We start from the raw sequence: 57671 nt of genomic DNA, 5'->3' as shown, positions 1-57671 counted from the left end.
GATGCACCCCGACAATATTGGGATGCTTCAGTTTCGCGATGCTGCGCGCCTCGCGCACGAACATATCGACAAAAGACCGGAACTCGCCCTGATGGCTGTGCGAGCGGGCCATGACGGTTCTGTTCTTTCGGCTACAGAACGCCTCGGGGAAGCATTCTTTTATGACCACGCGCCGGTCAAGGCTGTCGCGTGCAAAATAGGTGATGCCGAAGCCACCGCTGCTGAGATAACGTTCGATGACATATTGACCGTTGAGCAGCCGCGTGCCGTTTGGCAGGGTTTCTGTGCCGAATTGATCGTCGCCATCTGCGAGTGTGAGCTCCATTGAACCTATCCACCAAATCGGGTTTTGCGTGCAGCCGTCGCGATTGCAACGATCTGCGTCTGACACCCATAAATGTGCCCTGAATTGTGGTGCAAAGGTGGCGCGCGCCTGGCTCTGGCCTGAATTGAACGCTCAATTTAATTCGGATTTGATGTATTTGCGCTTGCGATGTGCGGCAGAGACAGGCGGATGGCGCAGGCCAATGGCTGTTCAGGCCTCAGCCCTCACATCTGATGCACATATGTGCCGGGAGCCGGGCAAATCGGTGCAAACCCGGCTTGGGGATTGCCCATTTGCGGTGGATCACAACTGGTTTTATTCTTCCCGGCAAGCCATGCCGCGTATTTTGGCCACCACGATCCAGGCTCGCTCGGGTGCGCGGCAAGCCAGGGCTCAGGCCCCACATAAAGCGCGCCCGGCGCCCGACGCGAAAATGTTGGTCGGGATGTCGTCTTTGCCAAGGAAATACCGGTTCACCGCGCGGGTATAAATCAGATCCTCGGCGCGGATCGAGGCAAAGGTCCGTGTCATCTGGGGGCGATCAAGATATCCCTGATCCCACATCATGTCTTCGATAAAGGCAACCTGACTTTCGTCGACGAACAACAACAATTCGCCCGCCTCGGCGAAATCCACCTGCGCCGCCATCAAGGTCACCGAGGCTAGCCGATCATCCCCGGCGCGCACCTTTTTGGTCCGGGGCGTGTATTGGATCAACTCGAAAAGGTCGTTGCGAAACACCACCTCGCCCGGTGTGCAGGCAAGATCGCTGCCAACCTGATAGCCCTCGGGCGCGGGTTTACGGGCCTGGGTGAGGGTTTGCATGAAATCCTCGGTGAAATGCGTGGCGCTTTCAATCAGATTGCGCCCGCCTTGCCGCGTGGTTTCTTCGATGATCTCGGGATTAGTTCACGCAAAATTGGAGGGCGACATCAGATCAAGCATCTGGCGCAGCTGAAAGCGGGTTCGCTCGGCATCCTGCGGATCAAGGCCGCGCATGGTGTCGGTGGCATGTTCCCACCAGTCCTGCACCGCCAGAAACCCCTGTTTCCAAAGGTTGAACGGGGGATTGGCCCATGCGGCGTGGGCAAAGCGGTGGTCATGGGCCCTGGCGGTGAATGGTTCGACCGTCGTCTGGCCCGTGAGGGCACTGGCCGCGCAGGACGTTACCTTGAGGGCATTGGCCTGCGCGCGTTCTGCAAGCTCAAGCTGGCGACCGGGCGAGCGGCCAAGATGCAGCGCCCAGTCGTTCCTGGCCTGCGATACCGAATAGGGCGAAACACCCCCGGTGGCATAGGCAAGCGCGGTGACGAGGGTCAGAAAATCCATTGAATCGATATCGAATTTCTCGCGCAGATCCTGCGTGCGGTCGATATCCTCAAGCCCGATATCAGGTGCGATACGGTGCAGTTCTTCGCTCAGGGCGGTTTCGATGGTCATATCTGTCATAGCGTGTCCGGTTCTTGCAGGTGCCTGGCGATGGTCGAGAGAAACAGGGCGCCACGGTGGCCATCGGTTAAGCGCGAAGGCAAGAAACACCTGACGCTGGCCCTCGATGGTGAAACTTGGCGTCGCCGGAAAATGTTGACCGCCGAAACCGACCAGACGCATCAAGCCAGTCTGGAAGCCGCTCCTTCAGACTAGCTCAAGAGTGTAAATGCATGATTATGAAAATCCGCGTTTGCACCAATTGTGTTCTTCAAGGCAGGATTACTCATCTGCGCAAGCGCCCGGCGCCTTGAAACAGATCATCGAATGGCGCGGAGCGCCTGAGGCGATCAGGGGTGACAATGGCCCGAAATACGACAGTGGAGCGCAGATGGAGTGGGCTGAGACCAGAGGTATCGAACTGTCCGGCGCGAATGGCCGCGTAAATTTTGCGATCAAGCCCCCGTAAAGATAGGGGATTACCGCGTCAACATGAGAGAAGCGGCCTTCTACTTGGGAAATTTTGGAGAGACATAAGACATGGAAAAGTTCCAAGCCCTTGAAAAGCTACGCGAATGTCGGCTGGTATTTACTGTCACTTCCGGACGCAGCGGCAGCAAGCTGCTAACGCAACTGGCGAGCAAGATCCCAGATATCAAGGCCGTCCACGAAGGTAGGCCTAGGATGAACTACGTGATGCGGGGCATACAAGGATATCCTGAGGCTGCAAAATGGTGGCTGGAAAGCGAAATGTACCCGACCATCGCGGCGGAGCTTGACCTGCCGGTCTATCTGGAAACCTCCCATCTGTTTTGTAAGGGCTTCGTCGAACCAACGCTTGAACTTGGCCTCAAGCCGCAAGTCATGTCTTCTGACAAGGCCCCCAAACGAGGTGGCCGCAAGCCTGTATTCAATTGATTGCATCCCCGAAAGGACCTGCAGTGGGCGGCTGGTCCTTCTGGGGCCGTCCGACCCGGGCGTATGGAAAATTCTGGCCTATGAGACACTGAGCGATTATCAGCTGTGTTATTGGTACGCTCGCGAAATCGAACGGCGGCAGGCGCATTGCGCACGTGTCCTCCCCAAACAGGGGTGCGCTTGCCTGAACCTTAGCCTTGCGGATCTGACAGACGCGTCGCGGTTTATCGACGTTGCACGCTTTCTGACGGGAAAATCCGAACCAGGTTTTGATCAGCTTGAGATCAAGGCTGTTCTTCAGTCAAATCAGAACCCCAAATCGGGCCTGGCATCGACTTCGAGGACCCAATTAGGTGCGGCCGAACGTGCGGATGAGGAAACCTTTGTTGACCAGCTTATGGCGCAGCACCCGGTCAATTGATCTGCAGAGCGAATAAAGATTAAGTGTAATAAAATCAGTGGATTCCCGTGCTGACTGGTCTGCGAACAAAGCCCCCTGTTTTCTGCCAACTTCGCATGCCTCTAAATGAGCCTGTTTTAGAAACGGCCTGAGCGGGGGTTTAGGCAATCCGTCATCCCGTTCAGCGGGCGACCTGATAGGGCGTCATGTTCCCCAAAAGCCGCCGATAGGTGCGCCAGTGCATCCCTTGGGTTTCCCCCAGTCGCCGCCTTTTGATATAAAAGGCACAGAGGGAGCCACAGAGCGCTCCTTCCGATTTCGGCACGCTAGAAAACCTAAGACTTCACGGGCCTTGGATCGGCGCTCTGGCGCGCCCTTCATGGCCTGTTTAAGCGGATGGGCAATGTCGACATGTTTCTTGAGCTCAGTCGTGCCCCTGATCTGACGTTCCTCAATGGGCGAAAGATCGAGGTAGGTATAAGCGGTCCGCTCACCGGATTTGCGATCCACCGCAGCGCCACCTGCGCACCGTGACCAGCCGCAACATGCCGCTCGATCGCTTCATGGGCAATGTTGAGGTGCCCGCCTGGCAATCCATCAATCAGGCGGCGCGCGTCGGCCCAGTCAAAGCTGTCATATCTGGCCTCATAATCGGCCATATTGGCGGCCTTCGCGACCGCTTTTGACTTGGTGATGGTGTGACGAGCCATGTCTTTTGCCCCAAAAGTCGCCGATCTCACACCATCCTAGAGTGTCGCCCCGGCGCCGGGATGATCAGGATCAATCCGGCCTCGGGCACCGACCTAACCAGCCCGCGCCATGCCATGCAGGACGGATTTATCCGGGTCCGGCCCGCCATGCCCCTGCGATAGCGCGAACAGGGCCTGAGGCTGCAAGGCGACAACAGTGTGGACATTGTTGATCGCAATGATCCCGCTCTTGCGAATCTGGCTCAGGGTGCGGCTGACGGTTTCGGTCGTCAGGCCCAGAAAATCGGCAATGTCCGACCGACTCATCGGCAGCAACGCATGGTTGTGTGGCCCGAATTCTGTGCTCATTCTTTCGATCAGAACGCATAAAAACGAAGCAACCTTTTCGATAGCGGATTTCCGCCCAAGCATCATGAAGTGATCCTGCATGGCGCTTATCTCGTGCAAAGCCGCCTGGAGCAGCTCCTTGTGTAGATCCGGGTCGCCGTCGCCGCTTTCCAGACTCGAAAGAGGGTAGGCCTGTAACTGCGCATCCGTCAGGACATCGCAATCGGTGTGATAGAGGCCATCATTGGGAAATCCAACAATATCACCGGGATAGCCGAAAGAGATAACCTGACGGCGGCCATCCTCCATCAGCCGGGTGAGGCGCAAAACGCCGGATCGCACCTGATACAGACGCTCGACCTTATCGCCTTCGTAATAAAGATTGGCACCCATTCTGAAGGTCGATGTGCCGGTTTTGGCCTGCGGGTCTGCGGGTCGCAGTGACGGCGAATTGAGTGACTGTCCGGACAGAATTGTGACGTACATTTGCAAGACCCCCATAAGGTGTGATGAGGTCAACTTGGAAGGTCTTTGTAATTTGGGTTAGAGTTCACATGCAACGTTTTGCATCAATTTGTATCAGAGGGGTCGCACGGCCCGCCGGACCGGGGTGACGACAGCTATTTGACTTAACCGATTTGCAAGAAAAGTGGGACAAGCCATGGCGCAAAAGATGATCCTTGTGGTTGATGATGATCCAAAAATCAGAACCCTCTTGCGCAATCTCCTGGAGGCTGAAGGGCTTGCCGTGTCCGAGGCCGGGAACGCCGAGGAGACATTGGCACAGCTCAGGGCCTCTGCGGCTGACTTGATCACGCTGGATCTCGATCTGGGTGTCGATAACGGTCTGGACATCGCGCGCCGGATCCGCGCCCTGTCTCAGGTGCCGATCATCATGCTGAGTGGCAAAGACGACGTGATTGATCGCGTGGTCGGATTGGAAATCGGCGCCGACGACTACATCACCAAACCGTTTCACAGCCGCGAAGTGGTGGCCCGCGTGCGCTGTGTGTTGCGCAGAACAAGCGGCTCTGGCGTGGCGGATCACCCCGTGGCCGACGCAACCGGGCCGACACAAATCGAGACCGGCAGCAGGTTTTGCTTTGACGGGATCACCGTTTTGCCGGATCACCTTGAAGTGCTGGACAGGGATGGCACCAACTGTGCGCTGACAACCGGCGATTTCAAGCTGCTGACGGTGTTTCTGGAGCGCCCGAAGCGTGTCTTGTCACGCGATCAGCTGATGGACCTGACCGGCGGCATAGAATGGAACCCGCTTGACCGCACAATTGACAATCAGGTTGCACGGTTACGCAAAAAGATCGAACGCGATCCGTCAGAACCCAAGTTGATCAAAACCGTACGCGGCATCGGCTATAGCTTTGTCGGCGACGTCGAGATTTCTCAATCCTCGGATCGCGAGGCCAGAAGCAGCTGAAGCCGATGCGCCAGGTCCGCATAGTGATAGGGCTTGTGCAGGATTTCCTGGCGCTGCGCGTGCGGCATTTTTTCGGTGACCACATCGCTGGCATAGCCGGATGTCAGCAAGATCTTGACCGAAGGAAATTCGGTTCCAATTCTGGCGGCGAGTTCATATCCGCTCAGGGTGCCGGGCATCACCAGGTCTGAAAAAATGACATCAACCTGCAAGCCCGCTTTCAGCATTGCGTAAGCGGCATCCCCGCTCTCGGCCTCTTTGGTCTGAAAGCCAAGCTTGCGGATGCGATCAACCGCAAGCTTTCGGATTTTCGCGTTATCCTCGACGATAAGAACAACCTCCCCATCCCCACGTGGCAGGGCGTCCGGGGTGGCGTGGTCTGCTCTGGCGGTTCCGGTCTGGGCGCTATTGCGTGCAACCGGGAAATAAAGACCGAAACTGGTGCCATGCCCGACCTCGCTATAAAGCGTGATGTGGCCGCCGGACTGACGCACAAAGCCATAGACCATCGACAGGCCAAGACCGGTGCCGCCACTGTCGGCTTTTGTGGTGAAAAAGGGTTCAAATGCGCGCCGCTGTGCCTCGGGGGACATGCCCTTGCCATCGTCGCTCACCGACAGGCGGACATATTCGCCAGAGGCAATATCGGTTTCCTGCGCCATATAGGTATCGTCGATGGTGACATTGCCAAGGGAAATCAGCAGTTCGCCCTTTTCGGCCATGGCGTCGCGTGCATTGAGCGCAAGGTTTATCAAGGCCGACTGCAATTCGACCGGATCGACCATGACAGGTTTCAGCCCCGGTTCAAACTCTGTCTTGATCGTATAGGCCGCGCCAAGCGTGCGCTTCAGGATGTTCAGGGTGCCCTTGCAGAGATCCCGAAGGTCGGATTCCACAGGTTTGAGGTTGCTTTTGCGCGCGAAAACCATCAGCCGCGAGGTCAGATCGGCGCCAAGTTCGGCGGCCTCCAGAGCATCGCGGATCAGCGGCATCTGTTGGTCGGTCGCGTCGCGCATTTCCAGCAATTCCAGATTGCCGATCACAATCGTCAACAGGTTGTTGAAATCATGGGCGATGCCGCCTGTCATCTGGCCGATGGCATCCAGCCGCTGAGACCGGGCAAGGGCCGCCTGGGTCGTATGCCGATGGGTCAGGTCATGCAGGATGCTGACGAACAAGGGGTCCCCGGCCACCTCTGCTTCGCCAACGGAAATATGCAGCGGGAAAAAGCTCTGGTCCTTGCGCTGGCCGTCAACATCGCGGCCGATGCCGATGATATCCGTTTCGCCGGTCTGTGTGTATTGCGACATGAAACCGTCATGCAGCGCGGCGAAGGCATCGGGCATCAGCACGCTCACGCTTTGCCCGATCATCTCGGGTATGTCGTATCCAAACATCTGCCCGGCTGCCCGATTGGCGCGCAGGATGACGCCCCGCGCATCCGTGACCATCATCGCGTCAACGGCGGCGTCCATGATTGCCTTCAGCAAGGCGCTGTCCTGGGCGGTGTTTTTCAAGGGCTGTCCCGTCTCGTTGTCCAAAGATGCCAATATCTTAAGGTTTGACGCAAGCCACAATTGGCTTCGCGCGCTGGTCCCGCTCATGATTTCGGGGCCAGCGTCACCGGGTGCCCAAGCAATTCCGAGAGGTTGAGATAGGCCGTCAGATCTGCCAGTGTGATGACACCAAGCAGCGCGTGATTGTCTGTTACCAGAAATTTCCGCCGTCCGGTTTTTGCAATATGGGACATCAGGTCACGGACCGGCATGTCAGAGCGTACTTTGGCGGCCCTGTCCAGAGTGGTGAAAACATCGTCAACCCGGGTGCTGGCCCAGTTTTCCCGGTCGATCCCGCCAAGCACTGCCGTGTCGATGTGACCAAGCAGGGCGCCATCCTCGACCACGGGAACAAAGCTGATGCGATGCTGCAACATGACCCGGTTGACCAGGTCGTCGAGGGTCATTTCCGGCCCGGCAACCCTGGGGTTTGCGGTCATCAGCGACTGAACCGTCTTTCCGGCAAAAGTGGTGCGCATCAATTGCGTCTGATAGCTTCCTCTGGCGGCAAAAAGCACGAAACCGCCAATCAGCAATTGCCAGAGCCCGGCAACCGTCGCGCCCCGAAACAGGGCCATCAGGCCGAAAGCCATCAAGACATAGGCAAAAACCGTGCCGGATTTTGCCGCCGTTTCGGTGGCGCGCAGCATGTCGCCGCTTCGGTGCCAAAGATAGGCCCGCAAGACCCGCCCGCCATCAAGCGGAAAGGCCGGAACAAGATTGAACAGCGCCAGCACCAGGTTGATCAACGACAGGTAGGACAGCACCTCGATGATCGGCGCGGGCATTGACACCATCGTGACGACCCCGGCCAAAACCCAGAACCCAAAGGCGAGTGCCAGGCTCATCACCGGCCCGGCCAGGGCCACCTGAAATTCCACCGCTGCGGTTTGCGGCTCTGCCTCAAGCTCGGCAACGCCGCCAAACAGAAACAGGGTGATGCTTTTGATCGGCACGCCGTAACTTCGGGCCACGACCGAATGGGCCAGTTCGTGCAGCAGGAGCGAGCCGAAAAAGCACAGCATCGCAGCGATCGCCATGACCAGATAGACACCGGGCGTCTGCCCCGGAAGGACAGCCGGAAAATACTGTCGTGACAGGCTCCAGGTGATCAGCGCCGCAATCAACAGCCAGCTTGGATCAACCTTGATGTCAAACTTGTTCAGCGTGAATATCCTGACGGCGTTTGCAAACATCTGCCACCCCCGATCTCTGTTTGCCAGTTTACCGGGCGAATGCGCGGATTTGTTGATTTTGCTCAAATGGCGCGCTTTTTGTTTGGTCGACAGCGACGCGAACGTGCGCCTTGCGGCTAGATCTAGCGGCGCGTCGGAGAGGGCGGGATTTGTGTGCTGTGCTCAAGCTGCTCGTTCAGGGCCGCCGCCCCGAACACAAACAGAGAACAGCGCGAGACCTCCAGCAAGCGACGCAGTTGATCCGAGGTGTGAACCGGGCCATGAGAAAGGTCCAGAAGCACCGCCTGCACGTTCATGCGCGCCAGCGTGACCAAGGCCTCTTCCAGGCTTGCGAAGGCAAATGACCCGGCTGATCCGCGGGATAGATCACCGACCGAAAACACAAGATGCTCGGCCGACAAGCTCGTCGCCAACCGGTCAGAAAACGCGTTCAGCGCGGCATCGGCATCGGTCGCGGCCCGAAGCGAAATGACCTTTCCCCGCATCGGATGAACGCTTCGGTGCCCGACGATGGTGATGTCCCAACCGGCAGAAGCGGTCAGCGCCTGTTGCACAAGATCGCCGATGGATTGCTCGAACGTCCAGGCGGCGCCAACAGGTCCGGCAACCTCTGCCAATGAGCGCCGAAAGGCCTTGGCATCGGCCGCCATCAGGGTGCGAAGTTGCGACGGGCTCGGGGCGCAGACCAGCGAGCCGCCGGCCGATACCACCCGCTGATTCGGCAGATGACACATATCCAGCGTGTCACGGTCTTCGATCAGAAGTCCGCCGAAGGTGACGTTCACACCAGCCGCCAGCCGGGCCACGATCCTGAGGGCGGCGGTGGCATCGACAAAGGACCCGGCACCGATCAAAATGCGTGTTTCAGCGTGCGGCGGGACAGTCATTTGCCATCCTCCGCTTTTGGCAGGGCCTCGATGTCTTTGGCAAAGCGTCGGCGGGTCTCGGCAAACGCCCTTAACTGTGCTTCCACAAGCGCATTGATGCTGCCCTCGGGAAAGTTGCCGCCGCGTTTGCGTTTTCCCGCCACGCGCCCGGTCAGCGCCTCGATCCCCTGGTCAATGGTCTTGATCGCAATGACCCTGAATTTGCCTGCCCGGGCCGCCTCGACGATATCGCGGCGCAGCATCAGGTGCTCGACATTCGCGGCCGGGATCAGAACGCCCTGTTTGCCGGTCAGGCGTCGCGCCTTGCAGGTATCAAAAAAGCCTTCGATCTTTTCGTTGACGCCGCCGATGGCCTGAACCTCGCCGTTCTGGTTGACCGATCCGGTGACCGCCAGCCCCTGACGGATCGCCACGCCCGACAGGGCCGACAGCAGCGCATAAAGCTCGGCAGACGAGGCGCTGTCGCCGTCAACTCCGCCATAGCTTTGTTCAAACACCAGACTGGCCTGCAAGGACATCGGCACGTCGCGCGCATAACGAGAGGCGAGAAATCCGCCAAGGATCAGCACGCCCTTTGAATGCAGCGGCCCGCCAAGGTCAACCTCGCGTTCGATATCAACCACCTTGCCCGCGCCCATCCTGACGCGGGCGGTGATCCGCGTTGGGCGGCCAAAGTTATACTGCCCGGTGCCGATGACAGAAAGCCCGTTCACCTGTCCAACCGCCGATCCGACAGTGTCGATCAGAATGGTCTTGCGCGTGACCGCTTCTTGCAGGCGTTCGCGAATGCGCGAGGCCCGTCTGTCGGCCTGCGCGATGGCCTGAGATATGTCGGCATCTGTGATCGACGCCGTGCCCGATTGCCCGGCATAGTGGTCTGCCTCGCGCATCACGTCTTTCAGCGCCCCAAGTTGAAGCGTGAACTTCTTGCTGTCATCCGCCAGCCGCACCGCATGATCCAGCAGCGCCGCCACGGCACCAGCCGTCATCGGGCGCAGGTTTTCCTGCCGGGCATAACCCGCCACCACCCGCGCCATAAGGCGGGTGGTCCTGGCCGTTCTGGGCAGGTCATCCTCAAAATCGGCCTGTAGCTTGAACAACTCATTGAATTCCGGATCGAGCAGGCAAAGCAGCATGTGCAAACGCCGGTCGCCGATCAGCACCACCCGCAATTCCAGCGGGATCGGGTCAGGCTCCAGCGAAACGGTCGACACGAGGCCAAGCCGCTCGCCAAGCGAACTGATCGAAATCGACTGGCTTTGCAGGCTACGTTTGAGCGCCTCCCAGGCGTAGGGCTCGGATAGCAGGCGCGCGGCGTCAAGCACAAGAAAGCCGCCATTCGCCCGATGAAGCGCGCCGGGCTTGATCAGGGTGAAATTGGTCGCCAGCGTGCCCATTTCCGAAATATGCTCGATCCGGCCGCTCAGGTAATGCAGGGTTGGCATGTCTTCGCTGACAACCGGCGCGGCGACATCTTTGGACACGTCATGCGACACCATGATGTTCACGGCGTATCTGTCAAACTGTGGCTCAAGATGGAATTTGCGGATCACTTCGGGGAAGGGACCGTCGTTCGTCTCTTCCTTGGAGACAAGAAACAACTCGGCGTTCGAGATCATGTCCTTGCGAACATGCTCCAGATAGGCGCCGATTTCGGCATTCTTGCGAAACTGATCCGCGACCTCCTTGACCCGAAGCGACACGACACGCTCGGCCAGCCCTGCGTGCAGGCCTTCTATCCGCTGGCGATACTCTTTTTCAAGCTGTGGCCCGTGTTGCAACACCTTCGCGAGATGCTCTTGCAGGCGTTCGACCTTGGCGTCGATTGCCTTGCGTTCCTCGGGGGCAAGCGCCTCATAGACCTCGGGCTTGATCGGCTTGCCATCGACAATTGCCGCCAGCATGAACCCCATCGGAGTGCGCAAAAGGGCGACGCCCTCTTTCGCGGCACGTTCGGCAAACTCGGCTATCGGCTCTTCATGTCTTTGGCCGAATTCCTCTTCGATGGCGCGGCGCTGTGTCTGATATTCCTCGGACTCAAACAGCGCCGGAATCTCATTGGCCAGATCGTCGACCAGATGCTGCATTGCGGACTTCAGAACAAAGGCAGAGCCTGCCGGAAGCCGCATGGCGTTTGGTTTGTGCGGGGCATCGAAATTGTTGACATAGACCCAATCCGACGGGGCGGGGCGGTCAGCGGCCTGTTTGGAAATGAGCTTGGACACCGTATCATGGCGCCCCATCCCCATGCGGCCCAGAACGTAGATGTTGAAATCCTTGTGGGTGATGCTGGCCGCGAGGTTGATGGCGTCGATGGCGCGGTCCTGCCCGATTGTCATCGGGGACGATCCAAGTTCGGCGGTGGTTTCAAACCCAAGCTCCGCCGGATCGCACGCCACGCGCAGCGCCTCGGGCGCCAGCCCTTTCGGCAGCACCTCCGCTTTGGATTTCTTTTTTGCCATGACTGCGGCCTCTGATGTCAGGTATCTGTTCGCCCCCGCGTTGAGGGGGCGTGTTTCAAGTGCCCTGCGCCCCACCGCGAGACTTTCTTTATGGCATGGATCGGGTCCGAGACCTTTGATGTTGATCAATCAGACCCGATTGCAGATTTGACGGCCCGTTACTCGGTGACCGGTTGCGCCGTCGCCAGAACAGAGGTCAAAAACACCGGGTCCGCATAACAGCTTTCCTTCTCCTGGCCGCCAAACACATAGATCTTGTCGTTCACGGCGACCGCCTTGGCATAGCGTCGCGCGACGGGCAGGGGGGATTGCGCCTGCCAGTCCAATGAGCGCAGCCCGAAAAGCCGGTTGAGCTATCGATAGAGCCGCGCGTTCTTCGGCACATACTTCCAAAACAGAGACGGCATGATCACCCTCCTTGCGATCTGTTGAATTCGCGCAGACCACGCGCGTGCTGATACGTTGATCCGCTCCTCCGAAACCGCGTCTACAAGGTCACGGCCCGAAGCCCATGATGTCGTATTTCCGGCAGCCTCAAGTTGATTTGCCTCAATCGGCAAAGGCGGGTGATCTCTGGTCGGACCTGCGGGGGCGGACGCAAGATGACGCAGGCAAAGCTGGTCTGGCGTAGCTTTTGCGGCGGCGGCATGCAGAAAATCAACCCGAGATTGATTGTAATCAATTTTGTTCAGCCAATTGCGCATACGCTTTTGTGACTACAAGAAATTTTATTGGAGGAACTCGATATGTCGATGAGTGTTCAATATGTATCACGTCAGAGGGGCCGGTTCAGGCCGCTTTTGGCCGCCGCCTTTGGCGGGCTTTTCATTGCTGCCGCCGGTTTGCCCGATCGCGCATTGGCGCAAGACGATCCATGCAGTGGCCTGCTGTTTTCCACCTCCGAAGACTTTCTGACACGGGGGCCCAAACCCGCAGATGGCAATCCGATCATCTCGGATGGTGACCTTTTGGCCTGGCATGTGTCGGTCGGTGCGCGGATATGTCGACGCAATGCCGACCTGATCCGCCAGTTCGATATTTCGCGGGTGGACCTTGGCCTTGATGCGGTCGCGTCGGTCGGCGAAAAACGCGACCTGCTTGCCTTTTCCACCGAGCTTGACAGCCCCAATGGCGATCAGTTCACTGCAGGTGATCTGTTGTTCACGAATGGCGGGGTTATTCCCAACGCGGCCCTGCTGGCGCGGTTCAAACTGCCGCGCTCACTTGATCTGGGCCTTGATGCCGTGACCCTTGTCGGCAAGGAGGACCGGCTTCGCCGTGTTGCAGAGCTTGCGCGCAGTGGCAGGCTCCGGGACAATCCCGATCAGCTTGCGGGGATCCTGAAAGAGCTTGATGTCGATATCTGGTTCTCGACCGAGGGCACGCCACCGGAAATCGGCAAGCCGATGTTTCTCGATGGGGATCTGCTGTCGGCGCGCGACGGTGTGATTGTCCGCTCGAACGCCTCGCTTTTGCCGGCCTTGCCTGCGGGCATTCCGGTGCGTGGCGCGGATTATGGGCTTGATGCCTTTACCCCGGCGCTCGACCCGATCGAGAACGTCCCGGTCGAGTTGATGTCGACCGAAATCGTTGGCTTCGGGCGAACCCCCTTTACCGATGGCGATGTGCTTCAGCCGGGGCCGTCGATCTGGCTCAAGGCGGGGGATCTGCTGAAAACGCTGGAACCGGCAACCCGCGATCTCGGGCTTGATGCCTTGCATGAGAACGTCGGCGACGTGGTGCAATGCGCGCCGCCGTCGATCACCTTCATCAGCAATGTCGAGGTCGGCGTGATCGACCCGACAACCGGTCTGGCCGATTTTGCAGGCGTCACGCAGCGGCCGTTTGCCAATGATATCCGCATTCAGGGCTCGATGCCCGAAGTGGTGAATTGCCCCGATCTTGCCAAATTCGAATACCGGGTAGAGGTCGATCAGGGCGCGGGGTTTCCAACTTTTGCCGATCCCGGTGTCGTGCATCTGGCCAGCGACAACTGGCGCCGCATGGTGCGTCCGACCCCCGCATCGCCCTGTCCGATCTCGCGCAATGACGTTTATGACAGCGATACATTGGGCTGGTTCACGGTGACCGATTACCGCCGGTTCGACGGCTGCGGCGACCCGCCAAGTCTGGCGGTCTGGGATTCAACTGAAGGGGCAAGCGATGCTTTGGTCCGGGTTCGCCTGGTGATGCGTGAAATCGGGGCCCCGGCCCCCACCTATGTCAGCGGTGCTGTGCCCATTCAGATCGACAATGACCGCATCAGCCTGCCTGACAACCTGTTGCAAACCTCGTCGGGCACCGGCGACATGTGGTTTGACATCTATCGCGCCTCCGCGACCTCGCCGCTTGGCGATCAATGCAAGGTCGACGGTAACGGTCAGGATGTGGTTCTGGACATGAAGGGCCGGATCAATGACGATCATTTCTGGAAATACGATCTGCGTTGGTCCGGTGGGTTTGTCGTGAACGCCCATATGATCACCACTGCGGCCGATCAACCCGAATTCGATGACGGTCGGGCCGATCTTGACGGCAAGGGCACACAGCCCCCGAACTCAATCCTTGTGCCGCTCAAGACCGGGTTTGATCTGACAGCGGCCTATGCATCCGTTGCGGCGGCGCAAAGCGTTCCGACCGAATTGCCGGATGTTTGTGGCTTTACGGTGCATTTCCGGGCCTGGGATCGGGCGATCCAGCTCAACTTTTCGCCTGCCGCGAATTACTTCGGCCCGGTCAGCCGACACACGACGATGTGGCGCTCTTTCTGCGTTTCACGCTGAGGCAACACAGGGCGCAATCGGCCCCCGGTCATATCTGGACCGGGGGCCGTTTTCGTGTCGGGGCCGGATATGACGCCAGTCAGACCGCCAGATAGCGGGCAATCGCCGTCGAGATCGGCTGGCCGGTGTTGGCCTCGTAATAGGAATAGGCGGGGCTTGGGTTGACCTCGAAGCAGACCCAGTCACCCCCCGGTGTTTCACGCAGATCAATGCCGGCCAGCGGCAGATCAAGCATCTGCGACAAGGCGATGGCGCGTTTCTCCACCTCGGGCGGCAGATCGAACGGCTCAAGATCGGTAGAGCCGCCTTCGTCGCGGCTGGCATAGCGGTAATCGACGCCGGTCGTGGTGATGCGCGTGGCAAAGACCTCGTCACCCACCACATGCACCCGCACATCACGGCCCTCAACACGCTCCTGAAACTGCACCGGGCAGATGCGCAGGCGATCAAGCCGGGCCAGATCTTCGTCCGTCACGCTGCGCACGATCGAGCGCACCGCACTGGCGGATTTGAAGATCACCTCACGGCCCTGCGCCCTGGCCTCCTGCACGAAGGCCCGCGCGCGATCCGGCGCATTGGTGATCAGGGTGCGCGGAATGCCAAAACCACAGCGCGCAATGATTTGCGCCTGAAACGGTTTGGAATTGTTGGTGCCCATCCCCGGTGTCCGGTTCAGAACCCTGCCGGTTGAGAGATCGGAAAACACCGTGAAAAGCGTCACAAACCGCCCAAACCGCACCCGCGCCGGAGCGTCCCGCGACAACTCGCACAGCTCGGGAAAGCTCTCGTCGGAATGCAGCCGCTGATAAAGGCCGGTGACCGTTTCAAGGGCGATATCCTCTTCCCCCGCGCAGCGCAGTGTGCCCTGCAACACGCCCTGGGCACCCGCCGGATCAAACGACAGGTGCAGATCGGCGTGGCGGCGCTGGTCGATCATGCGAAAGGCAATGCCCAGATCGTCAAGCGCCGTCGCGACACGCGCAATGGGGGGCTCATCGGGCAATCCGGCCAGAACGATCATGGCGCGCCCTCCTGAAATATCTGCGCCACCTGGGCCACAAGGCCCGGCTTCGCGCGGCTCAGGTCCGGGAGTGGCGAGGCATGCGAAAACACCGTGCCCGTCGGTCCCCGCCCGAACATCACCTCGAGCATGTCGAACCCGGCATAATATGCCAGATCGCGGCAGGCCCTGAACAGATCGGGCGGCACAGATGTGCTGTGGCATTGGTCCTTGCACACGATCACAGAGTGCACCGGGGCAGGTGGCACCGGATCAGGCAGGTCAACGTCATAGAGCATCGGCGCCGATGCCAGACCTGCCGCCGCCGCATGATGCTGCCAGATGGCGGGGTGAAACAACGGCCCGGTCACGGAAATCGCCGTTGGCCGGTTGATCACGGGACAGGGCAGGGCGCTTATCCAGCTTGACCAGATCGCCAGCAACTCCTGCTGAATATAGGCGCGGTCGGTCGCATTGACCCGTGCGAGATGCGCGTCGGGCAAATACTCCAGCCGGTTGACCACACCACGGATCGAGCCACTGTCCAGCCTGCCGTGCGATGTCAGGGTCACGCTGCCAAAAGTCTCGGGTCCGTCAAGGCGATGCTGCATATCGGGGGCATAGACCAGTTCCTGCGGGGTGATGATCTGAGCGGCAACACCGTGATGACGCCGCAGCGCCGCCACGAACCAACGCGCCGAAACGTCGTTGGGGGAGCATAAAAACAAAATCATATCAATAGCTTTCGCCGAAAGAAATGGCCCCGCCGACAACGCGGCGAGGCCAGAATGGCATCAGAAGTTTTCGGTATCCTTGCCGTCCTTTTCATCCTTGGCCACCCGTGCCGCATGCTCGGGGTCATCGTATTCCCCGGCATAGTCCTGCGCGCCCTGCGCCAGATCTGGCCGCAGTTCCGAGGTGATGAAATGCGTCAGATCGCCCACCATCGCCTCAAGCGAGGCAATGCGGGTCTCGATGTCACCACCGGTCGGCGTCAGGCCGCCTTCGCGTTGTTTTTCGGCCTGTTTCTCGATCTGTTTTTCCACCTGCTTTTCGACCCGTTTCTCAAGCTGCTTGTCAAACCGCTTTTCAAGGGCCTTTTCATAGCGATCCTTGTCTTTTTCTTTGAATTCCTTGATCTCCTTGTTGTCTTTGCCCTCCTTGAAATCCTTTTCGCCAATCTCCTTGATGAACTCTTTGCGCTCTTTGATCTTTTCGATCTCTTTCACCGTTTCCTTGGTGATTTCCTTGGCCTTGATGATGGGGCCAAATGCACAGCGATGCAGCGCCTTCAGGTCTGGCCGGTTGCCGATGCGCTGCGTGCGCGGGCGCCCCGGAGCGTCGGTTTGCGCCGCACCGGTCGTGCGCAGGCACTGGCGCACCTTGGCCGGGCTCAGAACCGCCGTGCCGCGTGCGCGGGCCATGCCCTGCAACGAGCCGATGGCGCCCACCACGATCGGCGAGGCCGATGATGTGCCCGAAAACGTATCGGTGTACCAGACATCCTCGCCGCCGCCCTGAAGGTTGCCGTAGCCGCAGGTTGTGACCTCGCGGCCCCAGCCCTGCGCATCAATCAGCGCGCCGTAGTTCGAGAAATCGAGCCGTGAGCGGTCTGGCCCGTGGTTGCGCCCATGGGTGCCGGGCGGGGGCGCACCGGCCCCGACGACAATCGCCCCGGAATCCCGGTTCGAGCGGCGAAACGGGTTGGTCCAGCTGCCGGGAAATCCGCCGGGACGCGTTTGATAGAGGTTGTCATCAAGGTTCTCGGCGCCGTTGCCGGCGGCCTCGACCACGATGATCCCGCGCCGGGTTGCGGCCAGAATGGCGGCGTAATCGTCCTCCCACCATTCAATCGCGATATATCCCTTTTGGTCGCCGCGCGACTGAAAGTTGTGACGTGGCCCCGGGCGGTGCAATTCAAGCAAAATCACATCGCCGCGCCGCAACCGCGATGTGGCGTGGCGGATCGCCCCCGCCGAGCCCATGCCGCCAAAGATCGACACCGCCGATGCCGTGGCGTGGTCACAGATCCCCGAGATGCCAAAGCTGTTGTGATCACCGGAAAATTCACCCAGCACAGCCGTCCCGTGATTGCGCCAGCCGATATCGGTGGATTGGGTGCCGCCGACCACGCCGCCCTGCATCTGGCGCAGATCCTCATGGGTAAACCGCCAGGCACCTTCGATGTCGATGATGCGCACGTTTTGGCCGCGCCCGCCACCGCGTGCCCAGGCCCACCTGGCATCAACGCCGGTCGGTGAGGGATCGAGATAGCCCTGACGCGACACGTAATTCGGCGTCACCGGGGGTTCGTCCTGTCCCGGTGCCGGGCCGTCATCCAGCATCACCGGCGGCTCGGCGCCGGGTTTGACATAGGCGGCCTCGACCTGGCTTAGCTTGGCGAGGGCCTCGGCGGCCTCCTCGGCCTTGGCGTCGTCCACGTCCAGCCTGTAGAACCGGTTCAACTCTGGCATGGGGGCATCGCCCTCGGCGGATTCCTCCATCATCTCCAGTTCGACACGTTCTTCGGTGCTGCCGAACATCGGCAACATGCTGGCCTTGTATTTTTTCAGAACCTTTTCAAGGTCCGAGACCGGCTCGGCCGTGGTTGTCTCAAATCGCCCGGCCGAAGACCGCAGGCCCGCGTCGGGCTGCATCACAACGATGGTTTCGCGCGGCGATGCCGGCGCGGTGTTCAATGTGTCGTCGGTCATGTCTTGAACTCCTCCTTGGTTGAAAATTAACTAGGGAAGCGCGTCAGCTGGCTTTCTGTAACTGGTGTCAACAAACGCCTTGCCCAAAAGATCCGCAATCAGCGCGTCTGCCAGAGCCTCATCAGAGGTCAGAACAGCCGCAAACCGCAGGGTTTCCGCGTCGGTATTGACAGGGGTCTGCACAGTCACATTTCGTGTGGCTGCCCAGTCTTTCAGCTTTGCAAAGGCATGAGCCATCGTCGCGGTGCCGGACGGGTCCGGCACGGGTTTCAAAATCACGGTCACTAATACGGGCTCGGTCAACTGAAACACTCCTGTCAGACGCGTGGTGAATGCAACCTAAGGGTAGTGCCATTCCGCTTGTGGCTTTTGACAAATATCAGGTCAGGCCCTGATTTCCGGCCTATGGTTTCCTGAACCGGCAAGAAATGGCCGATCACCCTGTGGTTGCCGCATTGCGGCGCGAACTCGCCGATATCCGTGGCATGCTGGGCGGAGGCCCCAAACCATGGTTTTCGGGACTCAATTATTAAGGGTGTTTTTTACGCCGGTTTTTGCCCGGTTTTCGGGCCTCACTTATAGATCCAAAGGTGCCTTATGACACAACAAATCACACTGTCCGAGCTTAAAGCCAAAATTCGCGATATCGACACCCCGGATGAGGAAATCGCCGCCTATCTCATGGCCGCGCCCGACGCCTCTGATGCCTTTGCGCCGCAAGTGCAGATCAACCCGGACCTGGTCGATGACGAAGGCGTTGAGGCCGACGTGGCGATGCGGTTTTTCAACGCCATGTCGAGACGGCGGCGGCAAAGGAGATACCTTCGCAAAATCCAGGACGGCTGGAGCGGGCTTCGGATCGTGTCCGAAGGCGATAGCTGGTTTCAGTATCCCTTCCTGCTGCGCGATGTGATCGACCAGCTGTTTGACGATTACGCGATCTATAGTCTCGGGGCGGCGGGCGATCTGGTGCAGGATATGCTGGATCAGGACGAGATTTTGCAGGCGGTGCGCCAGCAAAATCCGCATGTCTTTCTGATCAGCGGCGGCGGCAATGATCTTTTGGGCGACGGCATGCTGGCAACCGCGGTGCATCCGTTCAAATCGGGCAGACCGGCCAAGGACTATCCCAACGCCACCTTTGGCAAGCGTCTCAAGGACATCATCGGCGTCTATCGGTCGATCTTTACCGCCTTGCTGGCCGAATTCCCCAATCTGAAAATTCTGTGCCACGGCTATGATTACGCCCAACCCGACAACGCCCGCTGGCTGGGCAAGCCGATGGCCAGCCTTGGCATCAAGGATAAGGCGCTTCAGGCCCGGATTGTGGCCGAAATGATCAACCGTTTCAACGCGGCACTGGTCGCGCTGGCGGGCGAATTTCCGGGCTCGGTCGTGCGCGTCAGCTGTCTGAATGCGGTGGGCGGCAACTGGCACGACGAGTTGCACCCCAACAACACCGGTTACGCCGCCGCTGCCGGTAAATTCCGCGCGGTCATCGCCTCGATGTTCGGATCGACCACCGAATTTGGGGCCACAAGCCCGCTGTCACCGGGCAAGGAGGCGATGATCGACGCACAGGATCTTGAACCGCAGGCGTTTCGCGAGTTGGTCGATTTCCGGGGCCGCGAATTGCTGGAAACCCCGTTGCCGCCAACCGAAGACGAAGACCGCCGCAAGGAAATCGAACAGGATATCTCGCTGCACTTCGAGAAAATCTCGGGCGGGGCCGATTTCCTGCCGGCCAGCTTTCTCTATCGCGGGGCGGACGCGGCGGCCTCGGTCTGTCGCGTCAACCTGCCGGGCGGGTCCGGCACCGGGTTTCTGATCGCCACCAGCAAGTTCATCATGACCAACAACCACGTCATCGCCGACAAGGAGGAAGCCCGCGAGGCCATCGCCGAATTCCGCTTTGAAGAGGGCGGCGCCAGCCTGATGGTCAACCTTGAACCGGACCGGTTTTTCCTGACCTCAAAAGAGCTGGATTTCACCATCGTTGGCTGTGACGATCCGGCGCTGGATGAATTTGACCCGATCCCGCTGTTGCGCAATCCCTCGACGGTGACGCGCGGTGAAAAGGTCAATATTATCCAGCACCCGCGCGGCCGCCCGAAAGAGGTCGCGCTTCACAACAACGACGTGCTGCGGGTCAAGGACAAGGTGGTCTGGTATGAAACCGATACCGAGCCGGGATCGTCCGGCAGCCCGGTGTTCAACAACGCCTGGGATCTGGTGGCCCTGCACCATGCGGGGTGGATCGAAAACGGCGTGACCACCAATGAGGGCGTGCGCATCGCCGCGATCGTGTCGCATCTTGTGGCCCGCCAGCACAGCGAGGCGACCGGCTCACCTGGTCTTGTGGATCTGCTCTCGACGATCCCCGACAGTTCGCCGCATCTCGGGTTCTTTGATATCGCGGGCATCACCGGCTCCAGCACCCAGGAAGTCGAAGTGCCGGAATACAAGGGCTCGCTTGAGTTTGCCGATATCGGATTCTGGAACATCGAACATTTCAACGATGCCATTTCCGATGCGCGGGTCGATACGGTTGCGGGCGTGCTGGGGCATCTGTCGATGGATGCCATGGGGCTTGTCGAAGTGCAAAAAGACGCGATGGACCGCCTTATCACATCGCTTCAGGCCCTCGGGCAGAGCTATGACTATAAATACCTCAACGTCAGAGGGCGTCAGGATCTGGCCGTTCTCTATGACAGCAAGACCACCGAGGTGAATATTTCCGCCAAGATCCTGAACCGCCACAAAACCGCCTGGGCCGCGAAAACCGGATCGGGACGCACCGCCTTTCCGCGTCGCCCCCTGATCGCCAACGTCAAGGTTGCGCCCAACACCAAGGGCGGCGAGCCGGTGGAATTCATCATGATTCTGCTGCACCTCAAAGCCTTCGGTGATCCGCAAAGCAAGGCCCGTCGCCGCCTTGCCGCCGAAATCCTGACCGAGGTGATTGCCGATATCCGCGAGACCGAAAAGCTGCCTGTGGTGCTTGGCGGCGATCTTAACGAGACGCTGAACAACGACGTGCTCAGCCCTCTGACCGATGCGCCGGATCTGTTCACGCTTACCACCGATGACGCCGCCGAGAACGCGCTGTCTTATGTCGGGGCAAGGTATCGGTCGCTGATTGATCACATCGTGGTCAGCAAAGATGTCCACATGTCGCCGATAAGCGGCGATGACGCGGCCATCGTGCGGCTTGACAAAACGGTGGCGGATTTCACGCGCGACGTGTCCGATCACGTGCCGCTGGTCATCCGCATGGTGAGTCGCGATGCCCCGATGCAGGTTGGCGACGCAGCCAAGACGTAACGCCAGAGCGCATGCGCCCGCCCGCACTCCTTTTGAGTGTCATCATCAGGGGCGGGCGGTGTCGCCGAAATCCGCGTAAGCCAGAATGCTGCGGGTTTTGAACTGGACAGGTTGCAGGATTGGCGTCTAGGCTTCCTTACAAAGTTATTTTTGACGCATTTCTGAGAACAGTAGGTTTATCGCTGACCAGGTGGAGCCCGTGTCGGATTTTGTAAAAACAGTATTATCGGAATTGGCGAGGTTCATTTCGCCATTGAGTGCCGCAATTCAGGATGAACAGGCGCTTGAGCACTATCTGCTGAGGTTCGGCTATTCGATAGATGTCACGGCGCTTGGCGGCGCGGTCAACAGCCTTGGGCCGCTGGCGACGGCGGCCGGGGATCTGATCGCGCAGGTTGACAGTGATGTCGCGCAGGGCGGGATCGACAACATTGACGTGGGGGCCGTCATCGCCCTTGCGCAAGCCAGCTTTACCAATCTGGATGATTTCGGTGATGCGTTCAGCTCGCTACAGGATCTGGCGGGCCTGCCCAACAAGGCCGAAAACCTCGGCAAGCTGCCCGGGGATGTGCTGGCGGCGTTGCTCACCGACTATCTGCGGGACCGGGCCGATACCGGGCTGCGGGTGCTTCAGTTTCTCGGCGTCCATGAAACGGTCTCGGTGCTGGAGCAAACCGACCCGCGCTGGCGCGGGGCGATCTATCATTACAGCCGCTATAACTGGGCGCGATTGGGGCAGCTGTTTCGTGACCCCGAGGGCTGGGGCCGCGAGGTCTATGGCTGGGGCGTCGATTTCGACAGCAACACGGCCCTTGTCCGGCTTGGCGCGGTTCTTGAAACCATCGCGAGCCTGACGCGGCTGGAACAGATGACGGATGTGCAGATCCAGCACTTCCTGCCCGGTGCCGCGGGCGACGGTGACAGCCCGAAAATGATCGTGGCCCCGGTTGCGGCAGTGGCAGGCAATACCAGTCTGGCCGAATTCGGCGCGGCCTTGTTTCCGGTATCCGGTGCCGGGCCGCAACGCCCGGCCACCGACCGGGGGCTGGCCGTCGGCCCCTATTCCATTGGCACCCTCAATCAGGCCATAAGCCTGTTCGGCGGGCAGGGCGCGCTCTCGGTCGAGGGCGCTGTCGGGGCGCTTGGCGGGATGGTCCTGTCGATGCGGCCCTCGGGGTTCAACGCCGATTTCGGCGTCGGGGCCGGGGCATTCAACGGTGAGTTCGGCGCCGAAATGACGGTTTCACCGCCGCAGGGTCAGGACAAGATCGTCTTGATCGGCGAGGCGAATGGAACACGGGTGCAGATTGATCAGGTCACTGTAAAGGCCGGTGGGTCGGCCGCATCGGGACAGGAGTTGGACGGCTATCTCGCCGCCGGTATCAGCCAGCTTGCAATGGTGATCGACCCCTCGGATGACGGCTTGCTTGGCGGGGTTCTGAGTGGCCCGCTTGAGATCAACGCCGGTGATCTCGCCCTTGGCTGGCGCCCCGGCAAAGGGGTTTATTTTGAAGGCGGCTCGAACCTCGGGATCGTCATTCCGGTCGAGCTGAGCCTTGGCCCGGTAAATATTTACGATTTCGGCATCGAGCTTGAGTTTGACGAGCCGATGACGATCAAACTTACCACGACCGGTGATCTGACCATCGGCCCGCTATTCGCCTATGCCGAGGATATCGGCGTGTCGGCGTCCCTGATCGAGGCCCCCGATGCGGACGGGTTATTTGGCCGGACAGACCTGCAATTCGGGTTTGTGCCGCCGTCGGGCTATGCGCTCGCGCTGCAAAGCGATGTGATCACCGGTGGGGGATTCCTGTCAATCGACGAGACCGAATATCGCGGCGCATTGGCCCTGAAATTCCAGAGCTTCGGGTTTTCGGCCTTTGCCATCCTCAACACCGAATTGCCGGGCGCGCCGGGAACCTTCAGCTTTGCTGCCTCGATCTTCGGTGAATTCAGCGTGCCGCTGTCTTTCGGGTTTTTCCTGACCGGCGTTGGCGGTTTCATCGGCATCAACCGCACCATCGACAGCGACGCCCTGCGCAGCGTGCTTTACGAGGGGCGGCTTGATAATCTGATCTTCCCGTCGGACCCGATTGCGAACGCGGCCTCGATCCTTGAGGATATGGCCAATGTGATGCCACCGCAAAGCGGGCAGCACATCATCGGCCCGGTGGTCAAGATCGGCTGGGGCCAGCCGGTGCTTTTGGATATCAAGCTTGGGCTGATCCTTGAGGTCGGGCAAGAGGTGCGCATCATCATTCTTGGCGGGCTTGGCGTCGCGCTGCCCACCAGGCAGGCGGCGATCGTCGAGATCAGCATTACTTTCTTCGGTGAGATTGATTTCAGCGCCCGCACCATCAGCTTTGATGCCACCCTGCTGAATTCACGGATACTGACCTATACGCTGTCGGGCGATGCCGCGATCCGCACCGGTTGGGCGCCCCGGCTTGAGCATGTCGCCTCTTTCGGCGGGCTTCATCCGGCGTTTCCCAAGCCGTCGAACCTGCCGGATCTGCGGGCGATCACGCTGGCCTTTGGCACCAACAACCCCCGCATCACGATCTCGGGTTATACGGCGATCACCTCGAATTCGCTGCAATTCGGGGCGCGCGCCGATCTTTATGCGCGCGGGCCTGATCTCTGGATCATCGGACAGCTGGCGGCAGAGGGATATATCTACCTTGACGCGCTGGTCTACTTTGACCCCTTCGCGTTTGACGTCGCCCTGGGCGGCGGCCTAAGCCTTTTGCGCAACGGCAACAGCGTGCTGAGCCTTGGCTTCGATCTGAGGCTTCAGGGGCCGAATACCTTTTATATTTCGGGCAAGGTCTGGGCCACGATCCTGCGCAAGAAGGTCAAGTTTTCGATCACTCATCGCTGGGGGGCACGCCAAAGCCTGCCGACGCCCTCGGCCGATCCGGTGGCGCTGTTGCGTCAGGCATTGCAAAAGGTCCGCGGGTTCGAGGCGGTCGCCGCGCTCAACCGCTCTGGCGGGGTAAGCTTTGTGGCCGCCGAAGAGGGCGAGGCCCTGATTGATCCGCTGGGTGGCGCGCGTCTGATGCAAACTGCGGTGCCGCTTGACGTGAGCATTCAAAAGGTCGGCGAAGGCCAGATTACCGGCGGGCCCGCCCGGCTTGACCTTGCGGTTTTTGATGCGACGGGTCAAAGCGTTGCTGCCTCGCCGGTCAATCAGAGCTTTGTGCATGGCCATTTCTTTAACCTGACCGATGCCGAACGGTTGCGCGCGACGGCGTTTGACAGCCTCAAGGCCGGGGTTGAAATCACTGGTCCGGGGCTGATCGGGGCCACGAGCAAGGCCATCGAAAGTCACTATGAATACGAATACGTCGAAATCCCTGTCGAGACCGATGCGCCGCCCGTTGCCGCCGGTTTTCTGACGCCGCAGGTCGCTGTGGTCACCGAGATCGTGGGCCGGTTCAATGCCCGCGAGATGGAGCTTCGGGCGCAGGTTGGGCGGGTTGACAGGCTATTTGTGTCGCCAGGCCCGGCGCCTGCACCGGTTGGTGATGTGTTTGTGGCCGAGGCAGAGTTTGACGAGATCGGAGTGTTCTTTGACGACCATCAGCCCGGCCCGCTCGGGCGGGGGCCTCAGCCGGATATTCGCGACGATCTGATGATGGCAGAGATTGGCGTTGGCTCATTCGCGGCGGCCTCGAATCTGGTGCAGGGTCTCGATCAGCCGCTTGCGGTTGACGCCCTGCATGAGGTGAACCCGGTCATGACCGATTACATTTTTGCCGCCGGTCGGCTTTAGCGAAGGGGGAGGGACCGATGCCTGAGAGATTTACCTTTCTGCCCCATGCGCAATCCGGCATGGCCGCCCTGGCGACAGCGCCGGGCGCGGGCGAGGCGCGCCTAAAGCTGACCTATGATTTTGGCATCGAAAAGGCCGGGCAAGCGCAGGGCGCGCGCGTCGCCGTCAGCTCTGCGTTGCGCGGGCCGGGTGATGTGCACAGCATCGACCGCAACGCGATTTCGCGGGTCGAGCCGCGCCCCGGCCTGCGCGGGTTCGAGCCGAATTACTTTCCCGCAATCGAGTTTGGCGATGCCGATTTCCCCTGGCGGTTTTCTCTGGATACCGGCAACGCGTCGCGCAAAATTCCTTGGCTGGCATTGATTGTGCTTGAGGCCGGTGAATTTTCATTCGTGCAAAGCGGCCGCAGCACGCTCAAGCGCATTCAGGTCAAGGACGGGTCGCTGTCCCTGCCTGATCCGGCGTTTCTATGGGCCAGCGCCCATGTGCAGGCCAGTATTCCCGATACGGCAACCGGCACCGCGGCGCAAAACGCCCAAGCGGTGCTTGAGAGCGACGCCGACGGGAACTTTGCGCGCATCATGTGCCTGCGCAAACTCAGGCCGGTGACAAGCTATCATGGCTTTCTGGTGCCGGTCTATGAGGCGGGCCGCCTGAGCGGTCTTGGACAGACAGCCAGGGCCTCGCCCTATGATGCCTTTGCCTGGGGCCTGTCGGCGGGGCCGGTTGAGTTGCCAAGCTATTTTGACTGGCGCTTCACCACGGATGCGCAGGAAGATGTGGAGCTTTTGCTTAGGCGCCTCAAGGCGTTGGACCTTGATGACCTCGCGGATTTGATCGGCGATACCGGGGTCTCGGCGCAGACGCCCGGCTATTATGACATGACCTTTCCCAAGGCGACATTTGCCCGCCAGTCGGCCATGCAGGTGCCGCGCAAAGACCCGCCCGGAATTGACACGCCGAAAGACCTGATTGCGCCGATGATCGACACGCTTACCGAGGTGATGACCGGCGCGAGACACACCGAGGACACCGATGAGGACCCGCTGGTGGCTTTCCCGCCCTATGGGTTTCGCTACAAGCCCGAGACCGACATTTCTTATGCAAAGGCCAAGACCCGCGCGTGGTTTGATCAGATCAACCTTGATCTGAAGTTCCGTCAGGTGGCCGGGCTTGGCGCAAAACTGGTCAAACGCAATCAGGAGATGTTCGCCCATCTGGCCTGGACGCAATACGACGAGATTGTTGAGGCCAACGAAAAGCTGGCGCGCTTGCAGGCGGCGCAAAGGATGGCCGAGGCGCTGACCAGACGCCATTTTGAACGGCTGCCAAGTGATGTGTCGCTGGCCTTGTCACAGGGGCTGCACCGGGCCGTGGAGGTGGTGAAAGGCACGAGCGTGTCACAGCGCCTGGCCGAGAACGGCGTGCCGCTGAGCAATAGCGCGCGCAGTTTAAGACATGTTTCGGCCAAGCGCAGCCTGGCGCTGTCGGGGCGCGCGCCCAAGGCGCGGGATGCGGTGCCGATGCCCTCCGCGCCTGGCGACACATCCGCCGCCCTGCGGGGAAAGATCTCGTCAAAAGATGCGCCCAAACCCACCACCAAAGCCCTGAAAGACCCCGCGTTCAAGGGCAGGCTGTCGGTGGAAATCGGCGAAATGCTGCGGCCGATCTTTAACATGGAGATCTTTGAAGGCCTCAAGGAGGCGCGCGTTCCAACGGTTGCCGTGCGCCGATTTTCCAGCGTTGATCTGGTGGCCCCGGTGGCAAATATGCTGGCGCGCTTGCCTGTCTATAAAGCGTTTGTCAGCGTTCGCGGCTTGACCGAAGACGAGCGCAAAACCGTCACGCCGGTGTGGCGCGCGCCCGAAATCGCCTATCCGATGAGCGGGCTCTTGCAACAGGTCAGCCAAACCGCGCTGTTTGCCGGGGCGGAAAACCTGCCGGATAATTCGGTCGCCGTGGTCGAGGAAAACCGCCCCTTTGTCGAGGCGTTCCTGTTGGGCATGAACCACGAGATGAATCGGGAATTGCGCTGGCGGGAATTTCCAACCGATATGCGCGGCACCATTTTCAAGCGGTTCTGGGACCGGGGCCACCCTGCGGGCGATCCCAGGGGCGACGATATCGCGCCAATCCATCAATGGCAGGCCAAGCTTGGCGGCAATGTGCCCGTGGGGGCCGGGAATGCCAGCGAGAACCTGATCGTGGTGATCCGTGGCGACATCGTGCGCAAGCTTGGCGATCCGGTTCTGGCGATCAATATCGCCGAGGACGATGACGGCTTTAAAGTGGGCAAAGGACAGGATATTCCGCCAGGCTTTGTCGGCAAGATCGGCGGCGATACCAGCTATTTCGGCTTTGAGATTTCGCGCGAAGAGGTGTTGGACCCCTCGGTCGAAAACCGGGTTTTCTTTGTGATCTACGAGCCTGCCGGCCGGTTGCGCTTTGGTCTGGATGTCGGATCGCTTGCCGTGCGGCAGGCGCGGCGCGATGAGGCGGTAATGACCTATGGCTTCAGGATGAAAGGCATGCAGGATCGCCCCTATCGGCCACAATTGCCATTTGAGGGGCGCAAACGGGTGGCGCAAGCGGATAGCGCGCCGCCGTTGAGCCAGATTCAGGGCTGGGATGAGTTGTCCTGGGCGCATCTGGTGCCGCTCGCGACAGGTTATATTGATGTGTCACAAGACAAATCCGTGCCGCTTTCGCCCAATCATCTGGGCGCGTCCAAAACATCGGCCTCGATGGCGCGGGCGTTCTGGCAAAAACCTGTGGCGGGTGTTTTGCCGCTCAAGAGGGTGCTGTGATGGGACGAGGGCCAAGGAAACCGCGACGTATCGCCGACCGAAACGTCAAGACTTTGCGCGGCAAAGTCAGTAAGTTAGAGCCCGATATTAAGGTGAATCGAGGCAAGATTCCAGAGGAGATCAGGCAAAAGGCCCCGCCGCTTGCGCTCTTGCCGCTGTCGATCGAATACCGCTTCATGCAGGTCAATGCGCCGGTCGTGATCAAAGACACATCGGCGCTGCGCGATGTCCTCAGGCCGTTTGACAAGGCACGAAACCTGAGCTCGCTCAAGGCGCGCAAAAAGGCAGCGACCGAGATCAGGCAGGCCATCGGGCAGGCGCAGGTCAGGCATAAATTTGTAGAGCGGAAATTCACCGAGGCCGAGGAGCTTTGGCTGCGTTGGTATCCTGACGAAAGTTTTTCCGAAGAGGGCGTTGAGCCGATCACCGAGGACGAAGCCACCGCAAGAAAGGCCTTCGAGACCGAGATCGGCGGCAAACCCTGGTGGGATATGGGCGACGCCCAGGTCTCGGCGCACTGGCAGCATTTTGCCAATAGCGTTGGCGCCTATCGCGCGGTTCACCTGATGCGGATCGGTGAGGAAAAGGGCGACGACAATTACCAGCGGCGCCTGGGGCGTATCGCGGCCCTGCCGGGCAAGGTGGCGCTTTTCGCTGTCGTCAATGGCCGTGTCGAGCCTCTGGCAGAGGGGCGGGCGATCCCGAAAAACACGGCGCGCGCGGCCAGCGTGGTATCCTACACCCCCGAGGCGGCCGATCCGGGCGGTTGGCTGGTTGATTTCGAAACAGCCGTAGAGCATGGCATGGGCATCAAGATACGCGACCCCGAGACGATCAAACGCGCCAAGGCCGCGGATTGGATCATCGCCATCGGGCTAAGCGGCACTCAGTCCCGGGACGAGTTTGCGGCGCTGTTGAAAAGCCATGTGGCAACGGGCGAATTTTCGGTGATCCCGCAGGACAGTGCGACCAATAATTCGCCTGATGCCCTATCTTATCTCAACCGCCCCGAGGCCGATCTTGAGGGGTTTACCAAACGCGCCACCGCAATTGAGCAAGAGGCGTATGGCGCGGGCAAGACCTATGCCGCCGATTTGCTGGCCGAGGCGTTTGACCTGCCCAAGGCCGATCTGCGCCGGGCGGTCGATGGGGCCGACACCGGCTTTGAAGACGCCAGGGCGATGCTTCGGGTGATCGGCCCGGCGCTGCTTGACAGCGCGCTTGACGGCTATAGCCAGGTGGCCGGTGTCAGCGAGGATGACTTCATCGAGGTGATGGCCGGTGCGATTGCCGCGCGCGGTGTTTTACCGGCGGTGCGCTTTGGCGAAAACGCGATGGGCGTTCTGCCGATCACCAAGATCCACGACTTCAGGGCCGCCGAGCTTGATCAGGGTGAGGCGGCGCGAAAGGTGCATCACTTTCTCGCGCTCTATTCGCGGTTCAACCGGGCCTTTCTACCGGGTGCGGCCGATGAGACGGTGCCGGTCATTCAGCCCGCAGACCCGGACAGCGCCGACAAGCTTTTCGATATCCTGTCCACGACCCGCGTGTCGAAACGGCTGGATGTCTCTGGCGTGGGCGCCGACATGGACAAGATCAGCGGCCTCGGCTGCCCCTATGTCGATGGCACGCGCGCGCAATTCCGGGCCAAGACATATCTGAAAGCCCTGCGCGAGCAGCCGCTTGAAAAGCTGGTTGATCCCGATAGCCGAAATCGCGGCTGGCCGCTGCTCTATCGTCTGGCGCGCCTGACCTTGGAGCGGAACATCAAGTCGCTGGTTTTCAGGGATGTTTTCAACAGGTTTGACCGCCAGGGGCCATCTGAGGCGCCGGGGCGGCGCGACATGGACGTGGACATAAAGCAGGTTCAGGATGACCGCCTGCGGCGTCAATTATTGACGATGGATCAGACCCTGTCGCGGCTTAGCGCCCGGTCGGCAGGCCAGATCAGGCCGGGCAACCTGGCGCTCACAGCGATTGACAGGGATATCATTCGCAAGGTCTCGGTCCTCAATCAAGGTTACGCGGCGGCGCTGAGCCATCTTGAAACGGTGGCCGCCCGCCCGCAGGGCCGCGCGATCCTTGAGGTCTTGCTATGCGAGGTTGTCGATCTTTTTCAGCACCGGGTTGATGCCTTTGCCACCGGGCTTGCCTATGCGCGGCTCAAGGCCGACCGGCAGGCCGGTCAAACGGGGCTGGCGGGGGGCTATTACGGGTTTATCGGCAAGCTGCGCCCGGCGTCGAAAACCGGCGGCAGCGATGGCTATATTCAGGCCCCGACGGTGCCGCAGGCGTTGACGGCGGCGCTGCTCAGGTCGGCATATTTGCGCCATCGCGGTGGCGGGGCCTTTGAAATCAACCTAAGCTCGACCCGCACGCGCCGGGCGCTGAAGCTGATGGATCTGATTGCAAAGGGGCACGATCTTCGCGAGGGGCTTGGCCTGCGCGGCGAGCGTTGGCTGCATGATAACAAACACGACACTTTCATCCTGCAATTGCGCGCCCGCTATCCTTTGCAAGGTGAGCGGAATGACAACATCGGCGCGCGCCGGGTGTTCGACGGCCTGGCCTTTATCGCGGATGAGCAGCCGCAACCGCTCAAGGATTTGCGCCGCCTGCTTGAGGATGATCTGGATGCGCTGTCAGATGTCGTGATGGCTGAGGCTACGCATCGCCGTGCCCTGGGGCAGGCGGATGCGGCCAATGCATGGTTGCAGGTTCTGTCGGGCCACCCGCCCCCCGGTGTGCCGATTTTCCTGAAAACACAGCGTCAGGGGCAGGGGTCATCCTATCGGGTGAACATCCTGATGCCGGAAATCGCGCCAGACCCGGCGGCCACACCGCGAGAGATTGGCGAGCCCGGATTGGCGGCTTTTGCCCGCCGCGTGCTTGACGGCTTTCAAAATGCGCGGCTTGAAATGTCGATTTCGTCGCCTGACGTCGCGGGCACGGGCACGCCGCCGAGCACCACGGTTTCGATGCATTTGCACCGCGACCTTGGCATGACGCCGCTTGATCTTGTGATCGGCGGGGTTAGCGAAATTCAGGTTCGCGCAAAGGCCGGGATCGCCCGGCACCTTTCGCAAAACCCACAGGCGATGGCACAGCTTGGCGCTTTGGCCTCACCTGCGGGTCTGGCGTTTGACGTGAACCTGAATGCCGGAACCCCCTCACTGGAAGAGTTGTTGCAGCGCGCGGAATTGATCCGCAAAACCGCCAAGACCGGGCGCAGTCTGGATCACGGCGACCTCGCTGCAAGCGCCGATATCCGCAAGGGCGAGCTGTCTGAAGCCGAGGCAATCACCGTGGTGCAATACGGGATCGACGCCTTGCGACAGCGCATCGGCATCTTGAGCAAGCGGATGCAAACCGATCTGGGCGCCGCGACAAATGCAATTTCGGTGTTTGAAACCGAAGTGCATGAGGCGCGCAGGCGGATCGACAGCCGTGACGCCCAGGCGATGATCGACGCGCAGGTGGCGCGGGCAGAGCAGCACCGCACGGTTCTGATCGGTCGGTTTCTGGAGCCTTTGGCAGATTACGGCGCGCCCGAGGCGCTGCGCCATTTCACGACCCAGGAGGCGATTGATGATCCCGAGGCGGTGATCGGGCGGCTGACGGATATGACGGCGCGAATTGCCAGGCAACAGGCGCGGTTGGCGCAGGCCACGCAGGATCATCCCGCATCCGGTCATGCCACATTGGCCGGGGCAAAAGATGCTCTACAGGGCTGTGACGGCGCCTTGCGCCAGGCATTGGATGGCGAGGCGATGATCATCCTGCCCCCCATGCCCCGCACGGCGACGAAATTGCAGCCCGTGTTCGAGCCGGAAATTCTGGCACCGGATGGGCTTGCCCCTTGGGATGAGCACCGTCCGAATGTTGGGCGCGCGGGGCATTTGGCGCGGGTGGCGGGGCCATTGAGCGCTTTCAGGTCGCAGCGTGCCGCGACAATTGACCCGAGCGATCCACAGGCCGATCCGCGCCCGCCCGAGGACGCGCCAGAGGTGCGCCATCACGGCACGTTCCTGAGCACCAGAAAGCTGATGGAGGCCAAAACCCCGGTTTGCGGCATCGTCTGCGATGAATGGACCGTGCAGCGCCCAAGCCAGACCCAGCCGACAGGGATTGCGATCAACTATGACAGCCCGCAAAGCGAGGCCCCGCATGCGATTCTGCTCGGGGTGGCGCCGAACAACGCCTACAAAAGCTGGACACAGACCCGCGCGGCAGAGCTGGTGGTTGAGGCAATCGACTGGATGAAAATTCGCGCCTTGTCGAGCCATGTTCGGGCCTTTCCGGGCGCGGCGCTGCCCGGATCAAACGTGATCGCACATAAGACATCCGGCAAGACATCCCAAGCGCGCCTTCCGCGCCAGCAGCTTGTGAACACCGTGAGCGGGGGCGCTCTGAAGGGCCTGTCGCTGCACCTGGTTGATACGGCGGGCGATCTGAACCTCAAAGGCACCACTGCCGCGGCACTCTTTGAGCGTCGTGGCTTTGGTGTCGTGAAGGAGTAACGTCATGGCAGGACAAGACAAGCAACAGCTTCACGGCTCAAACCGGTCGGTCAACATTGCCGAGGCGCTGTCAGCGCGGGTAAAAGACCCGCTCTGGTTTCTGGCGCGGCAATGGCAGACGGGCGAATTCGAGGCGGAAAATGGCGGGGCGCTGGCCGATGTCGAGGTGCAGAGCCGACATTTTCCGGTGACGGTCCTCGCACGGGATGGCAAGGCGCAAGCGATTGACCGCAAACAACCACTTGAGCCATTTGTCGAGGGGGAAACCGGCGAGGACGGCGATGCACCGGCCTGGAAAAGCGAGGCGCTGGAATATGAATTTGGCCTTGAGACGACAGGCCATAGATTGACGGCCACAGCCTATTCCGGGTTTCAGCTTGATTGGTATCAGTTTGATCTTGTGGAGAAATTAAAGAACGCAGAGCCGGTACATGACGATCCCCGGACCTATGTGCCGACGCAAATGACATTTCGCGGAGCGCCTGATCCGCGATGGTGGAAGATCGAAGATGCGGGGGCCTATTTCGATACCCCGCGCGAGGCAGAGCCAAGTATCCTGTCAACGCTTTTGCCCGAGTTTTTCTATACCGATATCAACAACTGGTACATGATCCCGGCGCCGATGCCGTCGGGATCTGTGCGCGAGATCACGTCGCTGAAGGTGACCGACAGTTTTGGGGTGACGACGACCCTGAAGCCGATCAAAGACAAGGCGTGGAAGGTCTTTGCGCTGGATCAGGTGACGGGCGATGATGGCCTCTCGGGGGCCTCTATTTTTGCACCCAACATTGCGCTTGATGTGCTTTACAACGACGTCCTTGAGGATGTGCGTTTCGTGCGTGACGAACAGGCCAATCTGGTTTGGGCGTGGGAGCATGCCTATACCACGCGGGACGGCGAAACGATCCTGAACGGCGATGCGCAGACCGATGCAGACACTCAGGCCGAGGGCGACGAAGAAGCCGCCGGTTTCAGGCTGATGTCGGAGATGCCCGCCAACTGGATTCCTTATGTGCCGGTGCAGATCAACCTGACGCCCACCAACGGCGAGATATTTTTGCGCCGCGGGCGCACCGACCCCGATGCCAGCCGCGAAAACCCGCAATACCGCTCGAAGATCGTGGATGAATCCATACGTCTGATGGAAGAGGAGGTGCCGCGCACCGGGCTACGAGTGCGCCGTATCAGGAAATTCGCCAGCGGGGCGGGGGAGGCGGACAACCACTTTTGGGTGGGCCGCCACAAGGATTCGGGGCGCGGCCATGCCGGGCCGGGGCTTCAATTCGATTACATTGAGGGCGAGGATGAACCCTAAAGCGTGTCGAAGATAATGTCGGGCGCATTGGGGTCGGGCGGCACCGGGCTCTGCGAAAAAATCGGCCTGGAAAGGGTGCCTCTCTGGAATGCCTCGACCGCCAGAACGCCACTTGCATTCCAGGACCGGATATAGCGCGGCACGAGGGTAAAGAAATCCACCACCGCATCATTATAGGCCTCGCCATTGGGCGTTCTTGTGCCATTGGCCGTGGCGCCGGGGATCTGGTCAAGAAGGTCGGGATTGGCGGCCGCCACCTTGACGAAGGTCTTTTGCTGCACGCCTGCGGTGTCAACTTCGCCGTCCTTGTAGGTTTCGACATAAAACGGCTCTGCCGGCAGCATTGGATAATAAAACTCGGCGGTGCCTTCGGTAAAAACATCCGTCTGGCCATACCGCAACGACGCCCCGCCAGAGGTTGAGGGGGTGATTGCGGAAAGCGCCGAATTGCCAAGCCTGTTGACCCAGAACATGACCCACTTTGGCGAGCTTTGCTTTGCCAGATCAAAGACCTTGTCCTTGAAGAAACTGCGCTGTCCGGCGGGCCAGGCGGCCGAATTGCCAAAAGCGCCGTAAAGCTTGCCGATGCTGGCCTGTCCGGGGGCGACGCTCCTGATGCTGACTTCGCTCAGGGCATGCGCCCAGCTCAGGCCAAACCGGGTGTTTATGGCGGCTGCCTTTGCCACAACACGGGCGTATTGGTCCGTTAACAGTGACGCGGATGGGTCTTTTTGCCAGTCCTCGTAGTAATCGAGCCCCAGAACCGCGATACTGTTCAGGAAGGTCGTGTATGTGGCGTTTGCTCCGCCGGTGGGAAAGTACCGATCCAGATCGCCCTCAAGTGCGTTTACACTCGGCTTTCCGTTGATGCAGAACACAAACTTCAAGCGCGATCGCTTGTCCTGATCGACCGCATTTTGCACAGCGGCGACCATGAAATTCCATAGAAATATGAAATTATCCATATATGGTCCGGAGGTGGCCCCATTCGCCTCGCCCCACCAAAAGTAACTGATATTGGGCTCGTGAAAGAGACGGATGTAAATGTCCTTTCCGGTCGCCATCGGGTGACTTAGCAGATCATTCACAAACTGCCCCATCTCACGGCCACTGCGGTCTACGGTGGCGCTTTGGGCGGCGAATTCCGCTTGAAACTGTCCCGAACCGAGGTGCGTGTTTGACTGGCCGGTATGATATTTCAAAGGGCCTGCCCCGGCGCTGGTTTCGGCAGGGGTGATAAACGGGTTGAGCATGTGATAGCTAAGACAGATCTCACCGCCCAATGCATAGGCCGATAGCATCAGGTCTTTCATCATCGCCTTTTCCGATGGAATGCTGGGCGTGCCGGCGCGCTGGGCCTGCGGGAGCGTGGTGATCAGCCGCTTATCAAACCTCTCAACGCCGTCAACCATGCCAATAGACACCTCGACGACATCCGCCACACGACCGTAGTCAAAGCCGTAAAGCTTGGGGCGCAGGCTGGTGGCGCATTCCATGTCGGTAATCCATGAGTCGACATAACCGCCGAGGTCAACAGCAGAATGCGTGGTCGGCGGATTTGAGATATTGACCATGCTTTCGCCGGGAAACACCAACCTGTTCGCGGCCACCTGTGAGGCATAGTCATGTGGAACCTTCAGATGCCACAGCAGGCTTTGATACAATACTTCCTGCGCACCGAGCCAGGGTTTGGTCATGATCTCAATCCAAATAGTTTTTATAAATCTTCGCGAAGGATGCGCCCGAGGCGGCAAAAATTCAAGAATTGAGTGGTGGCGGCCCTGCGCCTCATGGTAGGTCAGTTCAGGTTCGACCGTGCGGGCAACTCTCAGAGTAAACGTCAAAAGTCCACTACGCTCAAAAAAACCGACCGGGTGCACACCCGCCATATCCTCGAAGATGCGGTGTTTTTCTTGGGGCATGTCGTCGTCGCCCAAGCGCCAAAGTGAGCAGTTCACCAGAAGCTGCAAAAACTTCGCATTGATCGGATCTTCAGGGGGCAAACGCAATGGAGAGAATATCGAGATTTGTGCAGCCTGCTGCTACGGCGTTCTTGAATGGAGATACGCGCGCAGAACTCGTGGATGATCAGGTCGGACAAGTTCTCGAACTGTCAATCATAGATTTTGCAGGCATAATTGGTACGGCGCGATTGCCCTATGATGTTCTTGATATGCCGCTCGTGAGCCCTCTGGAGGGTTTCGAAAATCCCTTTGGCGAAATCGTTGATTTGGAAATTGGACGCCTCTTGCAACCCGATCTTCGACGCATGCCAACACCGACCGATGGTGTTTGGGTTCTGGGTATGCGTGAGTTTCAAAACGTAAATAACGCCGACAACGATTTGTATTTCGAAGTCTTCGCGCAATTGTACGATTTGTCTTCCCGACCTGTTGGTGATTTGAATATTGCCGGTCTGGCAGGGGATTTTTCCTTATCTTCAGAAGCATCGTCCCCTCCGCAGATGAGTGTCGCTGACTCAGCCTTCGGCGGTGGCGTTGACAGCTTCCTGATCCGGGTCGTGACCCGGACACCGGCGAGGTTAATATCTCGAACGGCGGCAATGGGTTGCAGGGCTTTGTCGATGCGCTGAACATCACCGACACGGCGGCAGGCGCGCAGATGGATATCGGCGGGCATCTGGTGACGGTCGAGGGCATGGCCGCGGCTGATCTCACGCTGGACGATTTCAGCTTCATCTAACGCGCAATCCAATCAGGCTGAGATGGGGATGTGATGACCTATTCCACCTCTCACGCCTCCATCGACCCACTGCCGTCAATCGCCTCGCGCATCCATTTTTGCAGATGCATGACCGAATGTTCCGAGTTCACGCCACATTCGGGTCGATCACCAGAGGCCCCGGCACATAGCCCCGCGATTTAAGCCCGCGCTGAACGCTTTCGACAAGGTGAATATCCTCTTCGACGGTCGTTGCGCGGTCTTGCAGGGCCATGCGGCGCACGGTTTCATTGTCCTCGCCGCCGATCGAATACCAGCCGCGCCAGACGACGACGTGATCGGCATCCACCGCCCGCCAGTGATAGGTGTTCAGCAGGTCTCGGGGATTTCAACCTATTCCAGCGGTCTGAGATCGGCCCAGTTTGGCACAAAGCCCTGCAACTCGGCGCGCACATTCGGGAACCAGTCGTCCATCGGCTTGGCATCCCGGTCCAGATTGACAAAGATGAAGCCAAGAAAGACCTCTGTGCGCACCTCGGTCAGGCAAACACTGGACCTGTCGAACCCCGCGACCGCCTTGATGTTGGGCCCGGCGCGCAATTCACCGGTCAACTCATAGGTCTAGGCGTGATAGGGGCAGACCACGACGCGGGTCTGGCCAGAGCCCTGCAAGAGCTGATGCGCACGGTGCTGGCAGACGTTGTAAAATGTCCGCAGGCTGTCATCCCGGCCCATGATGCAGAACAGGCTTTCGCCGGAGATCTCAAACGCAAAATGATCACCGGCGTTTTCCAACTGCGAGGCATGGCCGGCGAAGTGCCAGCTCCGCGCCAATAATCCGGTGATTTCATCGGCATAAATGCCCGGATCGGTGTAATAGCGCGCCTCAAGCGAGCGCAGGGGCGTGGCGGCATGGGTCATTCCTGAACCCCTTGATACAGGCCAAGCTGATGGCGGCGGCGGTGAAAGCTTTCGACCCGCTCGACAATTTCGTCACTGGCGAGCGCAATCACAAAGCTGAGCAATGTCTCGAGCAGGGCGATCGTGGACACCGAGGATGGAAAGAATTGCGGGGTATCGGCGGCCACGACAAAGCTGTGCTGTGCGACGCGGACAATCGGGCTTGCCGGGCTGTCGGATATGCCAATGATGCTGACGCCCTGGTCACGGGCGATACGCACCGCCTCGATCACTTCGGTGCGATAGGGCCGACAGGTCATGGCGATCAGAACATCCTGCCCGTCGGCGCGCGCCAGATCGTCAATCGCGGTCGAGCCAAGTTGCGGAATTGCGTGGAAATCCGTCATTCCCGTCGAGGCAAGATAGGTGAAATTCCGGGCATTGGCGTTCATCACCCCCACCCCCAGCACAAAGACACGCTGCGCGGCCCAGATCGTTTCGGCGGCCTCTTTCAGACTGTCTTCGGAAATATTGGCAAAGCTGTCTTCGATGTTGCGCAGACAGCCCTGCACCATATCGGCATAAAGCCCGCCCAACCCGCCGGATTTGCGGATGCTTTGCAGCCATCGTGCCCGGTCAGGAAAATCCGCAGCCCCCTGCCGGATCGCGTCGCGAAAGGGTTCGCGGAAATCGTCATATCCCTCAAAACCCACTTGCCGGGCCATGCGCACAACGGTGTTGGGTTTGACGCGCGCGGCCTTCGCGATTTCGCGCACGGTCGATACGCCGACATCGCGAGGGTTTTCCAGCACATAGGTCGCGGCCTTGCGGGCCTCGGGCGTCAGGCCGCTCAACACATCGGCGAGCCGCTCCAGAATCACATTTGATACATTTGTTTCATTCATGAGTGACGATGGCACGTATGTAAGCTTAGCCTGTCGAGATAAAAGTCGAGTCGAGGAGAGCCAGGTGTGGCCAGCGAATTTCCGACAAGCGCCCGCGTTGTCATCGTTGGCGGCGGCGTCATGGGGGTGGGGCTTGCCTATCATCTGGGGCACGAGGGCTGGGGCAGTGATACGGTCTTGCTGGAAAAGGCCGAGCTGACCAGCGGCAGTACATGGCACGCGGCCGGGCAGGTCACTCATTCCACCAGTAGTTTCGGGCTTGGCAAATGTGTGGATTACAATATCGGGCTTTATTCGGGCGGGCTTGAGGCCGAGACAGGCCAGCCGGTCACATGGCATGGCTGCGGGTCGTTTCGCCTGGCCTATACGACAGACGAAATGGACTGGCTGCGCCACACCTTGTCGGTGGCGCGCGCGCTTGGGTTCAATATCGCCCTGGTCGGGCCGGAGCAGGGCGCAAAGCTGCACCCGTTCTATAACCTCGACGGTGTTCTCGGCGCGCTTCATACCCCGGATGACGGCCATGTGGACCCCACCAATGTCACAATGGCAATGGCCGCCGCGCGCGTCAGAACGGTGTCCGCATCATCCGCCAATGCCGGGCCACCAACATCTTGCAAGCCGCCAATGACGAATGGGTGGTCGAGACCGAGAAAGGCACGATCACCTGCGAGCATGTGGTCAACGCCGCTGGCACCTATGCGCGCCAGATCGGCGAATGGTCTGGCCTGCAACTGCCGATGATCTCGATGACGCACCATTACTTCGTGACTGAATTTGTCCCTGAATTCAATGATCTGGAGCGCGAACTTCCGGTGATACGTGATGATCGCAAAGTCTCGAGTTATATCCGGATGGAGCAAAAGCGCGGGCTGATCGGGATTTATGAGAAGGAAAATCCCAACTCTGTCTGGCATGATCATTGCCCGTGGGACCATGAAAACTGGCTGTTTGATGCAGGTTATGACCGCGTCATGCCGTGGCTGGAAGAAAGCCTGAACCGGATGCCGATCTTTGCCGATCTTGGTATTCAGCGCGCAGTCCATGGCGCAATCAGCCATCCGCCCGATGGCAACCCGCTGATCGGCCCCGCCCCCGGCGTGCGCAATTACTGGTGCTGTTGCGGCACGCAGATCGGCACCGGCTGGGGGCCGGGGCTGAGCCGTGAATTGGCGCGTTGGATGGTGCATGGGGCGGCGGATATTTCCATGCGCGACTATGATCCGCGCCGGTTTGGAAGTTACGCAAAGAAAGAGTGGCAAGTCATTAAGGCAAAAGAAGATTACTGCCTTCGTCACGAAATTCCTTATCCGCTTTTCAACCGCCTTGCCGGGCGGCCGGTCAAGCCGTCACCGCTCTATGACCTGCTCAAATCCAAGGGGGCGGTGCATGAAGAGGTCTACGGGTTCGAGCGCCCACGCTGGTTTGCACGCGACGGCGTGGCGCAAGAGGATCATTATGCGTTCCGGCGCACTGTCGTGCATGACATGGTTGCCCGCGAGGTCAGGGCCGTGCGCGAGGCGGTCGGGATCATGGATGTCACCGCCTTTACCAAGGTTATGGTCGAGGGCCCGGATGCCTTTGCCCTGCTCGACCGTCTAACCGCGAACCGGATGCCGCAAAAACACCCCTCAAGTAGCGAAGCGGTAGGGGAAACCCGGAATGGCGGCTCGATCACCCTGACCCATATGCTCAACCGCCGTGGCCGGATCGAGCTGGAGACAACGATCGTGCGGATGGCGGAGGAGCGCTTCTATCTGGTCTGCGCGGCCTTCTTCGAGCAACGCCTGCTGGATCACCTGGCCCGGCACCGCGACGGCGCGGATGTGACGGTAACGGCGCTGTCTTCCGGCTGGTCGGCACTGGCGCTCAATGGTCCGCATGCGCGCGATGTGTTGGGGGGGGTAGCGATGCGGACCTCAGCAATGCCGGTTTCCGCTGGCTGTCGGCGCAACAGATCACCGTGGCGGGGCATCGGGTATGGGCCTTGCGGATGTCCTATGCCGGTGAGTTGGGATGGGAATTGCACATGCCGAACGCCGCCTGTCTGGATGTCTACAGCGCGCTTTGGAGCGCGGGGCAGGGCCATGATATTGCCGACTACGGCTCGTTTGCGATGAACGTCATGCGGATGGAGAAGGGATTCAAGGGGGCGGGGGAGTTGACCAATGAGGTTACCCTGGCCGAAGCCGATGTGTTGCGATTTGCGCGCAGCGACAAGGTGTATCTGGGCCGCGACAAGACCTTGAACAGCGATTTGCCATGGGTCTGCGCCTATCTTGAGATCGCGCCTGACGGTGATGTCGATGGCCATGGCGGCGAGGCGGTTTTGCTGGGCGGGCGGGTCGTCGGATCAACCGCATCGGTGGCCTATGGGCATACGGTCGGGAAAATCCTGGCCTTTGCCTATGTCAAGCCAGAGGCCGCCGTGCCGGACACCGAACTGACCGTGATCATTCACGGCAGCGCCCGCGCCGCCCGCGTTTTGGGGCAAGCGGCCTATGACCCGGAGAGCGCGCTGCCGCGCGTCGACGCCAAGCTGAAGGATACGCAATGACCCCGCACAAGACGATGAAGGCCATGGTCACCATGGGCCACGGCGATCTCGATCAGATGGTCCTGCACCGGGACTGGCCGCGCCCCGATCCGGTGCCGGGCGAGGTGTTGATCCGCGTGCGCGCCTGCGGGTTGAACAACACCGACGTGAACACCCGCTCTGGCTGGTACTCGAAGGCCGTGACCGAGGCGACCACCGGCGGCGCCCCGATACGCTTTCCACGCATCCAGGGCGCAGATGTCTGCGGCGAGATTGCGGCCGGGGGCTCTGTTCTGGCGGACACCGAGGCGCTGCATCTGGCGACGACAATCCCGGATGAAAACTGCCACGCGGTCTGGGCCTGTCAGGATATGATCACGCTGGACATCGCAGGCGGACGCGGGCCGCGCAACTCGGGCGGATACCTGCATCTGTCGGAAACACCGGGCTTGGGCGTGCATCCTGATGAGTACGCATTGGGCACGCCTGTCGCCACATATCTTTGAGGGTATCATGCAAAACCTCACCTCCCAAGCCGAATGGATCGCCCGCGCACGCGAGGTTTTGCCCGCTGCGGGTTTCGGAAACTTCGACCCCGCAATCATGATCGCGCGCGGCGAAGGCAGCCATGTCTGGGACGAGGACGGCACTGAATATATCGACTACCTGATCGGCTCGTGCCCGACAGCGCAGGCATCCCGCAGGGCGTTGCCGACCAGATGCTGATCGCGCCCTTCAATGACCTTGAGGCGGTGGCCTCGCTTCTGGCCGAGCACGCGGATGTTGCCGCGATTGTCGTGGAACCGTTGCAAAGAATCATTCCGGCGCGGCCCGGTTACCTTCAGGGGCTGCGCGATCTGTGCGACAGGCATCACGTCCTGCTGATCTTTGATGAAATCGTCACCGGGTTTCGCCTTGCCTATGGCGGCGCGCAGGAGCGCTATGGCGTGGTGCCCGATATCTGTACCCTTGGCAAGATCATCGGCGGTGGCTTTGCCTGGCGGCCCTGGGCGCCAGTGCCGAGATCATGGCGCATTTCGACAAATCCGCCGTTGGCGCGGATAAATGGCTAATGCAGCTTGGCACGTTGTCGGGCAATCCGGTTGCTGCGGCTGCCGGGCTCAAGACCATGGAAGTGCTGCGCCGCGACGGGCAATATGACCGGTTGCGCGCCCTGGGCAGCAGTTGCAGGACATGCAGTCAGAGGCCTTGCAGACACAGGGCATTGCGCATCGCATCTGCGGTGATCCGACCCTGTTTGATATCCTATTCACCGATGTGGACTGCGTCGATTATCGCAGCGCCAAACACCGGGACCCAGCCGTCAACGTGACCTATAACGCGGCGCTGCGCGCCGGTGGTGTGTTCAAGTCGCCGGGCAAGCTCTATCCCAGCCTTGCCCTGAGCGAGGCCGATCTGGAGCACACGCGACAGGCCGTGTTAAAGGCGGCAGGCCTTATTGGCTCTTGTCGGTGACAATGCGCCCGTCCTCCAGCGTGATGATCCTGTCGGCCATTTGCAGAATGCGCGGGTCATGGGTGACCATGACCGTCGTCGTCCCCCGCGTTTTGCCCAGGGATTTGAGCATTTCAACCACGGTATGACCGGATGCCTTGTCCAGCGCCGCCGTGGGTTCATCCGCAAGAACGATCTCGGGGTTCGATACAAGGGCGCGCGCAACCGCGACCCGCTGTTTCTGCCCGCCCGACAGGTTGGCCGGAACATACTCCCGACGATCCGCAAGGCCGAGCAGGTCAAGCATGTGATGGCTGGCGGCGCGTTGCTTTGCGGCGTTGCCCTTGCCGTGCACCTCAAGGCCCATCAGGACGTTCTGGGTGGCGGTCAGGCTTTCATGCAGGTTGTGAGCCTGAAAGATGAACCCCAGCCGACGGCGCAGCGCCACCAGATCCGCCTCGGGGGCCCCGTGCAACTCGTGATCCAGCAGCACGACACTGCCGTCCTGAATCTCGCGCAGCGCCCCGATCAGCGTCAGAAGCGTGGTCTTGCCGGACCCGGATGGCCCCATGAGGATGGTCAGACTGCCACGGGCAATCGACAGGTTGATATCGAAGATGGCCTGTTTGCGCGCCTCGCCGGTCCCGAAGAAATGGTTGAGGCCGCGCACCTCGATTGGTGAATCCGTCATCAAAACAGGTCCGCCGGATCGGCGCTTGCAAGCCGCCGTGTCGCGATGCCCCCCGACAGGGTGCAGGCGGCCAATGTGCCCAGAAAAACGAGTATTGCCCGGCTGGCCTCCATGCTGACCGGCAGGCCCGTCACCGCCACCAACCCCGCATAAAGCCCCATCGAGACAAAAAATCCGGGAATGAACCCGAAGACGGCCAGAACGATGGCCTCTTCAAAGACGATGCCCAGAAAGAACGATTGGCCGTACCCCATGGCCTTGAAGGTTGCATATTCGCGCAGGTGATCGGCCACATCGGTGGACAGCACCTGATAGACGATGACAAGGCCGACAAGGATACCCATGAACACGCCAAAGCCGAAGATGATGCCGGTCGGGCGCTCTGACGACATGAATGCCAGATCGGCGGATTTCGCGTCTTGCGTGGTCTGGACCCTGACGCTTGCAGAGGGCAGGGCGGCGCGCAGGCGGGTGGCCACGGTGTCGGCGGAGACGCCATCGTCGATCCGCAGAAGAATGTGATCGGGCGCACCGCTGTCTCGCGTTGGAAAGACGCGAAGAAATGTCTGATCTGAGGTCACCAGCATACCGTCCGCCAGAAACCCGCCGCCGACTTTCATGGTGCCGATGGCGGTAAGGGTCTCGCCCATTGCCTCGAAGGAATAGCTCGCCCCGCTCGACAGGCTTTCGAGCACCGGGGCTGGCATGCCTCGGGTGTCTTCATCAAGCAGGACAGTGTTCTCGATGGTCAGCCGATCCAGAGATGCGGCAACGGCGGATGTGACAAAGCCGGTCTGTGTGGCGTCCACGCCGAAGGTCAGCAAGGCGACCGAGGTCCCGTCGTCGAGGGTGAAGGGCAGGTCGCCGATATAAAGCGGGGTGGCGTTTGCAACCCCAGAGACGCCGAGCGCCTGAAACATGTGTACGCGGGCGATATGCTCGCTATCGGTCAGGGTGTTGCCCTCCTGCGAGGACAGAATGATGTCGGTATTCAAGAGCGCATAGGGGGCGACGGTCGATCCGTTCAGCGCGCCCATGATCCCGAGTTGCATGAAAACCAGCAGATTGGCAAAGGCCACGCCGGACACCGCGGCAAGCAGACGGCCCCGGTTGTGCGAGAGCTGCAACCAGCCGATGGGCAGGCGCCCGAAGAGCAGGGTCAACAGCCTGCTCATTGCGACCGGCCAGCGTCGATCCGCACGATTGCCTCAAGATTGGTCAGGTTGCGCGCCTGCTCTGAGGAGGCCGCATCCAGAACGACGATAACATCCACGACCCGCGCGTCGGTGTTGCTGGCCGGATCGTCCGAGGTGATCGACTGGCGCCCGATCTTTAGCCCGATTGCCGAGACGATGCCTGTCAGGGGCTGTGACAGGGCCTTGGCCGAGACGCTCACCGGATCGCCAATGGTCACGCGCCCGATCATTGTCTGATAAACCTCGGCTTCTACGGTCATCTGCGATGTGTCGCCAAGGTCGATGATCCCGTCGCTTGGCGGGCGTTCGCCGGCCCGCACCTTGATGTCGAGCACCCGGCCACGATCGGGCGCCCGGACATAGGCGCGTTCCAGATCCTGCCGCGCGCGGGCGAGGTCTGCGCGGGCGGCATCCAGATTGGCCTCGGCCACGGCAATATCGGCCTGAATGGTCTCTGATCCGGTCGCATAGCGCGAAAGCGTGGCGCGGGCGCGCTCCACATCGCGCTCTGCTTCGGTGGCCGTCGCAACGATCTGGTCAAATTGCGCACGGGTTGTCACACCGCGTTCGAAAAGCGATGTCATGCGCGCAAGATCGGCGCGGGCCGCTGTTGCCGTGGCTTCGGCGCGCTCCAGCGATGCCTGGGCCTCGGCCAGGCTGGCCCGGTTCGATGCGCGGGTCTGGGTCAGCGTCGCCTGACGCACCCGCAGCGTCGCTTCGGCAGAGGAAATCGCGCTTTGAAGCTGTGGGAGGTTGTCCAGAACGGCCAGGATTTCATTGGCCTCGACCTCGTCCCCCTCTGCAACCCTGATCTCGGCGATGCGGGCGTCGCCGGCGCCCGATGGCGTGGCCACGCTGATGATATCGCCACGCGGGATGATCCGACCGAGGGCCACCACATCGCCGTCACTGACCACCGCGACCTGCTGTTGGGTCGTCACCTGCTGAATTGCGACGGCAATCGGGGTATTCGTTCCGGCCCCCGGCTCAAGCCCTGTTGCCCTGAAAAACACCTTGAGGCCCGGCGGCTGAAAGTACATCCCGATGACCGCGCCGGTAAACAGGGTCAGCATCAGCAGCGGGATCAGCAACAGCCGACTCCGCCCGGTTTTCCGGGGGCTCTGGTCTGGCGTGGTCGACGCAAGCCCGTTGTCTTCCAGCGGAAGCGCGGGCGTTTTGTCGGCGGGGTCGGAAGTCATGGCCATTCTTTCAAGCTGGATAGGAAACGGGTTTTGTCGAATTTCCTAATTTTACATCATAAGGGGCTGAAAGACCGCCCGGAAAGACGATTGTCTGCGGGAACGGGCCCTGACCGCGCGACGTTTGCGCGCGCTTTGCGTTGGATCAATTTTTCCAGCGTCATTTTCTGGCATGTCAGTCTCAGACGCAGGCCGGTCCTGGCAGCGACCTTGAATGCTCGGAGCGGGAATGGTTGGATGGTCTTGAAATGGACGCAGATCGAGAGAGTGCCTGTCACTCGGGCGTCCTGATGGGCACCACGCGGGGATCAAAGAGAAATGGACTACAAGGATTACTACAAGGTTCTGGGTGTCGAGCGAACGGCAAGCCAAGACGAGATCAAGCGCGCCTATCGCAAACTGGTGCGCAAGTATCACCCGGATGTGAATGCCGGGGCCGATGCAGAACAGAGCTTCAAGGATGTGGGCGAAGCCTACGAAGTTCTGCAAGACCCTGAAAAGCGCGCCGCCTACGATCAGCTCGGCGCCAACTGGAAAGAGGGGCAGGCGTTTCGCCCGCCCCCCGATTGGGATGAAGGTTTCGAGTTTTCCGGCGGTGGCTATACCGAGGCCGACCCCAACGACTTCGGGTCGTTCTTTGACGAGCTTTTCGCGCGTCAAGGCCGGGCATCGCCCAATATGCGCTCGGAGCGTCAGTTCAGGGCGCCGGGACAAGATCATCACGCCAAGATCGTGATCGACCTGAAAGAGGCCTATCAGGGTGGATCGCGCGACTTTACGCTGCGCGCCCCGGAGCTTGATGCAAGCGGCCATGTGGTGTTGCAAGAACGCTCGATCCGGGTCGCCATCCCGAAAGGTGTGGCCGAAGGGCAGCATATTCGCGTTGCGGGCAAGGGCGCGCCGGGGTTTGGCGGTGGCAAGCCGGGTGATCTGTTTCTTGAGGTCGCCATCAAGGAAGACCCGGCGTACCGCGTCGAGGGCAGGGACGTCTACATGGATCTGCCGATCACCCCATGGGAGGCCGCGCTTGGCGGTCGCATCAACGCGCCGACCCCGAGCGGTCGGGTGGAGTTGACGGTGCCGAAACACGCGCAGGCCGGTAAAAAGCTTCGCCTGAAGGGGCGCGGTATTCCGGGCAAACGCCCCGGTGATCTTTATGCGGTACTCAAAATCGTCATCCCGCCGATTGAAAGCGAGAAAGCCCGTGCGCTTTACGAACAGATGGCCCGCGAGATAGATTTCGATCCGCGCGCGAGATTGGGAGGATAAGAGATGCCGAAATCAAATGCATTGGTGCCCGCAAGCGAAGTGGTGGAACGCCTGACCCTCATTGATCTGTGCCGTATTTGCGGATCATCCGCAGAATGGGTCATCGACCTGGTGGAAGAGGGCATTCTGGAGCCCGAGGGCGAAAACCGCACCGGATGGCGGTTTGAAAGCACCAGCATAACAATCGTGCGCAAGGTGCAACGCCTTCAGGCGGATTTGCGGCTTAACATGCCGGGGGTCGCACTGGTGCTGTCGCTGGTCGATGAGAACGCGCGGCTGAAACGGCATTTGCAGCTTCTGGAACACGATTCTCGCTATCCGATCCGAATGCCGGGGCCCGACGAATAAGATTGGGGGCCATGGCTGTAGATTGATGTGAGTCAATCCGCAATTGGACTGGCGGTCTTAAGGTATCATGGAAAATATGCGAGGTAGACCATGACCACTGACCCGAAGCCACATCATTCGACCTATATCAACCTCCCCGAGGCCGTCGGCGTATTCGACAGCTTTGAGACCCTGCAAGCCGCGATCTATGATCTGCGTATGTCGGGGTTCAGCCGCTACGACATTAGCCTGTTGGGCAGCAAGGAGGCGATGACGGAAAAGCTTGGCTCTGCCTTTTGGCAGGCCGCCGAACTTGAGGACAACCCCGATGCCCCCCGCGCCGCATTCATCTCGGAAGAGGCAATGGGCGAACTTGAAGGGGCGATTGCGGGTGGGTTCTTTTTCCTCGGGTCGGTTATCGCGATGGCGGCCATGCTGACACCCGTCAGTACTTTGGCCGCCTCGATCGCCGCTATCGCAATCGGTGGCGGGCCAACCGCAGTCATCGGCGCCTTGCTTGCGCGTCGTGTGGACAAGCACCACAAGGACTACTACGCCGATCAAATCCGCCAGGGCGGTATCCTGCTCTGGGTTCGCACGGTGGACAAAGAGAAGGAAGACCTCGCGGTCAAGATTCTGAAAGGTCACTCCGGGCGCGACGTGCATGTGCATGGCTGGAGCGAATAAAATCGGCTGACGCCCTGCCCGAAAATATAAACTTAGAAACATGAATGGAAAACTGATGGCACAGACAACCAAGACGCTAGAAAATCTTCAGCAAGCGGTTTCAATGGAGCTGGCAGCGGTGAGCCAATATATGCTGCATATCCTGACAGCCGAGAGCTGGGGGCTGGACAAGCTTGCCGTGAAAATGCGGTCTGAAATGTTGGAAGAACTTGGCCATGCCGAAGCATATTCGCGCCGGATGGTGTTTCTGGGCGGAAGCCCGGAATTGAAATCGGCCAAGGTGCCAACTGCCGCGAAATCTTTGAAAGCGATGTTCGAGGCCGACTTGGAGGACGAGAAGAGCTCGCTCGACTTCTACACGACTGCGGCGAGCGAAGCCGACCAAGCCCGTGACATCGGAACCCGCGATTTGTTTGAACAGACGGCTTTGGACGAAGAAGGCCATATGACTTGGCTTAAACTGCAACTGACGCTTCTGGACCGGATGGGAGAGCCCGCATTTATCGCCATGCAGGTTAAAGAGACTGAAGCTGATTAATATGGTGGCAACACGCGTGCTGCGCATCTGAGTAAGCGCAGCACGACCACACCGCGAGGGATTTCTCATGACACCGACGCCGGAAGTATTCTTTGACATTGATCCACCAACAATCCTGACGAAGTTGCGTAAGGGGATGTTCGGGGCCGGGGTCGTGATGATCGTGTTGGGGGTTGCAGCGTTGATTATGCCGTTTTTTGGTTCTCTGGTCATAGAGGTTCTGATTGGCTGGCTTCTTGCCGTTAGCGGCTTGGTGACAGTCGTTGGCGCATTTTCTCTGCGCAAGACGGGACTGTTCGTTTGGGAATTGGCCGCAGGTCTGATTACCTGTGTTATTGGCTTGTTAATGCTCGCTTTCCCGCTACAGGGGCTTGTTGCGTTGACCCTCATCATCGCTGTGGTTCTCGTGATGACTGCGATTGCGCAGCTTGCCTTTGCCTTTTGGGCTCGCCCGGCGCCGGGATGGGGCTGGGGCGTATTGTCGGCAATCGTAAGCGGGGCTTTGGGGTGCTTTATCCTTTTTGCCCTGCCAGACGCATCGGCCATAATTTTGGGTCTATTTGTTGGGGTTGATTTTGTCAGCACGGGCACGGCTTTGGTGTTGATCGCGCGGTCTCTTCGTCCGGGCGTCTAGGCGCCCTGTGACGGGTACATATTTGCGAAAGGTTTGCGAAAACCGGCCAAGACGTGCACGCATATTACCCGGAGTTCACGGATTATGGTGATGCAGAGGCCTTTGAGCGAACAGAGCAAACGCTGCACACGGCAACAAAGTAAAACCATCCAATAGCTGCCCGCAACGGGGCGCCCGTTTGCTCATATCCTGTCGGATTATTCCGGCTTCCCCGCTCGGGTCAGAAGACCCCGACAGGCGTCGGCAACAACGGTTTCCTCGTTTGTCGGCAAGGCGAAGACCCCGACCTGTGAGTGGGCCGCGCTGATGCGGGTGGCGTTCCTGTCGTTTGCCGCATCGTCCAACGTGATGCCCAACCAGCCGAGATGATCGCAGATTGCTTTTCGGATCGGCGCGGAGTTCTCACCGATACCGGCGGTGAAGACCAGGGCGTCCAGCCCTCCGATAGCGGGCAACAACCCGGCGAGGCTACTGGCGGCCCGGTAACAGAACAGCGCGATGGCCTCCTGGGCGTGCGGGTTGTCGCTGTCTTGCAAGACCTGCATGTCGTTGGTCATGCCCGACACCCCCAGAAGACCGGAGTGCTTGTAGAGCAGGGTTTCGATGTCGGGCGCGGCCATGCCCTTGGCCTGCATCAGGTAGAGCACGACACCGGGGTCAAGCGCCCCGCAGCGGCGCCCCATCATCAACCCGTCGAGGGCGGTGAACCCCATGGTGGTTGCCACGCTTTTGCGATCCTTCATGGCGCACATGCTTGAGCCGTTGCCAAGATGCGCCACGATCACCCGGCCCGAGGCGCGGTCGCCAAGATGGTTCGGCAGGATGCTGGCGATATAGTCATAGGACAGCCCGTGAAACCCGTAGCGGATCACCCCCTCATCCGTCAGATCGCGGGGCAGGGCGAACAGCTGGGCCAGATGGTTCTGGCTGCGGTGAAAGCCGGTGTCGAAACAGGCGATCTGGGGAATGTCGGGTCGCCATTTCGCGACGGCGCGGATTGCCGCGATATTGTGGGGTTGATGCAGCGGGGCCAGCGGAACCAGTGCTTCAAGGTATTGCAGAACCGAGGGGGAAATCAGTGTCGGATCGCGATAGTGTTGGCCACCATGCACAACCCGGTGCCCGACCGCCAGAAGCGGCAGGCCCCCGAAATGGTTTGCCAGCCAGGGCAGCAAGAGCGCAATCACCGTCTCATGGTCAGAGGCCACGTCAAGCGCGGTCATGGCGCCCGCGTCAAGAGCACCGCCAGCAGTGTCACGTGCCGAAAAAACCGGCGTTCCGCCGATCCCCGCAATAGTGCCTTTGGTCAACGGCGTTGTCGACGAGTTATCGCTGTCAAATACCGCAAACTTAAGGCTGGAGGACCCGGCATTCAGGGTCAGGAACACCCTCCTCATGACAGACCCCCGGCAGCGCGGTGATGTACGAACAGCTGCGCCATCGCCGCCGAGGCGAGGCGCGACATGACGCCATCCGCCCGGCTGGTCAGCACGATCGGGATGCGGGCGCCAAGCACGAGGCCGGCCGCATCTGCCCCGGCCAGATAGATGAGTTGCTTGGCCACCATGTTTCCGGCCTCAAGATCGGGAACGATCAGGATATCTGCCTGACCGGCGACCTGCGACTGAATGCCCTTGGCGTCAGCGGCGGATGCGGACACGGCGTTGTCAAAGGCCAGCGGCCCGTCAATCAAACCGCCGGTGATCTGACCACGCTCCGCCATCTTGCACAGGCCCGCCGCATCGAGTGTCGAGGGGATGCTTGGCGTCACGGTTTCGACCGCCGATAGCACCGCGACACGTGGCAGGTCGATGCCAAGGGCGAGGGCCAGGTCAATGGCGTTCTGCACGATGTCGCCTTTGGTCTGAAGATCGGGAAAGATGTTGATCGCGGCATCGCTGATCAACAGCGGTTTGGGATAGCTTGGAACATCGAGCACGAAAACATGGCTCATCCGGCGTTCGGTGCGCAGGCCGGTGTCCTTGTTGACGACGGGTTCCAGCAATTCATCGGTGTGAATCTTGCCCTTCATCAACATATGAACCTTGCCCGCGCGCGCTAAGGCAACGGCGGTTTCCGCGGCGGCATGACTGTGGGGCGCATCGACGATTTCAATGCCGCTCAGATCGCGCCCGATTTCGGCGGCCGCGGCCTCAATTCTGGCCTTGGGGCCGACCAGCACGGGCACGATCATGCCCTTCGCGCCCGCCTCCAACGCGCCTTCGAGCGACAGCGCATCGCAGGGGTGAACCACAGCCGTGCGCACCGGCGCAAGCGAGGATGTTGCCGCGATCAGATCATTGAAGCGGGCGCCGCGCTCATGAAGATGCACCTCGGGCAGGGCGACACGAGGCCGGCGCACCTTTTCTGTCGGCGCGATCACCTCTGCCTGACCTTCGATCACGGTCTCACCGTTTTGATTGGTACAGACACAATCGAGAGTCACATGATGGTGCTCGGCGCTCTTTTGCGCGACAGTCACCCGAATGGTGACCGTATCGCCAAGGCCAACGGGGCGTCGAAAGCTGAAGTTCTGATTCAGATAGATGGTGCCCGGCCCCGGAAGCTCGGTCCCGAGAACGGCGGAAATCAGCGCGCCGCCCCACATGCCATGGGCGATGACTTTGTGAAACATATCCGAACTGGCGTATTCGGCATCGACATGGGCCGGGTTCACATCGCCCGACATGACCGCGAACAACTCGATGTCCTCGGGTTTCAGCGTGCGGGTAAGCTCTGCGCTGTCGCCGATTTTGAGTTCGTCGAAGGTCTTGTTTTCAATGAATTGCATGGCAGGGGGCCTTTTGCCGATATCGGCTTAGATGGCGGACGGTGATTGACCGTCCCTGGTTTTATGGTCTTCGATGTCTTCGGCAATATCCTCGATCTCACGAAACGCATCGCCATCGGATGGTTTGCCTTCGACATGGGCTTCGGCTTTGCCGTTGATCTTGAGATCGGCCTCGCCCCAGGGGTGGGTGTCGATCTCCAACTCATCGCCATCGACCGTCGCGGTAAAGCGCTGTTCGGTGGCGCCTTTGCCGGTGGGATAGCTAAGGTCGGGATTCCAGTGGATAGGTTTCTTGGACATATTGTGTTCCTTTCGCAGTGTTTGTGAATTGGGCGTGCGACGTCAGGCGCGCACGTGATACCCGCCGTCGACATAGGCGATATTGCCGGTCACCTTGCACGACAGGTTGCTGACCAGCCCGACAGCCATGTGGCCCACATCCTCGATACTGACGAGGCTTTGCTCTGGCGCACGTTTTTGCGCCGCGTCGATCAATTCGTCAAAGTGGTCGATTCCCGACCCGGCGCGCGTTTGCAGGGGGCCGGGCGAGATCGCGTTGACGCGGATTTGCCTCGGCCCAAGCTCTGCGGCGAGGTAACGCACAGTGCCCTCAAGCGCCGATTTGACCGGCCCCATGATGTTGTAATGATCGACCACCTTCTCGGCGCCATAATAACTCATCGTCAGGATGCTGCCGCCGTTTTTCATCAAGGGCACGGCCAGCCGGGTCATGCGGATCAACGAATGCACCGAGATATCCATCGCCTGCGCGAAGCCTTCCTTGGAACATGCACTCACCGGCCCATGCAGGTCGTCTTTCGGACAATAGGCGATCGAGTGCAGCACAAAGTCGAGCTGCCCCCATTGCGATCTGATCGCGTCAAAAACGGCCTCCATCTGCCCGTCAACCTCGACATCCAGAGGAAGAAACAAGGGGGCCTCCAGCTTAGCCACCACCGGGGAAATGTAGGGTTTGGATTTTTCATTGGCATAGGTCACAGCAAGCTCTGCGCCAGCCGCACGTAGCGCCATGGCACAGCCTGCGGCGATGGAATGCTCGTTCGCGATCCCGACGATGAGCCCGCGTTTGCCGCTGAGCAGGGTTTCCAGCATCACCGCTCACTCCTGAAAAACATATGTGCCGGGCGCGTCGCAGAGCGGCTCATAGCCCTCTGACCCGAGCGACGGCGGATCCACCGGATCGCCCGACCTGTCAGATAGCCAATCGACAAGCGCGGGCCACCAGGAGCCATCGGTTGGTTGCGATTGCGTCCACCAGCGATCCGGGTCGGTATAGGGCGCATCCTTGGTCTTGGATTGCATCCGATAGTGGCGGCGCGGGTGCCCCGGCTCCGATACGATCCCGGCATTATGCCCGCCGCTGGTCAGAACAAAGGTGACATCCGTGTCAGACAGCAGATTGAATTTATAGACCGAATGCCAGGGCGCGACGTGGTCGCGTTCGGTGCCGACCATGAACACCGGCGCGCGGATATCAGAGATTGCAATCGGGCGATCACCGACATGATAGCGCCCCTCGGCGAGATCGTTTTTCAGAAACAGCTGTCGCAGGTATTGCGAATGCATCCGATAAGGCATCCGCGTCGCATCGGCGTTCCAAGCCATGAGATCGTTCATTTCAGAGCGCTCGCCCATCAGGTAATCATGGATCACCCGCGACCAAATCAGATCGTTCGAGCGCAAAAGCTGGAACGCGCCGGCCATCTGCGTCGTGTCCAGATAGCCCTTGTCCCACATGATATCTTCCAGATAGGTGAGCTGGCTTTCGTTGATGAACAATGTCAATTCGCCCGCTTCGGTAAAATCGACCTGGGCGGCCAGCAGCGTCAGAGTTTGCAGGCGTTTGTCATTGTCGCGCGCCATTGCGGCCGCCGCGATGGAAAGCAGGGTGCCGCCAAGACAGTATCCCACGGCGTGAATTTTCTGCCCCTCGGTGATGGCGCTGACGGCATCGAGCGCATCCATGATGCCGAGCGAAAGGTAATCATCCATCCCCAGATCGCGGTCTTCGGCGTCGGGGTTTTTCCAGGACACCATGAAAACGGTGAACCCCTGCGATGTCAGATAGCGCACAAGTGAGTTTTGCTCGGACAAATCGAGAATGTAATATTTCATGATCCAGGCCGGAACGATCAGAATGGGTTCGGGGCGGACCTTGTCGGTGGTGGGCGCATATTGGATAAGCTCGATCAGGTGATTGCGATAGACAACCTTGCCCGCAGTGGTCGCCAGGTTGCGCCCGACCTCGAAGGCCTCGGCCCCGACCGGTTTCTTGCCTGTATTTACGCGCGCGGCATCCTCCAGAAAGTTCTGCCAGCCGCGCAGCAGGTTCATGCCACCTTGTTGATAGGTCTTGGACAGCACCTCGGGGTTGGTCATCGCAAAATTCGATGGTGAGAAAACATCCAACATCTGGCGGGTCGCAAATTCTACAACATTCTCATGCTGTTCGGTAACGCCTTCCACCCCGGTGGTCGCGTTGTGCCACCATTGCTGATTGAGAAGAAACGCCTGCGACATGACGTTGAAGGGCCACTTTTGCCAGGCTTCCCCGGTGAACCGCTTGTCTTGGGGCAGTGGCGTTATGCAGGTTTCGGTCGTATCGCGATTGCTGGCACACATCCCCGCATAATTGGCTAAACGCGATGTTTTCTTGACGGCTTTTTCCACAAGTTGCAACTGCTTGCCGGGGGCCGACGACAGATGCAACGCCCAATCCGAATAGGCCGCGGCAAGGGCAATCGGAGACAACCCGCCGGTAAAGCGCGCCTGCGCGGCCTTCAGCCCCTTGTCCAAAGCCTGCTCCATGGTCGCATGCGTGTGTGCCAAAGGCTCGGGCCGCAGGGCGGGGGCCAATGCCAACTTGCCGCTTTTAGGGGCGACTTTGGCTTTTTTTTCAGCGGAGGGCCTTTTGTTGTGAAGTGATGTAACGCGCGCCATTGCCCAAACCTTTCTTGTTCAATGAAAACTTGAGTGAGTGATATCTAACTGCAAGTCATCCGTGATTGATCTGCGTCAATGTATGCGCTGTCCGCGACGACTAACTAACGTAAACGATAAAAAGCGAGCGAAAACGCGCCTGTTTTTCCGTGTTTGCCCAATGAATAGGATCGAGATCATGAAAAAAAGCACAATGGCCGTGGCCGTGCTGTTGATTGCGGCCGGTATTGCCGGTGCTGCGTGGTGGCAGATATCGCAGGGCTCGAACCTTCCGGCTGGCATCAGCCGCTCCAACGGGCGAATCGAGGCGGAACGGATTTCCGTTGCGACCAAATTGGCCGGTCGCGTGGCCGAGGTTCTCGTTGCCGAAGGGGATTGGGTCGAAAAAGGGCAACTGATTGCCAAGATGGATACCGCTGATCTTGAGGCAGAGTTGCGTCAGGCACAGGCAAGCGTTCTTCAGGCGCAGCAGCAGAAACTCCAGGCCGAAGCCCTGTTGCGGCAGCGCCAATCGGAACTGACCACGGCAAGGGCCGAATTCAACCGGGTCGAAAAGCTGGCGGACAGCGGGTTCAACAGTCAGGCGAAACTGGATGCGCAGCGCACCGTTCTGGAGAGCGCGGAAGCCGCCCTTGCAGCCGCCGAGGCTGGCATTCCTCTGGCCGAGGCGACCATCGCCGCCGCCGAGGCGGGCGTCGCCGGGGTGCAAAGCCTGATCGACGACTCGCACCTGAAAGCGCCACGTGCCGGGCGTGTGCAATACCTGTTGGAACATGTCGGCGAAGTCGTGGCGGCAGGCAGCAGCGTCGTTACGCTGACCGACCTGTCGGACATGTACATGACGATATTCCTGCCATCGCGTGATGTCGGGCGCCTGGCGATTGGTGCCGAGGCCCGGATCATTCTGGACGCGATCCCCGACTATGTGATCCCTGCCAAGGTGACATTTGTCGCCAGTACGGCTCAGTTTACCCCAAAATCGGTCGAGACCAGCGATGAGCGCGATCAGCTGATGTTTCGCGTCAAGCTGACAATCGCGCCCGAGCTTTTGGCCGATTATCAGGACCGCGCACGCGGCGGGGTGCCGGGTGTCGGCTATGTGCTGGTCGATGAAAATATGGCCTGGCCGCCGGAGCTTGCGGTGAGATTGCCACAATGATCCCGTCCCCGGTCGCGACGCTCTCGGCGGTCACGCATCGCTATGGCGGGACGGCGGCCCTGGACGATATCACGCTGGACGTGCCTGCGGGCTGCATGGCCGGTCTGATTGGCCCGGATGGTGTTGGCAAATCGACGCTACTGGCCCTGCTGGCGGGTGTTCGGCGGCTTCAAACCGGTAATGTGCAGGTGCTGGACGGCGATGTTCGGGATCGCAGGCATCTGCGGGCCTGCAACCACCGTATCGCCTATATGCCGCAGGGCCTTGGGCGCAATCTTTATCCGACGTTGAGCGTCACCGAGAACCTGGATTTCTTCGGTCGGCTGTTTGCCCAATCACAGGCCGAGCGCGCCGCCCGGATTGCCGATTTGCTTCAGGCTACCGGGCTTGACCCGTTTCCTGATCGGCCCGCCGGCAAGCTTTCGGGCGGCATGAAGCAAAAGCTGTCGCTTTGTTCGGCGCTTATTCACGATCCTGACCTGTTGATCCTCGACGAGCCGACGACCGGCGTCGATCCGCTGTCGCGGCAGCAATTCTGGGAGCTGATCGACCGTATCCGCCGGCAACGCCCGGAAATGAGCGTGATCGTGGCAACCGCCTATATGGAAGAGGCCGAGCGTTTTGACTGGTTGGCCGCGATGTCGGACGGCAAGGTGATCGCGACCGGACGTCCGGGTCAGATTCTGAAACAAAGCAACCAGCCAACGCTCGAAGCGGCGTTTATCGCCATGTTGCCAGAGGATGAGCGCCGCGGGCACAGCGAGGTTGTGGTGCCCCCCCGGCAAGACCTTGGCGGCCCGCCCGCCATTCAGGCCAAGGCCCTGACCCGCAAATTCGGGGATTTTGTTGCGGTTGATCGGGTGAACTTCGAGATCGAGCGCGGCGAAATCTTTGGGTTTCTGGGCTCGAACGGCTGCGGCAAGACGACGACCATGAAGATGCTGACCGGGTTGCTGCCTGCCAGTTCCGGCGAGGCGCTTTTGTTCGGGGAGACATTGGATGCGCGCGACATGCGCACCCGCCAGAGGGTTGGATATATGTCGCAATCCTTTTCGCTTTATAGCGAATTGACCGTGCGCCAGAATCTCGATCTGCACGCCGAGCTTTACCAGTTGCCAGTGATCAGGCGGGCAGGGCGGGTCAGCGAGATGATGGCGACATTCGATCTCGTCGATGTTGCCGAGGTGCGGCCCGACGCCTTGCCCCTTGGCATCCGCCAGCGGCTTCAGCTTGCGGTTGCGATGATCCATTCCCCCGAAGTGCTGATCCTCGATGAGCCGACATCGGGTGTCGATCCGGTCGCGCGCGACGCGTTCTGGCAGCACCTGATCGCGCTGTCGCGCAACGACGGGGTGACGATATTCGTCTCCACCCACTTCATGAACGAGGCGCAGCGTTGCGACCGGATATCGCTGATGCATGCGGGGCGGGTTCTGAGCGTTGGCACGCCTGCTGAAATCGCGGCGTCCAAGGGCACGGAAAACCTGAATGAGGCCTTTGTCAGCTATCTTGAGGACGCCGCCGACGGCGATGCGCCAACCGGCAAGGCCAAGGCGCCAACACTGCCGTCAGAGGCGCAAACCGGCGATCGCGCGCGGTCCGGTGGTGGTCTGGCGCGGATGTGGGCGTTTGCGCGCCGCGAAACGATGGAAATCCTGCGCGACCGGTTGCGGCTGACCTTTGCCTTTCTGGGGCCTGTCATTCTGATGCTGACGTTCGGCTATGGCATCTCGTTTGACGTGACCGATCTGCCCTACGCGGTGCTGGATCAGGATCAGACCGCCGAGAGCCGAACCCTTCTCGAAGCGTTTTCCGGCTCGCGCTATTTTGAAGAACGCGCCCCGGCAACAAGC

41 protein-coding genes and 4 pseudogenes (2 of these 45 running past the window's edge) are annotated in these 57671 nt (G+C 60.1%); 21 read left to right on the top strand and 24 right to left on the bottom strand.

What is annotated here, in order from left to right; all coding sequences use genetic code 11:
• Positions 1-325: the start of a serine/threonine-protein kinase gene (locus BMZ91_RS15840; protein ID WP_092840979.1), read on the bottom strand. It extends 1058 nt beyond the left edge of the window; only the first 325 of its 1383 coding nucleotides appear in the window; it begins with the start codon at positions 323-325; its stop codon lies beyond the left edge, outside the window.
• 393 nt (positions 326-718) lie between these two features.
• Positions 719-1654, bottom strand: a pseudogene (locus BMZ91_RS21840) (poly-beta-hydroxybutyrate polymerase N-terminal domain-containing protein).
• 328 nt (positions 1655-1982) lie between these two features.
• Here BMZ91_RS21840 and BMZ91_RS22085 point away from each other — a divergent pair.
• Together BMZ91_RS22085 and BMZ91_RS15830 are read left to right on the top strand one after the other, a co-directional pair.
• Complete coding sequence (locus tag BMZ91_RS22085; protein WP_143076361.1) at positions 1983-2222, top strand: transposase family protein; 240 nt, start codon at positions 1983-1985, stop codon at positions 2220-2222.
• Positions 2223-2293: 71 nt separating this feature from the next.
• On the top strand, positions 2294-2671 hold the full coding sequence (locus tag BMZ91_RS15830) for a hypothetical protein (RefSeq protein ID WP_092840977.1): 378 nt from the start codon (positions 2294-2296) through the stop codon (positions 2669-2671).
• A gap of 777 nt (positions 2672-3448) precedes the next feature.
• Here BMZ91_RS15830 and BMZ91_RS21170 read toward each other — a convergent pair.
• Complete coding sequence (locus BMZ91_RS21170) at positions 3449-3781, bottom strand: hypothetical protein (protein ID WP_143076360.1); 333 nt, start codon at positions 3779-3781, stop codon at positions 3449-3451.
• Between the two features lie 93 nt (positions 3782-3874).
• The gene (locus BMZ91_RS15820) at positions 3875-4594 is read right to left on the bottom strand and encodes a helix-turn-helix domain-containing protein (RefSeq protein WP_092841012.1); all 720 of its coding nucleotides are present in this window, start codon (positions 4592-4594) and stop codon (positions 3875-3877) included.
• A gap of 175 nt (positions 4595-4769) precedes the next feature.
• Between BMZ91_RS15820 and BMZ91_RS15815 the strand changes: the two genes are divergently transcribed.
• Complete coding sequence (locus BMZ91_RS15815; protein ID WP_092840973.1) at positions 4770-5546, top strand: response regulator; 777 nt, start codon at positions 4770-4772, stop codon at positions 5544-5546.
• Here the strand turns inward: BMZ91_RS15815 and BMZ91_RS15810 are convergent.
• The 5 genes from BMZ91_RS15810 to BMZ91_RS15790 all read right to left on the bottom strand — a co-directional run bounded on the left by BMZ91_RS15810 (position 5513) and on the right by BMZ91_RS15790 (position 11973).
• Positions 5513-7063 (bottom strand): ATP-binding protein, encoded by a 1551-nt coding sequence (locus BMZ91_RS15810; RefSeq protein ID WP_092841011.1) that lies wholly within the window; start codon positions 7061-7063, stop codon positions 5513-5515. The two genes, BMZ91_RS15815 and BMZ91_RS15810, sit on opposite strands and share 34 nt — an antisense overlap.
• Before the next feature lie 83 nt (positions 7064-7146).
• Positions 7147-8298, bottom strand: coding sequence for a site-2 protease family protein (locus BMZ91_RS15805; RefSeq protein ID WP_092841009.1), 1152 nt, complete (start codon positions 8296-8298; stop codon positions 7147-7149).
• A 122-nt stretch (positions 8299-8420) separates the two neighbouring features.
• Positions 8421-9185: a hypothetical protein gene (locus tag BMZ91_RS15800; RefSeq protein WP_092840971.1), complete on the bottom strand. Its 765-nt coding sequence runs from the start codon at positions 9183-9185 to the stop codon at positions 8421-8423.
• Positions 9182-11647: a Lon protease family protein gene (locus BMZ91_RS15795; protein WP_092840969.1), complete on the bottom strand. Its 2466-nt coding sequence runs from the start codon at positions 11645-11647 to the stop codon at positions 9182-9184. The genes BMZ91_RS15800 and BMZ91_RS15795 overlap by 4 nt, the downstream gene beginning before the upstream one ends.
• 158 nt (positions 11648-11805) lie before the next feature.
• Entirely contained in the window at positions 11806-11973 is a 168-nt protein-coding gene (locus BMZ91_RS15790; protein ID WP_177193893.1) for a hypothetical protein, read from the bottom strand.
• Positions 11974-12393: 420 nt separating this feature from the next.
• Here BMZ91_RS15790 and BMZ91_RS15785 point away from each other — a divergent pair, with 420 nt between their 5' ends.
• A complete protein-coding gene (locus tag BMZ91_RS15785; protein ID WP_092840965.1) occupies positions 12394-14430 on the top strand; it encodes a hypothetical protein in 2037 nt (678 codons plus the stop codon).
• 79 nt (positions 14431-14509) lie between these two features.
• Here BMZ91_RS15785 and BMZ91_RS15780 read toward each other — a convergent pair whose 3' ends face one another.
• From BMZ91_RS15780 to BMZ91_RS15770, 4 genes are read right to left on the bottom strand one after another with little or no spacing between them, the layout of a single operon-like run.
• Entirely contained in the window at positions 14510-15451 is a 942-nt protein-coding gene (locus tag BMZ91_RS15780; protein ID WP_177193892.1) for an ATP-grasp domain-containing protein, read from the bottom strand.
• Positions 15448-16164: a hypothetical protein gene (locus tag BMZ91_RS21515; protein ID WP_177193891.1), complete on the bottom strand. Its 717-nt coding sequence runs from the start codon at positions 16162-16164 to the stop codon at positions 15448-15450. The genes BMZ91_RS15780 and BMZ91_RS21515 overlap by 4 nt, the downstream gene beginning before the upstream one ends.
• Before the next feature lie 60 nt (positions 16165-16224).
• Positions 16225-18144, bottom strand: a complete 1920-nt coding sequence (locus BMZ91_RS15775) for a S8 family peptidase (protein ID WP_218145677.1) — start codon at positions 18142-18144, stop codon at positions 16225-16227.
• Positions 18145-18174: 30 nt separating this feature from the next.
• Entirely contained in the window at positions 18175-18447 is a 273-nt protein-coding gene (locus BMZ91_RS15770; RefSeq protein ID WP_143076359.1) for a hypothetical protein, read from the bottom strand.
• 294 nt (positions 18448-18741) lie between these two features.
• On the opposite strand from BMZ91_RS15770, the gene BMZ91_RS15765 reads away from it, so the two are divergent.
• The 5 genes from BMZ91_RS15765 to BMZ91_RS15745 all read left to right on the top strand — a co-directional run bounded on the left by BMZ91_RS15765 (position 18742) and on the right by BMZ91_RS15745 (position 33888).
• Entirely contained in the window at positions 18742-21468 is a 2727-nt protein-coding gene (locus BMZ91_RS15765; RefSeq protein ID WP_092840960.1) for a trypsin-like peptidase domain-containing protein, read from the top strand.
• Between the two features lie 253 nt (positions 21469-21721).
• Positions 21722-25246, top strand: a complete 3525-nt coding sequence (locus BMZ91_RS15760) for a DUF6603 domain-containing protein (protein ID WP_092840958.1) — start codon at positions 21722-21724, stop codon at positions 25244-25246.
• A 17-nt stretch (positions 25247-25263) separates the two neighbouring features.
• On the top strand, positions 25264-28053 hold the full coding sequence (locus tag BMZ91_RS15755; RefSeq protein ID WP_143076358.1) for a hypothetical protein: 2790 nt from the start codon (positions 25264-25266) through the stop codon (positions 28051-28053).
• Positions 28054-28145: 92 nt separating this feature from the next.
• On the top strand, positions 28146-32573 hold the full coding sequence (locus tag BMZ91_RS15750; RefSeq protein ID WP_092840954.1) for a hypothetical protein: 4428 nt from the start codon (positions 28146-28148) through the stop codon (positions 32571-32573).
• A gap of 4 nt (positions 32574-32577) precedes the next feature.
• Complete coding sequence (locus BMZ91_RS15745) at positions 32578-33888, top strand: hypothetical protein (RefSeq protein WP_092840952.1); 1311 nt, start codon at positions 32578-32580, stop codon at positions 33886-33888.
• On the opposite strand, the gene BMZ91_RS15740 is transcribed toward BMZ91_RS15745, so the two are convergent.
• Entirely contained in the window at positions 33885-35585 is a 1701-nt protein-coding gene (locus tag BMZ91_RS15740) for a glycoside hydrolase family 26 protein (RefSeq protein WP_143076357.1), read from the bottom strand. The two genes, BMZ91_RS15745 and BMZ91_RS15740, sit on opposite strands and share 4 nt — an antisense overlap.
• 311 nt (positions 35586-35896) lie before the next feature.
• On the opposite strand from BMZ91_RS15740, the gene BMZ91_RS21165 reads away from it, so the two are divergent.
• Together BMZ91_RS21165 and BMZ91_RS21985 are read left to right on the top strand one after the other, a co-directional pair.
• Positions 35897-36481, top strand: coding sequence for a hypothetical protein (locus BMZ91_RS21165; protein ID WP_143076356.1), 585 nt, complete (start codon positions 35897-35899; stop codon positions 36479-36481).
• The gene (locus BMZ91_RS21985; RefSeq protein ID WP_281243383.1) at positions 36457-36591 is read left to right on the top strand and encodes a hypothetical protein; all 135 of its coding nucleotides are present in this window, start codon (positions 36457-36459) and stop codon (positions 36589-36591) included. The genes BMZ91_RS21165 and BMZ91_RS21985 overlap by 25 nt, the downstream gene beginning before the upstream one ends.
• Before the next feature lie 50 nt (positions 36592-36641).
• Here the strand turns inward: BMZ91_RS21985 and BMZ91_RS15730 are convergent.
• Positions 36642-37491 (bottom strand): annotated as a pseudogene (locus BMZ91_RS15730) (aromatic ring-hydroxylating oxygenase subunit alpha).
• Positions 37488-38375, bottom strand: coding sequence for a MurR/RpiR family transcriptional regulator (locus BMZ91_RS15725; protein WP_092840946.1), 888 nt, complete (start codon positions 38373-38375; stop codon positions 37488-37490). Before BMZ91_RS15725 ends, BMZ91_RS15730 begins: the two are co-directional and overlap by 4 nt.
• A 120-nt stretch (positions 38376-38495) precedes the next feature.
• Here BMZ91_RS15725 and BMZ91_RS15720 point away from each other — a divergent pair.
• The 3 genes and pseudogenes from BMZ91_RS15720 (at position 38496) to BMZ91_RS15710 (ending at position 42387) form a co-directional block, all read left to right on the top strand.
• A pseudogene (locus BMZ91_RS15720) lies at positions 38496-40932 on the top strand (FAD-dependent oxidoreductase).
• The gene (locus BMZ91_RS21980) at positions 40929-41417 is read left to right on the top strand and encodes an alcohol dehydrogenase catalytic domain-containing protein (RefSeq protein ID WP_281243382.1); all 489 of its coding nucleotides are present in this window, start codon (positions 40929-40931) and stop codon (positions 41415-41417) included. Before BMZ91_RS15720 ends, BMZ91_RS21980 begins: the two are co-directional and overlap by 4 nt.
• A gap of 7 nt (positions 41418-41424) precedes the next feature.
• Positions 41425-42387: pseudogene (locus tag BMZ91_RS15710) on the top strand (aminotransferase class III-fold pyridoxal phosphate-dependent enzyme).
• Here BMZ91_RS15710 and BMZ91_RS15705 read toward each other — a convergent pair.
• The 3 genes from BMZ91_RS15705 to BMZ91_RS15695 are packed head-to-tail and all read right to left on the bottom strand — an operon-like array spanning position 42368 to position 45452.
• Positions 42368-43057 (bottom strand): ATP-binding cassette domain-containing protein, encoded by a 690-nt coding sequence (locus BMZ91_RS15705; RefSeq protein ID WP_092840944.1) that lies wholly within the window; start codon positions 43055-43057, stop codon positions 42368-42370. The pseudogene BMZ91_RS15710 and the gene BMZ91_RS15705 overlap by 20 nt on opposite strands.
• Positions 43057-44232 carry an ABC transporter permease DevC gene (gene devC / locus BMZ91_RS15700; protein ID WP_092840942.1) on the bottom strand — a complete coding sequence of 392 codons (1176 nt, stop codon included), beginning with the start codon at positions 44230-44232 and terminating at the stop codon, positions 43057-43059. Before devC ends, BMZ91_RS15705 begins: the two co-directional genes overlap by 1 nt.
• On the bottom strand, positions 44229-45452 hold the full coding sequence (locus tag BMZ91_RS15695; protein ID WP_177193890.1) for an HlyD family efflux transporter periplasmic adaptor subunit: 1224 nt from the start codon (positions 45450-45452) through the stop codon (positions 44229-44231). Before BMZ91_RS15695 ends, devC begins: the two co-directional genes overlap by 4 nt.
• 318 nt (positions 45453-45770) lie before the next feature.
• Here BMZ91_RS15695 and BMZ91_RS15690 point away from each other — a divergent pair, with 318 nt between their 5' ends.
• The 5 genes from BMZ91_RS15690 (at position 45771) to BMZ91_RS15670 (ending at position 48907) form a co-directional block, all read left to right on the top strand.
• Positions 45771-46721, top strand: coding sequence for a DnaJ C-terminal domain-containing protein (locus BMZ91_RS15690; protein WP_092840938.1), 951 nt, complete (start codon positions 45771-45773; stop codon positions 46719-46721).
• A gap of 3 nt (positions 46722-46724) precedes the next feature.
• Positions 46725-47069 carry a chaperone modulator CbpM gene (locus BMZ91_RS15685; RefSeq protein WP_092840936.1) on the top strand — a complete coding sequence of 115 codons (345 nt, stop codon included), beginning with the start codon at positions 46725-46727 and terminating at the stop codon, positions 47067-47069.
• Positions 47070-47159: 90 nt separating this feature from the next.
• A complete protein-coding gene (locus BMZ91_RS15680; RefSeq protein ID WP_092840934.1) occupies positions 47160-47735 on the top strand; it encodes a hypothetical protein in 576 nt (191 codons plus the stop codon).
• Between the two features lie 55 nt (positions 47736-47790).
• Positions 47791-48273: a bacterioferritin gene (locus BMZ91_RS15675; protein ID WP_092841004.1), complete on the top strand. Its 483-nt coding sequence runs from the start codon at positions 47791-47793 to the stop codon at positions 48271-48273.
• A gap of 67 nt (positions 48274-48340) precedes the next feature.
• A complete protein-coding gene (locus BMZ91_RS15670) occupies positions 48341-48907 on the top strand; it encodes an HdeD family acid-resistance protein (protein ID WP_092840932.1) in 567 nt (188 codons plus the stop codon).
• A 197-nt stretch (positions 48908-49104) separates the two neighbouring features.
• On the opposite strand, the gene BMZ91_RS15665 is transcribed toward BMZ91_RS15670, so the two are convergent.
• Genes BMZ91_RS15665 through BMZ91_RS15645 form a run of 5 tightly spaced genes read right to left on the bottom strand, consistent with a single transcriptional unit; the run spans position 49105 to position 54527 of the window.
• On the bottom strand, positions 49105-50304 hold the full coding sequence (locus BMZ91_RS15665) for an acetate/propionate family kinase (protein ID WP_092840929.1): 1200 nt from the start codon (positions 50302-50304) through the stop codon (positions 49105-49107).
• On the bottom strand, positions 50301-51698 hold the full coding sequence (locus tag BMZ91_RS15660) for a bifunctional enoyl-CoA hydratase/phosphate acetyltransferase (RefSeq protein WP_092840927.1): 1398 nt from the start codon (positions 51696-51698) through the stop codon (positions 50301-50303). The genes BMZ91_RS15665 and BMZ91_RS15660 overlap by 4 nt, the downstream gene beginning before the upstream one ends.
• A 27-nt stretch (positions 51699-51725) precedes the next feature.
• Positions 51726-51998, bottom strand: coding sequence for a hypothetical protein (locus BMZ91_RS15655; protein WP_092840925.1), 273 nt, complete (start codon positions 51996-51998; stop codon positions 51726-51728).
• A gap of 42 nt (positions 51999-52040) precedes the next feature.
• Complete coding sequence (fabI, locus tag BMZ91_RS15650; protein WP_218145680.1) at positions 52041-52799, bottom strand: enoyl-ACP reductase FabI; 759 nt, start codon at positions 52797-52799, stop codon at positions 52041-52043.
• An 18-nt stretch (positions 52800-52817) separates the two neighbouring features.
• Positions 52818-54527: a PHA/PHB synthase family protein gene (locus tag BMZ91_RS15645; RefSeq protein ID WP_245736430.1), complete on the bottom strand. Its 1710-nt coding sequence runs from the start codon at positions 54525-54527 to the stop codon at positions 52818-52820.
• A 310-nt stretch (positions 54528-54837) separates the two neighbouring features.
• Between BMZ91_RS15645 and BMZ91_RS15640 the strand changes: the two genes are divergently transcribed.
• Positions 54838-55818 carry an HlyD family secretion protein gene (locus tag BMZ91_RS15640; protein ID WP_092841002.1) on the top strand — a complete coding sequence of 327 codons (981 nt, stop codon included), beginning with the start codon at positions 54838-54840 and terminating at the stop codon, positions 55816-55818.
• A protein-coding gene (rbbA, locus tag BMZ91_RS15635; RefSeq protein WP_092840919.1) for a ribosome-associated ATPase/putative transporter RbbA crosses the window boundary here: on the top strand, positions 55815-57671 show its 5' portion. It continues 876 nt past the right edge of the window; only the first 1857 of its 2733 coding nucleotides appear in the window; the start codon lies at positions 55815-55817; the stop codon falls past the right edge of the window. The genes BMZ91_RS15640 and rbbA overlap by 4 nt, the downstream gene beginning before the upstream one ends.

It is taken from the genome of Roseovarius lutimaris (assembly GCF_900115165.1).
Lineage (GTDB): Bacteria > Pseudomonadota > Alphaproteobacteria > Rhodobacterales > Rhodobacteraceae > Roseovarius > Roseovarius lutimaris.
This window is presented reverse-complemented; position numbering and strand designations above follow the sequence as displayed.

Coding starts and splice junctions, on each gene's coding strand:
- BMZ91_RS15775 (WP_218145677.1), bottom strand. CDS start 18,144: ATGACCGACGACACATTGAACACCGCGCCGGCATCGCCGCGCGAAACC.
- BMZ91_RS15780 (WP_177193892.1), bottom strand. CDS start 15,451: ATGATCGTTCTGGCCGGATTGCCCGATGAGCCCCCCATTGCGCGTGTC.
- BMZ91_RS15705 (WP_092840944.1), bottom strand. CDS start 43,057: ATGACGGATTCACCAATCGAGGTGCGCGGCCTCAACCATTTCTTCGGG.
- BMZ91_RS15785 (WP_092840965.1), top strand. CDS start 12,394: ATGTCGATGAGTGTTCAATATGTATCACGTCAGAGGGGCCGGTTCAGG.
- BMZ91_RS15755 (WP_143076358.1), top strand. CDS start 25,264: ATGCCTGAGAGATTTACCTTTCTGCCCCATGCGCAATCCGGCATGGCC.
- BMZ91_RS15820 (WP_092841012.1), bottom strand. CDS start 4,594: ATGTACGTCACAATTCTGTCCGGACAGTCACTCAATTCGCCGTCACTG.
- BMZ91_RS15680 (WP_092840934.1), top strand. CDS start 47,160: ATGACCACTGACCCGAAGCCACATCATTCGACCTATATCAACCTCCCC.
- BMZ91_RS15690 (WP_092840938.1), top strand. CDS start 45,771: ATGGACTACAAGGATTACTACAAGGTTCTGGGTGTCGAGCGAACGGCA.
- BMZ91_RS15815 (WP_092840973.1), top strand. CDS start 4,770: ATGGCGCAAAAGATGATCCTTGTGGTTGATGATGATCCAAAAATCAGA.
- BMZ91_RS15665 (WP_092840929.1), bottom strand. CDS start 50,304: ATGAGGAGGGTGTTCCTGACCCTGAATGCCGGGTCCTCCAGCCTTAAG.
- BMZ91_RS15800 (WP_092840971.1), bottom strand. CDS start 9,185: ATGACTGTCCCGCCGCACGCTGAAACACGCATTTTGATCGGTGCCGGG.
- BMZ91_RS15795 (WP_092840969.1), bottom strand. CDS start 11,647: ATGGCAAAAAAGAAATCCAAAGCGGAGGTGCTGCCGAAAGGGCTGGCG.
- BMZ91_RS22085 (WP_143076361.1), top strand. CDS start 1,983: ATGCATGATTATGAAAATCCGCGTTTGCACCAATTGTGTTCTTCAAGG.
- BMZ91_RS15640 (WP_092841002.1), top strand. CDS start 54,838: ATGAAAAAAAGCACAATGGCCGTGGCCGTGCTGTTGATTGCGGCCGGT.
- BMZ91_RS15645 (WP_245736430.1), bottom strand. CDS start 54,527: ATGGAGCAGGCTTTGGACAAGGGGCTGAAGGCCGCGCAGGCGCGCTTT.
- BMZ91_RS15830 (WP_092840977.1), top strand. CDS start 2,294: ATGGAAAAGTTCCAAGCCCTTGAAAAGCTACGCGAATGTCGGCTGGTA.
- devC (WP_092840942.1), bottom strand. CDS start 44,232: ATGAGCAGGCTGTTGACCCTGCTCTTCGGGCGCCTGCCCATCGGCTGG.
- BMZ91_RS15685 (WP_092840936.1), top strand. CDS start 46,725: ATGCCGAAATCAAATGCATTGGTGCCCGCAAGCGAAGTGGTGGAACGC.
- BMZ91_RS21980 (WP_281243382.1), top strand. CDS start 40,929: ATGACCCCGCACAAGACGATGAAGGCCATGGTCACCATGGGCCACGGC.
- BMZ91_RS15655 (WP_092840925.1), bottom strand. CDS start 51,998: ATGTCCAAGAAACCTATCCACTGGAATCCCGACCTTAGCTATCCCACC.
- BMZ91_RS15660 (WP_092840927.1), bottom strand. CDS start 51,698: ATGCAATTCATTGAAAACAAGACCTTCGACGAACTCAAAATCGGCGAC.
- BMZ91_RS15765 (WP_092840960.1), top strand. CDS start 18,742: ATGACACAACAAATCACACTGTCCGAGCTTAAAGCCAAAATTCGCGAT.
- BMZ91_RS15745 (WP_092840952.1), top strand. CDS start 32,578: ATGGCAGGACAAGACAAGCAACAGCTTCACGGCTCAAACCGGTCGGTC.
- BMZ91_RS21170 (WP_143076360.1), bottom strand. CDS start 3,781: ATGGCTCGTCACACCATCACCAAGTCAAAAGCGGTCGCGAAGGCCGCC.
- BMZ91_RS15740 (WP_143076357.1), bottom strand. CDS start 35,585: ATGACCAAACCCTGGCTCGGTGCGCAGGAAGTATTGTATCAAAGCCTG.
- BMZ91_RS15695 (WP_177193890.1), bottom strand. CDS start 45,452: ATGACTTCCGACCCCGCCGACAAAACGCCCGCGCTTCCGCTGGAAGAC.
- BMZ91_RS21515 (WP_177193891.1), bottom strand. CDS start 16,164: ATGATTTTGTTTTTATGCTCCCCCAACGACGTTTCGGCGCGTTGGTTC.
- BMZ91_RS15675 (WP_092841004.1), top strand. CDS start 47,791: ATGGCACAGACAACCAAGACGCTAGAAAATCTTCAGCAAGCGGTTTCA.
- BMZ91_RS15805 (WP_092841009.1), bottom strand. CDS start 8,298: ATGTTTGCAAACGCCGTCAGGATATTCACGCTGAACAAGTTTGACATC.
- BMZ91_RS15725 (WP_092840946.1), bottom strand. CDS start 38,375: ATGAATGAAACAAATGTATCAAATGTGATTCTGGAGCGGCTCGCCGAT.
- BMZ91_RS15670 (WP_092840932.1), top strand. CDS start 48,341: ATGACACCGACGCCGGAAGTATTCTTTGACATTGATCCACCAACAATC.
- BMZ91_RS21165 (WP_143076356.1), top strand. CDS start 35,897: ATGGAGAGAATATCGAGATTTGTGCAGCCTGCTGCTACGGCGTTCTTG.